The following is a 57671-nucleotide window of genomic DNA, read 5'->3' as shown; positions in this document are numbered from 1 at the left end:
TTTGACGGCATGTATCCCCGCGATCACAAAATTAAGCAAGCGTCGTGATCGTGACCAAAGGTCAGCGCGGGTGTTATGCAACCGGTGCGGCACAGGCCAGCAGGGCGGACACGTCCAGATGGGTTTCCATATGGTCGGCCAGCGCGTCGAGCGTATCTTCCACGGTCTGACTGTAGGAGGTCGGCCCTGCCCTCAGCCCCAGTTGCGCCAACCAGGCACTGCGGAAACTATCGTTGGTAAAGAGCCCGTGCAGATAGGTGCCGGTGATCTTGCCATCGCGCGACCCTGCCCCGTCGGGGGTGCCATTGATATGCGCAAAGGGCGTGGCGCAATCGGCCCCCACCGTCTGACCGATGTGGATTTCATAGCCGTCGATCTGCGTGCCCGTTGCGGCATGGTCGGCGGTGACGCGGGTCAGGGTCTTGTCCGGGGCCATGCGGGTTTCGACATCCAGCAGGCCCAGCCCCTCTTCGCGGCCCGCGGGCCCCTCGAAGCCCTGCGGATCCTCGATAAACCGGCCCAGCATCTGGTAGCCGCCGCAAATTCCCAGCACCGCGCCGCCGCGCCGCACATGGGCATAAAGGTCGATGTCCCAGCCTTGGGCGCGCAGGAAAGCCAGATCGCCGCGGGTGGATTTCGTGCCCGGCAGGATCACCAGATCGGCGTCCGCGGGCAGCGGCGTGCCGGGGGGGACCATGGTCAGCCGCACCGAAGCCTCCGCCGCCAGCGGGTCGAGGTCGTCGAAGTTCGAGATGCGCGAGAGCATGGGGCAGACGATGTGGAACCCGCCGTCGGAGGGGGCGCGCGACAGGTCCACCGCGTCTTCGGCGGGCAGCAGATGCGCGTTGGCAAACCACGGCAATGTGCCGAACCCCGTCCAGCCGGTGCGGCGTTCAATCTCGCGGTAGCCGTCGTCAAAAAGGCTGACATCGCCGCGGAACTTGTTGACCAGAAAGCCGGTGATCATCGCCGCGTCCTTTGGGTCCATCACCACTTGGGTGCCCACGATCTGGGCGATGACGCCGCCACGGTTGATGTCTCCGGCCAAGACAACGGGTACACCTGCGGCGCGGGCAAAGCCCATATTGGCAAGGTCGTTCTGGCGTAGGTTTACCTCTGCCGGGCTGCCGGCGCCTTCGACGATGATCAGATCGACGCTTTGCCCGAGGATTCCGAAGCTTTCGAGCACGGGGGCCATCAGCCCTGCGCGGGCCTTGCTGAAGTCACGCGCTTGCAGGGTGCTATGGCGCTGCCCCTGCACGATCACCTGCGATCCGCTGTCGGTTTCGGGCTTCAGCAGGATGGGGTTCATATGCACCGAGAGGGGCCGCCCGCAGGCGATCGCTTGCAGAGCTTGGGCGCGGCCGATCTCTCCGCCGTCCTCGGTGACGGCGGCGTTGTTCGACATGTTCTGCGGCTTGAACGGCGCGACGGAAAGCCCCCGACGCGTGGCCGCGCGGCACAGGCCCGCCACCAGCATGGATTTCCCCACATTCGATCCGGTGCCCTGGATCATGATGGCGCGGGTGGGCATGGCGGGACCTCGTGTTTTTTGTGCAGCCCTTGGTGTCAGCCTGCGGTGATCCCGTCAAGCATCCGCGGGTGCCCCCTGCCCATTGGCCACCATCGGGAAAATCGGCGCAAAGCGGGTTTGGCCCCTGCGTTATGACAGGCGCAGCTTGACAGGGGCGGGCAAATGACCAATGCAGGGCGTATGTTGGTTCCTGTCCCAGACAGGCGAAGAGGGAACGCGATACGCATTGATCCAGCCTTGGGTCAGCGCCAAGCGCAGCCGCCCCCGCGACCGTGACCGGAGAGAGCTTTCAACCACTGGCCCGCAGGCTGGGAAGGTGAAGGTTCGCAAGGCAAGCTGCCTTAGATCCGCAAGCCGGGAGACCTGCCAGCATAGTTTGTAACGGGCGAACGGGGTGTTTCGCGACTGGCCTAGAACGCTGTTCGCATGTCGTTCGCTGCTGGCGATCCCCCTTGGCCCATCGACGTATGAGGCAAGATATGACCACCACGGATCAACCGGTCACCGTCACCATCTGCACCACCTGTCGCGCAGGTCAGATCACCGCCGAGGACGCGCCGCGCCCCGGGCAACAGCTGTTTGACGCGCTGTCGGGGCATCTGCCCGACGGTGTGCAGCTGCGCGGAGCCGAATGTCTGTCGGCCTGTTCGCGGGGCTGTTCGATGGTCCTGTCGGGTGGGCCGTCGCGCTGGACCTATGTGTACGGCGATCTCGACACGGACGCGCATTTGTCCGATATCGTGAAGGGCGTCTCTGCCTATGCCCAGACCTCTGATGGCGTGGTGCCCTGGCGCGAACGCCCCGTGGTCTTCCGCAAACAATCCATCGCCCGCATTCCCCCACAGGAGCCTACCGAATGACCAACCTTACCAAAATCCCCGTTACCGTGATCACCGGCTTTCTGGGCGCTGGCAAAACCACCTTTATCCGTCACCTGATGGAGAACGCGGGCTCCAAGCGTCTGGCCGTGCTGGTCAATGAATTCGGCACCGCCGGTGTGGATGGCGACATCCTGAAATCCTGCGCGATTGACAATTGCCCCGCCGAGAACATCGTCGAGCTGGCAAACGGCTGTATCTGCTGCACCGTGGCCGATGACTTTATCCCCACCATCGAAGCGCTGATGGCCCTGCCTGAAACGCCTGATCACATCCTGATCGAGACGTCGGGGCTGGCGCTGCCAAAGCCTTTGCTCAAGGCGTTTGACTGGCCAGCGATCCGGTCGCGCATCACCGTGGACGGCGTGATTACGCTTGCCGATGCCGAAGCCGTGGTCAGCGGGCAGTTCGCCCCCGATCTGGAGGCCGTGGCCGCGCAGCGCGATGCCGATGACAGTCTGGACCACGAAACGCCTTTGTCCGAGGTGTTTGAAGACCAGATCGCCTGCGCCGACATCGTGCTGCTGTCCAAGGCCGATCTGGCAGGCCCCGACGGCGTCGAGGCTGCGCGCAAGGTGATCGAGGCGCATGCGCCGCGCAAGCTGCCGATCATTCCGATGACCGAAGGCGTGATTGACCCCCGCGTTGTGCTGGGTCTGGAAGCCGCCGCCGAAGATGACATCGACGCGCGCCCCAGCCACCACGACGGGCATGACGATCACGAACATGACGACTTTGAAAGCGTGGTGATCGACATGGGCGAAGTCGCCGATGTCGCCACGCTTGAGGCCGCCGTGTTGCGCTTGGCGCGCGAGCAGAAAATCCTGCGCGTCAAGGGCTATATCGCCGTTCAGGACAAACCGATGCGTCTGCTTGTGCAGGCCGTGGGCGAACGCGTGCGCAGCCAGTTCGACCGCCCTTGGGGGGACATGCCGCGCCGCAGCCAGCTGGTTGTGATCGCAGAGCATGATCACGTGAACGAAGCCGCGATCCGCGCGGTGCTGGAGGGCTAAGCCGCCATGCATGTCGTCTTTCGCGAAAGCCACGGACTGGACCAAAGCGATCTGCCCCAAGACCTGGGGCAGACGCCGGCGGATCTGGTGGTGCTGTCCTTTTCGGACAGTGATCTGGGGGCTTTCGCGGCGGGCTGGCATCGTGCGGAAGGGGGCTTGCCGTCGTTGCGGCTGGCCAATCTGGTCGCGCTGAAACATCCGTTGTCGGTCGATACCTATGCCGAACAGACCCTTGCAGGGGCCAAGGCGGTATTGGTGCGGCTGATCGGGGGCGAAAGCTATTGGCCTTACGGGCTGGCGACCTTGCAGGATATGGCGCGCAAGCAGCAGATCGCGCTGGCGGTGCTGCCTGCGGACGGCCAACCCGACCCACGGCTCGACGCGCTGTCGACGCTGCCGCATTCGACGTTAAGACGCTTGCAACATCTGTGCGATACGGGCGGCGCGGTGGCTGCGCAGGCGGCACTGGCGCAGCTGTCGCTGGCCGCAGGGCTTTACGCGGGGCCGGCCAAAGGGGCCAAGACCGTGCCCGAGGCGGGGTTCTACCGCCCCCATACCGGTGTGATCCCTGCGCCGGAACCCTCCGACAAGCCGCGCGCGATTGTGACCTTCTACCGGTCCTATTTGACGGCTGCCGATACCGATCCTGTGGATGCGCTGATCGCAGCGCTTGACGCGCGCGGCTTTGACGCCGTGGGGCTCTTCGCGCCCAGCCTCAAGGGGGACACCGCGCCGTGGATCGCGCAGCAGATCGCCCGGCTTGATCCGGCGGTGATCGTGAACGCCACCGCTTTCTCCGCCCAGCGCGGGCCGGATGAACCCTCGGTCCTGGGCGCATCAGATTGCCCCGTGGTGCAGGTCGCCCTATCGACCGCGCGTCGGCGCGATTGGGCCGGATCAGAGCGCGGGCTGTCGCCTACCGATCTGGCGATGCATGTCGTCTTGCCCGAGGTGGATGGCCGTCTGTTCGGCGGTGTCGTCAGCTTTAAACAGCCCGGCAAACGGGACGAGGCGCTGCAATACAGCCGTTTCGCCCATCGCGCCGACGCGAACCGCGTGGATTTCATCGCCGATCGCGTGCAGCGCTTGCACCAGCTACGGGTGCAAGACAACGCGGCAAAGTCTGTGGGTGTGGTGCTGTCCACCTACCCCGGCAAAGACTGGAACATGGCCCATGCGCTGGGGCTGGATGCGCTGGCCTCCCTGCAGAAGATGACGGCCCAGCTGGCGGCGCAGGGCTATGACATGGATGCGGGGGAGTTTGCCGATACGCAAACGGTTGCCAGCCGTCTTGGCACCGAAACGCTCCGCTGGCCGATGGCAGAGTATGAGGCCGCGCTTGCAAAGCTGCCACAGGCGTTGCGCGAGGATCTGACCGAAAGCTGGGGCGCGCCGCAGGATGATCCGCTGTTTCACGACGGGGCGTTCTGTTTTCCGGCGCTGCGCAGTGGCAAGCTGCTGGTCGCGTTGCAACCCGAACGCGGGGCGCTGGCCGAACGGGACGATGACTATCACGACCTGAGCCGCACGCCGCGCCCGGGCTATGTCGCCTTCTATCTGTGGCTGCAACAGCAGGCGGATGCGATGGTGCATGTCGGGGCCCATGGCACGCTGGAATGGCTGCCCGGCAAATCCGTCGCCCTGTCTGACGCCTGCTGGCCCGAGGCGCTGATCGGCCCGATGCCGGTGATTTATCCCTTTATCGTCAATGACCCCGGCGAGGCCGCGCAGGCCAAACGCCGTATCGGGGCCGTGACCGTGGGCCATATGCCGCCCCCTTTGGTGACATCGAAACTGCCCGATGCATTCGGACGGTTGGAACGGCTGCTGGATGAATACTCGACCGCGGACGGGCTGGACCCTGCGCGGCGCGACCGGCTGATCGCGGACATCCGAGCCGAGGCGCAGGGCCGCGGGGTAGAGCAGGACCTCGGCCTTGATGCCAGCGCCAGCGCGGCAGAGGCGCTGACCCGCATCGACCGCTTCGTCTGCGACATCAAGGAAACGCAATATGGCGACGGGCTGCATGTCTTTGGCGCAGGCGATCATGGGACGGGCGAGATCGACGGGCTGATCGCGGCGCTTTCGGCGCGGTTTGTGCCCCCCGGCCCGTCGGGGTCCCCCTATCGCGGGCGCAGCGATGTGCGGCCCACGGGGCGCAACCTGTTTACCACCGATCCACGGGCCGTGCCCTCGCGGGCGGCCTATACCCAAGGGGTGAAGCTGGCCGAGGAGCTGTTGCGCAAGCATTTGCAGGATCACGGCGACTGGCCCAAGGGGTTGGTCATGGACATGTGGGGCTCTGCCACCATCCGCACGGCGGGCGAGGAGTTTGCCATGGCGCTGCATCTGGCGGGTCTGTCCCCCCGCTGGGATGACGGCAGCGACCGTGTGAGCGGGTTCGACATTCTGCCGCTTGCGCTGTTGAACCGTCCGCGCATTGATGTGACCCTGCGGGTGTCCGGCCTGTTCCGCGATATGTTCCCCGGTCTGGCGCAGTTGTTCGAGACGGCAATTGCCAAGCTGGCCGAGCGTCCCGAAACGGCTGCTGATAACCCCTATCTGGTGCAGACCCCGCGTGTCTTTGGCCCGCGCCCGGGATCCTATGGCTTGGGGATCGGCACCGCGATGGACGATTATTCCGACGAGGCGCGCACAGCGGCGGGCGAGGCGTGGCTGGCTGCGTCGTCCTACGCGATCGACGCGCGCGGAGAGATCACCTATGCCCGCGACGCGCTTGAGACGCAGCTGACGCGGGCCGATAGTTTCGTGCACCTGCAAGACCTGCCCGAGACCGATCTGCTGATGGCAGAGGATTACGCCGCACATGAAGCCGGCTTTGCCGCCGCGATGCAGCGTTTGGGCAAGGGCGGGGCTGCCGCGCTGTACCATCTGGATGCCACCCGCCCCGACCAGCCCCGTGCCCGCACCCTGACCGAGGAGCTCGCCCGTGTGGTGCGCGCCCGTGCCGCCAACCCCGATTGGGCCACAGGCATGATGGCGCATGGTTTCCGCGGTGCCGCCGAGATTGCCGCGACGCTGGATCACCTTGCCGCCTTTGCGCATCTGGCGGGCGTTGTGCCGGACCATCTGTTCGACGCCATGTTCGATGCGACACTGGGGCGCGATGATCTGGTCGACTTTATGCAGGACGCCAACCCACAAGCGCTTGCTGCGTTGCGCGCGCGGTTTGATGCGTTGCACCGGGCGGGGCTTTGGACATCGCGCCGCAACTCTGTCCTTGCCGAATTAGGCACCATCGCATGAGCGCGCCGCAGGTCTTTGGCTGGTGCCCCGGTGCGCTGCGACCGATGATGTCGGGCGACGGGTTGGTGGTGCGGCTGCGTGTGCCGATGGGGCGGCTGAGCCCTGACCAGATCCGCCGCGTTGCCACGCTGGCGCGCACCCATGGCAACGGGATGATCGACCTGTCGGCCCGCGCGAACCTGCAACTGCGCGGGGTGACAACGGATAGCCATGCCGCATTGGTCGACGGGCTGCGCGAGATTGGCCTTGTCGATGCCGATCTGGCGGCAGAGGCGCGGCGCAATATCACCGTGACGCCGTTCTGGCAGGATGGGGACGACAGCCACCGCGTGGCACAAGCGCTGGCCCATGCGCTTTCCAACGATGGCGCACCCGACCTGCCCAGCAAGTTCGGCTTTGCGATCGATTGCGGGGCGCGGCCTGTGCTGACGTGCACCTCTGCCGATATCCGGATCGAACGTAGCGCTGCTGGCCTGATCTGCCGGGCGGACGGGGCGGAGATAGGCCAGCCAGTCACAGTGGATACAGCCGCAGATGCCGCACTGACGCTGGCCCGCTGGTTTCTGGACACCGGTGGCGTGACCGACGGTCGGGGGCGCATGGCGGCGCATATCGCGACGCGGGGGGCTCCGGTGGGCGCTGATACCGCCCCCCTCCCCGCTGCGCCCGTCCCTGAGCCCGGTATGACCCCGCAAGGCACACTTCTCGGGTTTGCCTTTGGCCAGACCACGGCGGAAAACTTTGCGCAGCTGGCGGAGCTTGGTGCGCTGCGGCTGACCCCTTGGCGCATGGTGTTGATGGAAGGGGGCACCCCTTCGGCTCCGCTGCCCGATTTCATCACCGACGCCCGCGATCCGCGCCGCCGTGTGCAGGTCTGCACCGGTGCCCCCGGCTGCCGTCAGGCCCTGTCGGATACCCGCGATGCTGCTCGCGCCATTGCCGCGCATCTGTCGCCAGACAGCGACGACACGATCCATATCTCGGGCTGTGCCAAAGGCTGCGCCCATCCCGCCCCTGCCCCCGTCACGCTGACCGCCAGCTATGACGGGCATTTCACCCTTATCCGCCACGGGCGCGCAGGCGATCCGCCGCAAAGCGCGCCGCTGACAGTGACCCAAATTCAAGACAGGAGGCTTTGAGTGCCCCACACCTACGAGACCAACGGTGCCGCGATCTATCTGGAAAGCTTTGCCACCATCCGCGCCGAGGCTGATCTGGCGCGGTTCACCACCGATGAAGAACGTGTCGCCGTTCGGATGATCCACGCCGCCGGTCTGGTCGGACTGGAAAAGCACGTACAGTTTTCTGAAAACATGGCGCAGATTGCACGGGCGGCGCTGGCGGACGGCGCGCCGATCTTATGTGATGCGCATATGGTGTCCGAAGGGATCACCCGCACGCGCCTGCCCGCTGACAACCAGATCATCTGCACCCTGCGCGACCCCAAGGTGCCAGAGCTGGCGCAGCAGATGGGCAACACACGCTCTGCCGCGGCGCTTGAACTGTGGCGGCCGCATCTGGCGGGGGCCTTGGTGGCCATCGGCAACGCGCCAACGGCGCTGTTCCACCTGCTGAATATGCTCGAAGATCCCGACTGTCCGCGCCCTGCGGCCATCATCGGCTGCCCCGTCGGCTTTGTCGGCGCGGCGGAATCGAAAGAGGCGCTGATGCAGGATTTGCCCGTGCCGTCGATGATCGTGCAGGGGCGTTTGGGCGGTTCGGCGATTACCGTGGCGGCGGTGAACGCGCTGGCCACGTGGAAGGAATAACGATGGGCAAGGTCATTTGCATCGGGCTTGGCCCCGGCGATCCCGAATTGATGAGCGTCAAGGCGCACCGCCTGCTGACCGGCGCGCAACACGTCGCGTTTTTCCGCAAACCCGGGCGGCGCGGGCAGGCCCGCACCATCGTGGACGGCATCATCGCCGAGACGGCGGTGGAACATGCGATGGAATACCCCGTCACGACAGAGATCCACTTCAGCGATCCCGAGTATAACCGTCTGCTGTCGGCCTTCTACGACGATTGGGCCGAGCGTCTGACTGACCTCGCGCAGAGTGAAGATGTGATCGTGCTTTGTGAAGGGGATCCGTTCTTTTACGGGTCTTTCATGCATCTGCACAGCCGCCTTCAGGGCCGCGCCGAGATCGAGATCGTGCCCGGCATCACCGGCATGTCGGGCTGCTGGACCGCGACGGGGCATCCGATCACCTGGGGTGATGATGTGCTGACCGTGCTCATGGCCACGCTGGACGAGGAAGAGCTGGCCACGCGGGCCGCTAATACCGATGCGCTGGTGGTGATGAAGATTGGCCGCAACCTTGATAAGTTGAAGCGCGCACTGACCAAGGCGGGCCGCTTGCAGGACGCATGGCTGGTCGAGAAAGGCACGATGGCGGGGCAGACGGTGCAAAAGCTGACGGAAGTTCCGGCCGACGTGCCCTATTTCTCGATCGCGATCGTGCATGGTCAGGGGCGGCGACCATGACCGGCTGGGTGCGCGTTGTCGGCCTTGGCCCCGGAGACGAGGCGCTGGTCACGCCAGAGGTGCGCGCCACCGTGGACGCGGCGACCGATATTGTCGGCTACATCCCCTATGTGCGCCGGATTGCCCCGCGCGACGGGCTGACCCTGCATGAAAGCGACAACCGGGTAGAGCTGGACCGCGCCGCACATGCGCTTGAAATGGCGGCGGCGGAGCGGCGTGTGGTGGTGGTGTCTTCGGGCGATCCGGGGGTCTTTGCCATGGCCTCTGCCCTGTTCGAGGCGTTGGAGAAAGGCCCGGAAGACTGGCTGGCAATCGATATAGGCGTCCTGCCCGGCATCACCGCGATGCTCGCGGCGGCGGCGCGGTTGGGGGCACCGCTGGGGCATGATTTCTGCGCGATCAACCTGTCGGACAATCTGAAACCCTGGTCGCTGATCGAAAAACGGCTGCGGCTGGCGGGGGAAGCAGGGTTCGCCATGGCGTTCTACAACCCGCGCTCGGCCTCGCGGCCGCATCAGTTCGCCACCGCGCTTGATATTCTGCGCGAGGCTTGCGGGCCGGAGACCTTGATCTCTTTCGCGCGCAACGTCAGCCACCCGGACGAGACATTGCGCACCGTCACGCTGGCCGAAGCGACGCCGGAGATGGCCGATATGCGCACGGTTGTGATCGTGGGCAACGCCGATACCCGCCGCGTCGGGACACATATCTACACGCCACGGTCCGTCGTATGATCAAGCCACGCCAGGATATCGTCGAGCCGCGCAAATGTGGTGCGAGGGGGCACCGCGGGGCGCTGGATCATCAGCACGCGCAGCCCCAGCTCGCGCGCGGCGATAAGCTTGGCCTCGGCCCCCGTGCCGCCGGCGTTCTTGGCGATGATCAGCTTGGTCCCGTGGTCGCGCAGCAGGGCGATGTCTCCGGCCAGGTCGAACGGTCCGCGGGCGAGGGTCACGGTCGTATGCGGCAAGGGCAGCGGCGCGGCGGGCTGGTCCACCAGCCGCAGCAGATAATGGTGCTGCGGATGGTTGGCAAAGACAGACAGCGCCTGCTTGCCGATGGCCAGAAAGACCCGCGTCGACACCTGCGGCAGCGCGGCGGCGGCGGCTTCAATACTTGGCAGATGGGTCCAATTGTCGGCGGCAGTCTCGGCCCACGGGGCACGCTCAAAAGCGGCCAGCGGGATGCCTGCCTGCGTGCTGGCGGCATGGGCGTTACGGCTCATCTGTGCGGCGAAGGGATGGGTCGCGTCGATCACGCGGGTGATGTGGTTCTGCGCGATAAACGCCAGCAATCCGGCCACGCCGCCAAAGCCACCCACGCGGGTGGGCAGCGGCTGCGCCACGGGGGCGGCCGTGCGTCCGGCATAGCTGAACAGCGCATCATCGCCACGGTCGGCCAGCGCGCGCGCGAGGCTGGAGGCCTCTGTCGTGCCGCCAAGAATGAGGGTGCGCGTCATGGCTGATCCTGTTGCTGCCTGGGTGACCCTGATTGGTCTGGGCGAAGATGGCCTTGGCGGGCTGACCGATGCAAGTCGAAAGGCGCTGGCAGAGGCCGAAGTGATCTTTGGCGGGGCCCGGCATCTGGCGCTTTGTGACGCGGGGGCGCGGGGGCGGGAATGGCCGCTGCCGTTCAGTGTAGCGCCGGTGTTGGAACATCGCGGGCGTGCGGTGGTGGTGCTCGCCTCGGGTGATCCTTTCTGGCACGGCGTGGGCGGTTCGCTGGCGCAGGTGCTGGACCCGTCGGAATGGCGCTGCTTTCCCGCGCCGTCCTGCATGACGCTGGCGGCTGCGCGGCTTGGCTGGCGGTTGGAGGAGGTCACGACCCTTGGCCTGCATGCTGCCCCGTTCGAGGTATTGCTGCCCCATCTGGCGGCAGGTGCGCGGCTGATCTGCACGTTGCGCGATGGATCTGCCCCTGCGGCGCTGGCAGACTATCTGACCGCGCAGGGTTTAGGCACGTCCCGCCTGACGGTGATGGAGGCGCTTGGCGGTCCGCGTGAAATCGCGCGCGCGGCCGATGCTGCGACGTTTGACCTGAGCGACATTGCCGCCCCTGTAGTGGTGGCGATTGCGGTATCGGGGGGGGCTGGGTTCAGCCACGCGCCCGGACGGGACGCGGCGCTTTTTGCCCATGACAGCCAGATCACCAAATCACCCATGCGCGCGTTGACGCTGGCCGCGCTGGCCCCCCGCGCGGGGGAGCTGCTGTGGGATGTGGGGGGCGGATCGGGCTCTGTCTCTGTTGAATGGTGTCTGGCCGCGCCGCAAGCGCAGTCCATTGCAATCGAGCCGCGCGAAAGCCGCTGCGATAATATCACCGAGAACGCCCGCCGTTTTGGGCTGGCGGGTCGGATGCGCTGCGTCCGGGGCACGGCCCCCGATGCGCTGGCCGATCTGCCCCTGCCCGCTGCGGTCTTTCTGGGGGGTGGCGCGTCAGAGGATGTCTTGCAGGCGATCTGGCACAGGATCACGCCGGGCACGCGGCTGGTGGCGAATGCGGTGGCGCTTGAAACCCAAGCCTTGCTGATCCGCTGGCACGGGATGCACGGCGGGCAATTGCTGCGGATCGACTTGGCGCAGGCGGCCCCCTTGGGGACCATGCAGGGCTGGCACCCCAGCCGCCCGCAACTGCAATGGAGCGTCACCCGATGATCGTCGCGGGCATAGGATTGCGCGCGGATGCGACCGAGGCGGATTTACACGCGGCTCTTGCGCTGACGCGGCGCACGCCGGACACGCTCGCGACCCTCGCGATCAAGGTGACGCCAGCGCTACGGCGCTTTGCCGACAGTCTGGGATTGCCGCTGATCGAACTGTCGGAAGCCGATATCGCAGACATCCCGACGCGCACCGTGTCACCGCGCGTGCAGGCGCGGTTCGGGACCGGATCACTTGCCGAGGCCGCCGCATTGCGCGTTGCCGGTCGCGGTGCCAAATTGACGACCTTGCGTGTGGCCAGCCCCAATGGCATGGCCACCGTAGCTATCGCGGAAGGAATTGCCCCATGACTGTTCACTTTATCGGCGCGGGCCCCGGTGCCCCTGATCTGCTGACCCTGCGGGGGCGCGACCTGATCGCGGCCTGCCCTGTGTGTCTGTATGCCGGATCGTTGGTCCCGTCTGAGCTGCTGTCCTACTGCCCTGCGGATGCGAAGATCGTGAACACCGCGTCGCTGTCGCTGGACGAGATCATGGCAGAGATCAAGGCCGCCGATGATGCGGGGCAGGATGTGGCGCGGCTTCATTCGGGTGATCTGTCGGTCTGGTCCGCCATGGGCGAGCAGCTGCGCCGCTTGCGCGAGTTGGACATCGACTATGACATCACCCCCGGCGTGCCCGCCTTTGCCGCTGCCGCCGCCGCTTTGGGGAACGAGCTGACGCTGCCCGGTGTGGCGCAGTCGCTGGTGTTGACGCGGACCTCGGGGCGGGCCTCGGCCATGCCCGAGGGTGAAACGCTCGAGAATTTCGCCGCCACGGGTGCCACGCTGGCGATCCACCTGTCGGTACATGTGCTGGATGATGTGGTCGCGCGGCTCACCCCTCATTACGGAGAAGACTGCCCCGTCGCCATCGTCTGGCGCGCAAGCTGGCCGGATCAACGGGTGGTGCGGGCGACCTTGGGCAGCGTGATTGACGCCACCGACGGCGAACGCGGGCGCACGGCGCTGATCCTTGTCGGCCGCGCGCTGACGGCAGAGGAGTTCCGCGAAAGCTGTCTGTACGCTGGCGATTACGACCGCCGTTTCCGCCCCGTGGGCACAGAGCCGCGCTTTCCAGAGGGCACAGAATGATCGAGACAACGCAACTGCCCAAGGGCCTGATGATCTCGGCCCCGGCGTCGGGCACGGGCAAGACCACCTTGATGCTGGGCCTTTTGAACGCGCTCAGCCGTCGCGGCGTCGACGTGCGCCCGTTCAAGAGCGGGCCGGATTACATCGACCCCGGCTTCCACCGCGCGGCCTGCGGGCGGTCGTCCTATAATATCGACAGTTGGGCCATGGGGTCGGGCGTGTTGTGCAACCTGATCGGCACCGCCCATGGCGGCGATCTCGCCCTGATCGAAGGGTCAATGGGGCTGTTTGATGGTGTGGCGCAACCGGGGGAAACCTCGAACGGGGCGAGCGCCGATATCTCTGCCATGACGGGCTGGCCGGTGGTGTTGCTGCTGGATGTATCGGGTCAGGCGCAATCGGCTGCGGCCACCGCCCTTGGGTTCAAGACGATGCGCCCAGATGTGCATGTCGCGGGTGTGGTGCTGAACAAGGTCGCCAGCCCCCGTCACGAGGCCCTGCTGCGTCTGGGGATGGAGCAGGTCGGCATCCCCGTTCTGGGCGCGCTGCCCCGACAGGGATCGGTCACGCTGCCGGAACGCCACTTGGGTCTGGTGCAGGCCGAGGAGCAGCCCGAGCTGATGAAGCTGCTGGATGCGGCAGGTGATTTCATCGCGCAGCATATCGACCTTGATCTGATCGTCTCTGCCGCCCAAGGGCGCAGCATTCCCGACGGGCCAGATGTGCTGCCCCCGCCCCCCGGTCAACGGATCGCTTTGGCCAAAGACGCCGCGTTTTCGTTCATCTATCCGCATTTGCTGGACCACTGGATCGCCGCGGGTGCGCAGGTGTTGCCCTTCTCGCCGCTGGCGGATGAGGCACCGGACGACAGCGCCGACATCTGCTGGCTGCCCGGCGGCTATCCCGAGCTGCATGCCGGACGCCTTGCCGCTGCCGCGCAGTTCCGCGACAGCCTGCAACAATTCGCCACGACGCGCCCGGTGCATGGGGAATGCGGGGGGTATATGGCGATGGGGGCCGGGTTGGTCGACAAGGAAGGCGTGCGGCACCAGATGGCGGGGCTGCTGGGGCTGGAAACCAGCTATGAGAAGCGCAAGATGCATCTGGGCTACCGGCTTGCCACGCTGAACGAACCCGGCCCCGGCTATGACGCGGGCGCGCGGTTGCGCGGGCATGAATTCCACTATTCTACCATCCTGTCGCAACCAGACACGCCGCTGGCGCGGGTGGTCGATGCCAATGGGGCCGAAGTGCCCGAGACAGGCTCGCGCCGCGGCCATGCGACGGGCACCTTCTTTCACCTGATCGCGGGGGCGTCATGAGCGGTTTTGTCTCTTTCGTCTCCTCCGGTCCGGGTGATCCCGAGCTGCTGACCGTGAAGGCGGTAAAGCGGTTGCAAGAGGCCGAAGTCGTGCTGTTCGACGATCTGTCGGCGGGTCCGATCCTTGAACATGTCTCACCCGAGGCGGATCTGATCGGGGTCGGCAAACGCGCCGGACGGCTGTCTCCGAAGCAGGATCACGTGAGCCGTTTGCTGGTCGAACACGCATTGACCGGCGCGCGGGTGGTGCGGCTCAAAAGCGGGGACGCGGGCGTGTTTGGCCGGCTTGAAGAAGAGCTGACCGCGCTGAAAGCCGCAGGCGTTGCCTTCGAGATCATCCCCGGTGTGACGGCGGCGTCTTCGGCGGCGGCGGCGGCGATGATCCCGCTGACCCGGCGGCTGACCGCACGGCGGGTGCAATTCATCACCGGCCACGGCGAATCGGGTGCCTTGCCCGAAGATCTCAACATGGCGGCGCTGGCCGACCCTACGGCGACCACGGTCGTCTACATGGGGCGGCGCACCTTTGCGGGTTTCGCCGCGCGGCTGATCGAGGCGGGCTTGCCCCCCTCGACCCCAGCCCTGCTGGCAGAGGCGGTATCGACCCCCGATCAAAAGCTGAGCCGCCACACCGTGGAAAGCCTTGCCCATCTGCCGCTGGATCCCGCAACGTCAGCGCCTGCGCTGATCCTTTACGGGCCGTTGACCGAATAGATGACTTGACAAAACCTGCCCGAAAATGACCACCTATTCCGGACGGTTCCCCGTGCGCCTTCGGGCAATCGGGGTGAAAAGGGAATACGGTGCGGTGCCAAAGCAAAGGTGCCAAATCCGGAACTGCCCCCGCACCTGTAAGTGAAGAGCAACCCGCATTGCCACTGGGCCACACCGCCTGGGAAGGCGCGGCACGCATGGACGCACAAAGTCAGGAGACCTGCCGTCATGGGGATGATCCCCGATCCAACTGGCTGCCCCCCGGGGCGGCTTTCACATTATGCCGTCGGGGAAGACGGTAAGGAGACCTGAATATGCATATCGAACCCGAAGTCGTGACCGGCGCCAAGCTGGTCCTGTCCTATGGCACCGCCGCCGGTGCTGCGGCCTATACCGCGAAAACCGCAATGGACTCTGTCCGTGAGAAAGGCGTCGTGCCTTTTGCGGGCGGGGCCATGGTGGCCACCGCGCTGACCTTTGTCTTTTTTCAGGTCTTCCCGCATTTCCCCGTGGGCGTGAGCGAAGTGCACCTGATCCTCGGGTCGACCCTGTTCCTGCTGTTCGGCGTGGCCCCTGCGGCTGCGGGTCTTGCGCTTGGTCTGCTGGCGCAGGGCGTGTTCTTTGCCCCCATCGACCTGCCGCAATACACGATGAACGTCACCACGCTGCTGGTGCCTTTGTTCATGGTCTCGGCGCTGGCCAAACGCATCATCGCGCCCAACACCGCCTATGTTGATCTGACCTATGTTCAAGCGCTCAAGCTGTCGACCGCGTTTCAGGCGGGCGTTGTGGGCTGGGTCGCCTTCTGGGCCATCTACGGTCAGGGCTTTGCCGCCAGCAACATCGCCGCTGTGGCCAGCTTTGGCGGGGCCTATATGATGGTCATCCTGATCGAGCCGCTGGTGGATCTGGCCGTGCTCGCCGCCGCGAAAACCCTGCGTGATTTCGCGGGCAGCGCGCTGTTCACCAAACGTCTGACACAGACTGCCGCTGAATAATCCAAGACCCGACGCGGCCCCCTACTCTGCGGGCCGCGTCACCCCCTGCCGGAGCCTCAAGATGTTTACGCTTTCACTGATCGGCATCGGGTCCGGCAATCCCAAACACCTGACATTACAAGCCATCGACGCGTTGAATGCCTGCGATGTGATCCTGATTCCGTCCAAGGGCGCGGGCAAGGATGATCTGGCTGGCCTGCGGCACGAGATTTGCGCCCAGGTGCTGCGGTCGGACGGGCCTGAAATTCACGAATTCACCCTGCCCAAACGCGACGCCGCCAACCCTGATTATCACGCGGGCGTCCACGATTGGCATGATGCCATTGCACAGGTCTGGCTGGCCGAGATGCAGCGCACCCTGCCCCAAGGCGGCCGTGTCGGTTTCCTCGTATGGGGGGATCCGTCGCTGTATGACAGCACCCTGCGCATTGCGGAGCGGTTGCAAAAGGTCGTCACACTCACCGTCGATATCGTGCCGGGGATCACCTCTCTTCAGGTACTGACGGCGGGCCATGCGATCCCGCTGAACACCATCGGCAATCCCGTCACGATCACCACCGGCCGGCAGCTGCGCGATCATGGCTGGCCGCAGGGTGTGGATACGATTGCCGTCATGCTGGACGGCACCTGCGCCTTCGAGGTGTTGCGGCAGCACAGCGACGTGCACATCTGGTGGACCGCCTATGCCGGCATGCCGAACGAGCGTCGCATCGCAGGCCCGCTGGATCAGGTCTGCGACCGCATCATCGCAACACGGGCAGAGGCCCGCGCCGCCCATGGCTGGATCATGGATATTTACCTGCTGCGCCGGTAGACACGCGCGCTACAGCTTTTCAAGCCGTTGCAAAATCGGGCAATCGGGGCGGTCATCGCCAGCGCATTCATGCACCAGATGGGTCAAGGTCTGACGAATATCTTGCAGGTCCGCGATCTTGCTTTCGATCTGCGCCAAATGTTGCTGGGCGATGGCACGGACATCGGCGCTGGCGCGATCCTGATCATCCCAAAGCGCCAGCAGGTCGCGGCAATTCTCGATCGTGAAGCCCAAAGCCCGCGCACGGCCCAGAAACGTCAGCTTGTGCACGTCGCTGTCGCAAAAGCTGCGATACCCGTTGGTGTCACGCGCAGGCGTGATCAGACCGATGTCTTCGTAGTAGCGGATGGTCTTGGCAGGCAGACCTGCGCTTTTCGACACGTCACCGATGTTCATAGACGTCTCCTTTCGTTGAATTAGGCGGTTGCTGCGGCGGCGATCCACCGCAGGCGCAGGGCGTTGAACAGGACAAAGACGCTCGACAATGCCATGGCGGCGGCGGCAAGCACGGGCGACAGCAGCACGCCGAACAGCGGATAGAGCACACCGGCGGCAACGGGGATCAGCAGCGCGTTATAGCCAAAGGCCCAGAAGAGGTTCTGGCGAATATTGCGCATGGTGTGCTGGCTGATGTGCAGGGCGTTCACCACCCCTTGCAGATCGCCCGACATCAGCACCACGTCGGCCGCTTCGATAGCGACATCCGTTCCGGTACCGATGGCGATGCCCACGTCGACCCCCGCCAGCGCGGGCGCATCATTGATCCCGTCCCCGACAAAGGCGACCTTGTGGCCCGCCTGTTGCAGGTCCTCCAGCGCGGCGACCTTGCCGTCGGGCAGCACTTCGGCGACCACGGTATCGATCCCCAAACGGTCGGCAATGGCCTGCGCCGTCGCCTTGTTATCACCGGTGATCATGGCGATTTTCAGCCCCGCTTCGTGCAGCGCCTCCAGCGCTTGGGGCGTCGTTTCCTTGATCGGGTCGGCGACGCCGATCATCGCGACAAGCGCCCCATCCACGGCGGCGAAAAGCGGTGTCTTGCCCTCTGCCCCCCATGCTGCCGACCGCCCCTCTGCCGCGGCGAGAGAGACCCCTTCGGCCTGCATGAAACGGTCCGCCCCGACAAGCACGCGACGCCCCTCGACCTCGGCGCGTACACCGTGGCCGGTGTGCGAGGCAAAAGAGGTTACCGCTGCCAGCGACAGCCCCTGTGTTTCGGCATGGCGCAGGATGGCGCTGGCAATCGGGTGCTCTGACTGCGCCTCGACCGACGCAACGAGCCGCAACGCATCGGCCTGCGACCAGCCGTTGAAGACATCCAGATCCGTCACCTCAGGCCGACCGGCGGTCAGCGTGCCGGTTTTATCAAGCGCGATGGTATCGACCTCGGCCAAGACCTGAAGCGCATCCCCCTTGCGGAACAGCACGCCCATCTCGGCCCCTCGCCCCGTGCCCACCATGATAGAGGTCGGCGTGGCCAGCCCCATCGCACAGGGGCAGGCGATGATCAGCACCGCGACGCTTGCTACCAGAGCGTGCCCCAAGGACGGCTGCGGCCCGAACGCAAGCCAGACAAGGAAAGTGGCCGCGGCAATCGCCATGACGACGGGCACGAACCACATGGTGATGCGGTTGACCATATCCTGCACCGGCAGCTTGGCACCTTGGGCGTCCTCGACCATGCGCACGATCTGCGACAAGGTCGTGTCCGCGCCCACATGGGTCGCGCGGTAAACCAACGCGCCGGTGCCATTCACCGTCCCCCCGACCACACGCATGTCGGGCAGTTTTTCGACGGGCACGGGTTCGCCGGTGATCATGCTTTCATCGACATAGGAACTGCCACGTGTCACGGTCCCGTCTACGGCGATCTTTTCACCGGGGCGCGCATGGATCAGATCGCCGACGGTGATCGCGTCGATCGCAACCTCTGACACGTTGCCGTCCCGCTCTACCCGCGCGGTTTTGGGGCGCAGCCCGACCAGTTTGCGGATCGCTTGCCCGGTTTGGCCCTTTGCCCGCGCCTCTAGCGTGCGCCCCAGCAGGATCAGCGTGACGATCATCGCGGCGGCTTCGAAATAGACCGCTTGCGCACCGGCGGGCAGCAACTGTGGCAAGAACAGCGCCACGGTGGAAAAACCCCATGCCGCCGTGGCCCCCAGAAACACCAGAGAGTTCATGTCAGGCGTGCGTTTCAACAGCGCTGGCACGCCGGTGACAAAAAAGCGCCGCCCGGGCCATGCCAGAACGATGGTGGTCAGCACGAACTGGATCGACCAGCTCAGCTGCTGCCCCAGCGTCGACATCACCCAATGGTGGAACGCGGGGATCATATGGCCGCCCATCTCGAGCACAAACACCGGCAGGGTCAGCGCCGCGGCCAGCAGCGTCATACGTTTAAGATGCGCGGCTTCTTCAACCTTGCGGTCCGGCGCGGGGGAAGATGCGGTGTCCGTCACAGGGGTGGCGGGGTAGCCCGCGGCTTGCGCAGCCTGCACAATGGCGGCATCCGGCTCTGCGGTAAGCGACTGCACCACGGCCTCTTCCCGGGCGAGGTTGACGCTGACATCGACCACACCCGGCACGGCCGCCAAGGCGCGTTCGACCCGCCCGACGCAGGACGCACAGGACATGTTTTCAATGGCATAGCGCCGCGTTTGCACGGTGGCGGGGTAGCCTGCGGTCGCAAGTGCGGCGACGGCGTCCTTGGGGTCGAACCCCGATGCCACCTGCAGCGACGCCGTTTCCGAGGCGAGGTTCACGCGGGCGTCCTGCACACCCTCCACGCGTCCAAGCGCGGTCTCGACCCGCCCCACGCAAGAGGCGCAATTCATACCGCCAATTCCAAAATTTATCGCAACTACATCGCCCATCAGCCGTCTCCTTGGGGTGTCTTGCCCCTCAGATAGGGCTTCCAGTTAATGGAAGGTCAAGCGGTGATATGGATTTTATTCGATTTCGCTGCAGATTCCGGTGTCTGCCCTAGGCCGGTTAAGACTTTGGAAAGACATCTGCGCGATGGTGAGCGTCAAACGACAAGCGAAGGGTGTGTATCGACGGATGCAGTCAAAAACACTGGTGATCAAGGGAAAGGGCGGATTGGGCAACCGCATCCTGTCTGCGATCTCGGGTCTGGTTTACGCTGATCTCTCCGGCCGCAAGCCCGTGATCGACTGGCGCGACGGCAGCTATGCGCCGCTTGGCGAAAATGCTTATCCGCTGCTATTCCAGTCTCCGATCGGGGACGAAGCTATTGGGGGTGCCACAATGGATGACGGGGCCGATGTTTGCCCCGCGATCTGGGCTGGCAATCTGAACCGCCAGCCCCAAGACATGATCGACACCTATATGCCGCGGTCACATTCAAACCCTTGGGGCTATCGGCGGCTTTGCGTGGATCTCAAGCGGGTGGACCAGTCTCAGGCGGTGGCGATCTATTGGTCTTACCTGCCAAAGCTGGGCCGTATGCGGCACCATCTGCGCCGGGATCCACGCTTTGCCAAACGGGGGGAGCGCGAGGTTTTCGCCGATTATCTTGGCCGCTATTTTACCCCCAACGCACGGGTCCGCCATGCGCTATCGCACATGCGCCCCACGGCAAAACTGCCAAGCATCGGGGTTCATATCAGGTTCACCGATCGAAAAATCCCGCTTGGCCCGGTGTTGAAGACCCTGGAACAGCTAAAAGCCCGCCATCCGACCGCGACTATCTTCCTTGCGACGGACAGTGCCGAGATCGAGGATCGTTTGAAGCGTGCGTTCGACAAGGTCATGACCCATCCCAAACGGCTAGGCCCTGCCGGCGCACGTTTGCATGGGCCGGATACAACATGCAACCCGCTGCAAGAGGCGGAAAATGCCCTGATCGACATGTGGCAATTGTCGCGTTGTGATCACCTGATCTATTCCCGCCGCTCGACCTTCTCTGTCACCTCTGGCTACCTGGGGCGTTTTGCCCCTGCGCGTATCCACGATGTCGAACGGTATTCTCCGACGCTTTGGGCGAAGGAACTGTTGCAACGCTATGCTTGATCATACCCCCGCAACCATGTCTTGCGGGCGGCCCAGACCGCCGCCCAATGCGCCGCCCGCGCCCGTCTTTGCGCATTGCGCGAAGCCACGAACGGCCGCGTGGCCAAATACCGCAGCGCCGACCAAAGCCACATCAGAAAGACCCCAGCCCCCTGTTGCCACGCAGGCCAGTGATCGCGGACCATTGACGCACGCGATGTCATCACCGCGATCGCCTTTGCCTCTGTCACCGTGGTAGAGGCCCCGACATGATGCACGATCTGCGCCTTCGGCGTGATCAGCGGCTGATACCCTAAGTGAATCGCGCGCAGGCAAAGATCGGCATCCTCGCCATACATGAAATATTTCTCCGAAAAGCCGCCCAGTTGATGCCACAAGGAACGGTCGATCAACAGAAAACACCCCACAACGATATCGACAGGGCGCACAGAATCCCGCGGCCAGCGCCCGTAGGCTTCGGGGTTAAACACCGCGCTGCGCGGAAAAGCAGTGCTGAGCCCGATCGCTTTGAACAACAGGCTGGCCACAGTGGGCCGCGCCCAACAAGACGCGATGTTAAGCGACCCGTCAGCAAAAATGGTGCGCCCACCCCATATCCCCGCCTGCGGATTTTCGCGCGCAAAGGCGACGAGTTGATCGACCGCATCTGTATGAAGTTCGGTATCAGGGTTCAGTAACAGTAAATAGTCGGAACAACACTGCTGCGCGACAAGATTATTCGCGCGCGCGAAGCCCAGATTCTGCGCCGAGCGGACCAGCCGGACCTGCGGAAACGCAGCAGCTATCGCGTCAGCCGAACCGTCAGAGGAGGCGTTATCCCAAACAATACACTCAAATTGAGTCAACTGCGTATGTTCATACAGCGTTTCTATCGCCCTAAGCGTCAATTCCCGCGTGTTGTAGCTGACGATCACGACACTAAGGGCAGTCCCGCGATCAACCGTCGCCGGCTTCAGCACCCCGTCGCCCGCAACACGACACCCACGGTTGCCTTTAGTATGCGCAGATCCTCGGACAGTGACAGGGTGCTGAAGTAGTGCGTGTCGAAAACTGCGCGCTCTGAAAACCTTGCTCTGTTCCGGGATGAGACCTGCCAGTTCCCACTGATCCCCGGCCGCAGGCTTTCGTAGTGATCTCCCTGATAAAGCCCCCTTTGAGACACCAACATGGGTCGGGGCCCGACGAGGCTCATCTCTCCTCTCAGCACGTTTACGAACTGGGGCAGTTCATCCAGTGACGTGCACCGCAAGAACCGGCCCACCGTTGTGACACGGGGATCGTGGCGCAGCTTCTGGTTTTGTCGCCATTCATCCCTGGCCTTTGGATTTTGTGCTAAATAGTCTCTTAGCGAGTGTGGATCGTGGGGGTGCATTGTTCGCAGCTTCCACATCTTGAAGACCCGCCCATCTTTACCGACGCGTTCCTGGGTGAAGAACGGAGACTGCCCAGTTGCTGCCACAAGACAGGCAAGAAGGCAGATCACGAGAACCACGATCGGTGCAGATAAAATGCAAAAGACGATGTCAAAGCAGCGCTTGCCATATAGACGATAAAACTCCCGATGCAGATCGCTCCGCTGCAGGGTGTTCCCGCGTGGATAGGCTTGGCGTTTAAAGACATTTGTATGATGCACCGGAAACTCCTTCTTCGGCTCAGGCCCGGGGAAAGGTCGATGCTTCAATGGTTATGGGGACAGGCTTACTACGGGGTTAAGGAAAAACATCCAATTTGAATGACTGTGTAGAAAAGCCGTTCATCATGAGGTGTTCCAAACGCGAAGACGGCGATAAACCCGTTACACTGCATGATGTAATTTACGGTAAATTATGGTTTGCGCCGGCCACTCAGCGCAGGCGCTTGTCACAAAGCCGCGTATATGCCGCCAAGAGATGCGGTTCGGACGAAGACCATGCCAGCGCATTCACGACCCTCTCGCGCCCGGTCTTCCCCATCGCCGCTCTTAATGACGGGTCGTCGATGAGCTGTTTAATGCAATCGGCAAATCGGATCGGATCATTTGAAGCCGCGTAGAGGGAGGCCGTTTCGGCGGTGCGCCGACCTTCGGTCAGGTCGAACTGAACGACCGGTTTGCCCAGCGCCATGTATTCAACCACCTTGTTCATTGATGATATGTCGTTCATCGCATTGCAGGGATCTGGCGCAAGACCAACATCTATCGTGTTCAAAGCGTCCACCAAAGCACGGCCATAAAGTGCGCCGGTGAACGTGAAGTAACCCGTCAGCCCAAGGTCATCGACCTGACGTTTCATGTCAGGCAATGAGGGACCAAAGCCGATAATCAAAAAGTGGATATCGCGCGTGCCCGAGGCCACAAGGTGATGCGCCGCGGAAAGCAACAGATCCATTCCCTCCTGTTGTCCGATCACGCCGACATACCCAAGCAGCGTCTCTCCCTCGCGCCGATACCTCTGCGACCCTGGCCCGGGCGTAAAATCTGTTAGATTCGGAGCGGAGCGCACAACGAATATGTCGTCGTGGCATTTGCCGCCCCGTGTCATCGCGATTTCCCGAAAGCTTTCATTCGGGGATATAACCACCGATGCAGCACGGTAGCTGAGCAATTCACACTTTCGCATGACGTGGTAACCTACGCCTTGTTTATTAAACTTGGCCAAAAAAAGTTCTGGGCAGACATCGTGCTGGTCAAAAACATATAAAACGCCCTTGCGTCGGTACCACATGGCAAGAAGGCAGATCAGATCAGGTGGATTGCACCCGTGGATCGCCTGAAAAGGGCTTTGCCGCCAAATACGCCGCGCAAGCCGAAACCAATGCCAGATTGCGCTAGCATATTCCCTTGCATAGGAAACCGCGCCGCCCCCGGTTTCAGGAGCAGCGGGGTACCGGTAAATATCTACGCCTTCGCGCCGTTCAAATGGCGCAACCCATCCCTGACCCGTGGGCGAAATGATAGAGACCTGGTAGCCCGCGCGGACCAAAGTCGTCGCTTCCAGCCAGACCCGGCGATCGAGCGGCACTGGTAGGTTTTCAACCACGATCAAGATATGACGCACGGGCGGTTCGGGCATAGGTCCTTCAACATCAGAATCAGATTGGCCTCCGTTTTGGCAGCCACGGGTGAACATGAAGTTAATTCCGAAGCGCCGTCGCCCTAAGTTGTCTCCAATAGGAAACATCACCTCTCGGTTCAGCCAATTACCCAGTATTTGCATCAATCTTGCTTGATTTGGGGGCTTGCCGCGCCCTTTCGCCCCGCGTATTCCAGCACGTGGGACACCCTTCCCCAACGAAGGGCGCTTATCTGAAAGGGTAGCTACATGGCTATTACGACACCGACCTCGCGGCCCACGAATCCGCGTTTTTCCTCTGGCCCGTGCGCCAAACCCCCCGTTTATGACCTGACCAAGCTTGCGAGCGCGCCTTTAGGGCGTAGCCACCGCGCGGCACCGGGCAAAGCGAAATTGCTTGAAGCAATTGAAACCACCCGCGAAATTCTGGGCGTGCCTGCTGACTATAAGATCGGCATCGTTCCGGCGTCTGACACTGGCGCTTATGAAATGGCGATGTGGTCGTTGCTGGGCGAACGCCCTGCGGAAATGGTCGCATGGGAATCCTTCGGCGCAGGCTGGGTGACCGACGCCGTGAAACAGCTCAAGATCGAGCACACGGTACATACCGCGGATTATGGTCAAATTGTCGACATGTCGGCGTTGAACTACGACAACGACGTGTGCTTCACTTGGAACGGGACAACCTCTGGCGTGCGCGTCCCAACGGGCGATGTTATCCCTGCCGACCGCAAGGGGCTGACACTATGCGATGCGACATCGGCCGCCTTCGCGATGGATCTGCCATGGGACAAACTGGACGTGACGACATTCAGCTGGCAGAAAGTTCTGGGCGGCGAAGCAGCACACGGCATGCTGATCCTCAGCCCTCGTGCCGTCGAGCGGCTTGAAAACTATACGCCTGCTTGGCCCCTGCCCAAGATCTTCCGCCTGACCAAAGGTGGCAAGCTGATCGACGGGATTTTCAAGGGCGAGACGATCAACACCCCTTCGATGCTTTGCGTTGAAGATTACCTGCTGGCGCTTGATTGGGCGAAATCCGTCGGCGGCCTGCAAGGTCTGATCGCGCGCGCCGATGCGAATACGGCAGCGATCACGGATTTTGTGGACACGCATGACTGGATCGAATTCCTCGCGGTTGATCCGGCGACACGGTCGAACACATCGGTCTGCCTGAAATTCAATGACGACCGGATCACAGACGGCGCAGCCTTCGCAAAAGCTGTCGCGAAACGTCTCGCGGACGAGGATGTCGCATTGGACATCGGCGCCTACCGCGATGCCCCTGCCGGTCTGCGGATCTGGTGCGGCGGCACCGTCGAAACCTCTGACATCCAGGCCATGCTGCCTTGGTTGGAATGGGCTTTCGAAGCCGAGATCAACGCTTAATTTCGGGTTCCCCGCTTGGCGATCACGCCAGGCGGGTGGCTAACCCACGCCCCCCTTCTATTCAAAAAAGGAGCGCCAATCATGGCCCCCAAAGTGCTTATTTCCGACAAACTCTCGGACGCCGCCGTTCAAATCTTCAAAGACCGCGGCATTGACGTCGACTTCCAACCCGATCTTGGCAAAGACAAGGACAAGCTTGCCGCTGTGATCGGCGATTACGACGGGCTTGCCATCCGGTCCGCGACGAAAGTGACCGAAAAGATCCTCGCCAATGCGACCAACCTCAAGGTGATCGCCCGCGCCGGTATCGGCACCGATAACATCGACAAGGATGCGGCCTCGAAAAAGGGTGTCATCGTCATGAACACCCCCTTCGGCAACATGATCACCACTGCAGAACACGCGATTGCGATGATGTTCGCCGTTGCCCGCCAAATCCCCGAGGCATCGGCCTCCACCCATGCCGGCAAATGGGAAAAATCCAAATTCATGGGGGTCGAGCTTACGGGCAAGACCCTTGGTGTCATCGGTGCCGGTAACATCGGCGGCATCGTCTGCGATCGCGCCCGCGGCCTGAAGATGAAAGTCGCTGCCTATGACCCCTTCCTGAGCGAGGAAAAAGCCAAGAAGATGGGCGTCGAGAAAGTCGAGCTGGACGATCTGTTGGCGCGCGCGGATTTCATCACGTTGCACGTGCCTTACACGGATCAAACCGCAAATATCCTGTCCAAGGAAGCCTTGGCGAAAACCAAAAAAGGTGTGCGGATCATCAACTGTGCCCGCGGCGGTCTGGTCGACGAAGAAGCATTGGCCGAAGCGCTGAAATCCGGCCATGTCGCTGGCGCAGCCTTCGACGTGTTCAAGGAAGAGCCCGCGACCGAAAACCCGCTGTTCGGCCTCCCCAACGTCGTCTGCACCCCCCACCTTGGGGCCGCCACGACGGAAGCACAGGAAAACGTGGCACTTCAGGTCGCTGAACAGATGTCCGACTACCTGCTGACCGGTGCCGTCACAAACGCCCTGAACATGCCGTCCGTCACCGCCGAAGAGGCAAAGGTCATGGGCCCGTGGATCACTTTGGCGGGTCACCTTGGGGCCTTCATTGGCCAGATGACGGATGAAGCCGTGAAGGCGATCAACATCCTTTACGACGGTCAGGTGTCCGAGATGAACCTGAACGCGCTGAACTGCGCGGTCGTGGCGGGCATCATGAAACGTGCCAACCCCGACGTGAACATGGTCAGCGCCCCCGTTGTTGCGCGCGAAAAAGGCATCCAGATCAGCACCACCAATCAGGACAAATCCGGTGTCTTCGACGGCTATGTGAAAGTTACCGTTGTCACCGAGAAACGGGAACGGTCGATCGCGGGCACCGTGTTCTCGGATGGCAAACCACGCTTTATCCAGATCAAAGGCATCAACATCGAAGCCGAAGTTGGTGCGCATATGCTTTACACCACCAACAACGACGTGCCCGGCATCATCGGGACGCTGGGTCAGACCCTGGGTGCAAACGACGTGAACATCGCGAACTTCACCCTCGGCCGGTCCACCGCCAAAGGGGAGGCGATTGCCTTGCTCTATATTGACGGCCCACTGCCCGAGAAAGCGCTAAAAGACCTGCGTGATACAGGTCTGTTCAAACAGGTCAAAGAGCTCGAATTCGAAGTCGCCTAAGACCCACAGCGCATCGAAGAAACGCAAAGCGCCCCCATCACCGGGGGCGCTTTTGTTTTGCCTGCTTCCAATTGGCCTAAATCCCGGGGGAGCAGCCAAAGGCTGCGGGGGCAGCGCCCCTACAGGCTCACCCCTACCGCTGCCCCCGACGCATCACGCGCCCGTCCAGTCCAGCACCACTTTGCCAGAGGCCCCCGATTTCATCGTCGCAAACCCCGTCTGAAAGTCGTCGACGTCAAAACGATGGGTGATGATCTCACTCACGTCCAAGCCGTTTTCCAGCATGGCGATCATCTTGTACCACGTCTCGAAAATCTCGCGGCCATAGACCCCTTTGACGGTGATCGCCTTGAACACGATGCGCGACCAATCGACGGGCGATTTGCCCGGCGGGATGCCTAGCATCGCGATCCGCCCGCCCATGGTCATTGCCTCTACCATCTGATCCAGCGCGACCTGATTGCCCGACATCTCCATCCCGACGTCGAAGCCCTGTTTCATCTTCAGCCGCGCGATGACATCGGCAAGGTCTTCGTGACGCACGTCGACGGGGACGACATCGACGACCTTGGCGGCGAGCTCTAGCCGGGCGGGATTCACATCCGTGATCACCACGTGACGTGCGCCGACGTGGCGGGCGACCGCTGCGGCCATGATACCGATGGGGCCTGCGCCGGTGATCAGCACATCTTCCCCCACCAGATCAAAGCTCAGCGCGGTGTGTACCGCATTGCCAAGCGGGTCGAGGATCGCTCCGATATCGTCCGAGATCGTGTCGGGCAGCGGGACGACGTTGAACGCGGGCAGCCGCAGATATTGCGCGAAGGCACCTTGTTCATTCACGCCGATCCCACGCGTGGCGGGATCAAGGTGGAACTTGCCGGACCGCGACTGGCGCGAGGTTTTTCCGATCAGATGCCCCTCACCCGAGCAGCGCTGCCCGATGGCCAGATCCGTGACATTCCGGCCCAGCTCCACAATCTCTCCGGCAAATTCATGGCCGGTGATCAGCGGGACAGGCACGGTATTCTGCGCCCATTCATCCCAGTTCCAGATGTGGATATCCGTGCCACAAATGCCGGTTTTGTTGATCTTGATCAGCACGTCATCCGGCCCGATTTCCGGCACCGGCGCGCGGGTCATCCACAGCCCTTCGCGGGGCTCGGACTTACACAGCGCCTTCATTTCGTTGCTCATGACAGAACCCCACAGGCTTTGCCCGCCACCTTGAAGGCTTCGAGCGCACGGTCGAGCTCATCGCGGGTCAGTGCGGCATTCATCTGGGTGCGGATGCGGGCCTGACCGCGGGGCACAACGGGAAAGAAAAAGCCGCTGACATAGACGCCTTCCTCGAACAGGCGCGCTGCCATATCCTGCGCCAACTGCGCCTCGCCCAGCATCACGGGGATGATCGGATGTTCACCAGGCAGAAGGTCAAAGCCGAGGTTGGTCAGCCCCTCGCGCCAGTATTTCGCGTTCTCGAACAGTTGCTTGCGACGATCATCCCCTTGTTCGACCAGTTCAAGCGCCTTGATCCCGGCCATGACAATCGACGGCGGCAGTGAATTCGAAAAAAGATAGGGCCGCGCGCGTTGGCGCAGCAGGTCGATCACGGGCTGCGGCCCTGCGATATAGCCGCCGATGGCCCCGCCAAGCGCCTTGCCCAAGGTACCTGTCAGGATATCCACATCGACCCCGAAGTGCGCAGGCGTGCCCTCCCCCTTCGGGCCCATAAAGCCTGTCGCGTGGCAGTCGTCGACCATCACCAGCGCTTCGTACTTCTCGGCCAGTTTGGTGATTTCGGGCAGTTTCGCCAGATAGCCGTCCATGCTGAACACGCCGTCGGTCGCGATCATGATAAACCGCGCGCCTTCCTCGCGGGCGAGCTTGAGCTGACCTTCAAGGTCGTCCATGTCCGAGTTGGCATAGCGGTAGCGTTTGGCTTTGCACAGGCGGATGCCGTCGATGATCGAGGCGTGGTTCAGACTGTCCGAGACGATGGCGTCCTCTGGCCCGAACAGAGGCTCGAACAGCCCGCCGTTGGCGTCAAAGCAAGCCGCGAAGAGGATGGAATCATCTTTCCCGAGGAAGGCCGCCAGCTTTTGTTCCAGCTCGCGGTGGATGTCCTGTGTGCCACAGATAAAACGGACAGAGGCCATGCCGAACCCCTTGGGGTCCATCGCATCACGGGCAGCGACGATGAGATCGGGGTGGTCTGCCAGCCCCAGGTAGTTGTTTGCGCAAAGATTAATCATCTGACGCCCGCCCACCGTGATCTCACCGGATTGGGGCGAGGTGATCATGCGCTCTTGCTTCATCATACCGTCCGCGGCGATGCCGGACAGGGTGGCGTTGACGTGATCTAGGTAGGCTTGGGTCATGATAGAACTCCTTTTCTCAGGCAGGTTCTATCATATCGGACGCGGCTCCGAAATAGAGGAAATCCCTTATAGCGGATTTTTTCCTATATCGTGGATATCACCTCGTAAACCAAAACGGTCAGGCGTCCTGTACGACCAGAAAAGCCCGCACAGGACCATCTGTCGCAGCGATCCGGTGCGGGACATCTGCGGGATAACGCGCCGTGTCGCCAGCGTGGACAGTGCCGACGGCATCGCCGCTGCGCAGTTCTACCGTGCCTTGCGATACGGTCAGATGCTCGCGCGCGCCGCGGGTATGGGGCTGGCTGTCCAGCATGCCGCCTGCATCGATCAACAGTTCGTAAACCTCGTGTTTGCCTGCTTCTTCGGGGGGCGACAGGATGCGGATGCGGCAGCCGGAGCCGAGATTGTTGATCGTCGGCACCTCAGCCGCGCGCAAAACCTCGATCTGCGCGGGCGTTGGCGCGCTGTCCAGAAGGCCCGCGAAATCCACCTGTAGCGCACGGGTCAGGTTCCACAGGGTGGCGATGGTGGGGCTGCTTTCACCGCGTTCGATCTGGCTGACCATGGACCGCGACACGCCCGAAAGCTTGGCCACCGCATCAAGGCTCAGGCCCTGAGCGGTGCGCGCGGCCTTCAGGCGGGCGGGAAGTTGCGTCAGTATAGCGTCTGGATTATCCGTCATGCCGGATAGATGGGCCGCAGGGTGCCCCGCTGTCAATGGCAGGCGCTAGCTGAGCGCCTGCAAAATCGCGATAATCCCCGTCGCCGTCCCTGCCCCGACAATCGCGGAAAGGATGATCCACCGTCGGAATGCCGGACGTTGTGGCGGTGTTTCGTCTTGCTGCCGGATCAACGCGTTTTCGACAAGCGCAGGCAGACGCGGGCCAAAACGGGCGAGAACCATAGCGGTCTTGCTCAGATCCTTGATCACGGCACGGGGGCCGATGGACTTAGAGATGTAGTCCGTCACGATCGGGTTCGACACTTCCCAGATGTTGATATGCGGGTTGAGCGAACGGGCGACGCCTTCGACGACGACCATTGTGCGCTGTAGCAAGATCAGCTCTGTCCGTGTTTCCATGCCGAAACGTTCCGTGACCTCGAACAGGTAGGTCAGCAGCCGCGCCATCGAAATGCGGGTCGCGTCCATGCCAAAGATAGGCTCCCCCACGGCGCGCAGGGCGCGGGCGAATTCGTCGACATCCTTGTCGGCAGGCACGTAGCCCGCTTCGAAATGCACCTCTGCCACCCGTTTGTAATCCTTGCGGATAAAGCCGAACAGTATCTCGGCATATACGCGGCGGGTGTATTCATCGATGTGGCCCATAATGCCGAAATCATAGGCGATGATATCCCCGTTCGGCGCGACCTTGAGGTTGCCCTGATGCATATCCGCGTGGAAATACCCGTCGCGCAGCGCGTGATTCAGGAACAGCTGCAACACGCGGTCGCCAAGCGCCACACGGTCATGGCCCGCGGCATCAATCGCGGCGTTGTCGCCCATCGGGACGCCATCTGCCCAGCCCAGGGTCATGACACGGCGGGCAGAATATTCCCATTTGATCGCAGGCAGTTGGAAGCCGGCATCGCCCTTGGTGTTCGCCGCAAACTCCGACGCGGCGGAGGATTCGAGCCGCAGGTCCAGCTCGCCCCGCACCACACCATCGAAATGTTCGATCACCTCCATCGGGCGCAAGCGGCGCGATCCGGGCGAGAAAAGTTCGACCATTCGCGCGGCAAGATAGAAGGCATCGACATCCTTGCGAAAGGCTTTCTCGATCCCCGGACGCAGCACTTTGACAGCGACGTCTTCCTGCGTTTCGGCGATGGTGGCGCGGTGCACCTGCGCGATAGAGGCGGCGGCGACGGGCTCGCTAAAATCAGAGAATATCGCATCGACCGGCAGGCCGAGCTCTTTTTCGACTTCTGCCTTGGCCTGTTCGATGGAAAACGGCGGCAGCTTGTCTTGCAGCACGCGCAGTTGCACGGCCAGCTCGTCGCCTACAACATCGGGGCGGGTAGAGAGCACCTGACCGAACTTGATGTAGGCAGGGCCAAGCGCGGTCAGCGCACGGGTCGCGGGAGGCATGGACGGATCACCGGCATAGCCCAGAAACTTGAACGGCTTGCCAAGCGCCTTGGCGACAAAGCGTAATGCGGGCGTTGCATCAAAGGCGTCCAGCACGACATTCATCGCGCCGGTCCGCTCCAAAGTTGCACCGGTGCGGATCAACCGCCAGATATTATGAGGTCCGCGCATGGGTTAAATCTTCCAACCAGAATGAAGCGCCGCGATCCCCAGCGACAGGTTCCGGTACTTCGCCTGCCCAAAGCCCGCGGTGCGCAGCATGCCAAGGAAGGTTTCCTGATCAGGGAAGTTGCGGATCGATTCCACGAGGTACTGATAGCTATCGCGGTCGTTCGCGATCATCTGCCCCATGCGGGGGATGACGTTAAAGCTATAAAGATCATAGGCTTTCTGCATCATCGGATTGGGCAGCTGGCTGAATTCAAGCACCATGAGACGCCCGCCGGGACGCAGCACGCGGTAGGCTTCATTCAGCGCTTCTTGGGGGCGGGTGACGTTCCGGATGCCAAAGCTGATGGTATAGACGTCAAAGGTATTATCTTCGAATGGCAGCGCCATGGCGTCGCCGACGACCCAATCAAGGCTATCGGCCATCGCTGCGGCCTCTGCCCGTTTGCGCCCTTCGACCAGCATCGGTTCGGTCAGATCCAGCACGGTGGCGTGGCCCGATCCGGCACGGCCCAGAAACTTGAACGACACATCGCCGGTCCCCCCGGCGACATCCAGCAGCTTTTGACCGGCGCGCGGTGCCAGCCAATCCATCATCGCCTCTTTCCAGACGCGGTGGATGCCGACGCTCATCACATCGTTCATGATGTCGTATTTGCTGGCCACAGAGTTAAAGACACCCTGCACGCGCCCGGCCTTGTCGCTTTCGGCTACGGTTTCAAATCCGAAATGAGTGGTTTTGTCGCTGTCGTTTGTCATGGGGTCTTGTAGTCCTTTGATCTGCACCTTTGTTATAGGGCGCGAGGGGGCAGGTACAATGCGCCCCTTTTGTCACAGGGGAAACAACCATGCCTGAGTTGCCAGAGGTCGAAACAGTGCGTCGCGGTCTATCCCCCGTGATGGAGGGTGAGGTGATCGCCCGCGCCGAGGTAAATCGCCCCGATCTGCGCTGGCCTTTCCCCCCAGATATGGCGGCACGGCTGACAGGACAACGGGTGACCCAGCTGCGGCGGCGGTCAAAGTATATCCTCGCCGATCTGTCGTCGGGGGAATCGCTGCTGGTGCATCTGGGGATGTCGGGGCGGATGCTGATCTCGGGCGATCCATTGGGGCAGTTCGTGCATGACCACCCTGCCCCCGAAAAACACGATCATGTGGTGTTTCATATGGGCAACGGTGCGCGGGTGACCTTTAACGACCCGCGCCGCTTTGGCGCGATGGACTTGTTGGACACTGCAAGCGCTGACAGCCACAAGCTGCTGTCATCGATCGGGCCGGAGCCGTTGGGCAATGACTTCCACGAGGACCATCTGATTGCCGCGCTCAAGGGAAAGAATACCCCGATCAAGACCGCGCTGCTGGACCAGCGGATCGTGGCGGGGCTGGGAAATATCTATGTCTGCGAAACCCTTTACCGTGCGGGCATCCACCCCGCGCGCAAGGCGGGGCGGATCGCGGCGAAACGGGTGGGCGGCTTGGTCCCGATCATCCGCGATGTGCTGAACGAAGCGATCACCGCAGGCGGGTCCACCTTACGCGATTTCAAACGCGCGGACGGTGAATTGGGCTATTTCCAGCACAGCTTTGACGTGTACGGCCGCGAGGCAGAACCCTGCCGCAGTGAAGGCTGCACCCATCAGATTGCACGAATCGTCCAGTCGGGGCGGTCTTCCTTCTACTGCCCGCAATGCCAAAGATAACTTGAAACACCCCACCCCCGTGGTATGCACATCTTTCAAAGCGTAACAAACGAGAGCATTCTTGATGGCTTATGAAACGATCACGGTCGACGTCGACAACCACATCGCGCTTGTCACGCTGAACCGTCCCGATGCGATGAACGCACTGAATGACCAGCTGATGACCGAGCTGGCCGATGCGTTGAAATCGGCTCAGGAAAACGAAAAAGTCCGCTGCATCGTGATCACCGGCTCGGAAAAGGCTTTTGCCGCCGGTGCCGATATCGCCATGATGCGCGACAAAAGCTTCGTCGATGTCTTTGCCGGTGACCTCTTCACCCCCGAGACAGACCAGATCATGCGCGTGCGCAAACCCATCATTGCTGCTGTGTCGGGATATGCCCTTGGCGGCGGCTGCGAACTGGCGATGATGTGTGACTTTATCATCTGTTCCGAAAGCGCCAAATTCGGGCAGCCTGAAATTAACCTTGGCGTTGTCGCAGGTATTGGCGGCACGCAGCGCCTGACCCGCGCCATCGGCAAATCCAAAGCGATGGACATGAACCTGACCGGCCGCTTCATGGATGCCGCCGAGGCAGAGCGTGCGGGCCTTGTATCGCGCGTCGTCCCCGTCAAGAAACTGATGGAAGAAGCCATGGCCGCCGCCGCCAAGATCGCCGAGAAATCGATGATCTCGACCATGGTGGTAAAGGAAGCCGTGAACCGGTCGTTCGAAGTGCCCCTGCGCGAGGGCCTGCTGTTTGAGCGTCGTATTTTCCATTCGCTGTTCGCGACGGAAGACCAGAAAGAAGGCATGTCCGCCTTCCTTGAAAAGCGCGAAGCGCAGTTCCGGGACAAGTAAATGGCTTTGCGGGTTTGCATTGCGTGTCGGGTTGGACTATAGGCAGCCCTAATACATGCGCGTGCAGCCCGCTCTGGCTAGAATCACCTTATCGGATATCGGTTCCGGTCGTTGGGTTTGTGTCGCGTATTTGCAATTTGAACATACCCAAGATGAAGGCTGATCCTCATGGCAAACACACCTCAGGCTAAAAAACGCGCCCGCCAGAACGAAGCACGTTTCCAAATCAACAAAGCACGTCGTTCGCGCATCCGTACCTTCCTGCGCAAAGTCGAAGAAGCCATCGCATCCGGCGACAAAGAAGCAGCAACTGCCGCTCTGCGCGCCGCTCAGCCCGAGCTGATGCGCGGTGTGACAAAAGGCGTTTTCCACAAGAACACAGCGTCGCGCAAAATGTCGCGTCTGGCGTCGCGGGTTAAAGCACTGGGCTAAGCCCAGTTGACCTAACGTCATCTTTTGCAACTTAAAAGCACCGCTTCGGCGGTGCTTTTTTTGTTTCTGTAGCACTCGCATCACGGGAATGAGATTCTTTTGCACCAATCTCTGAGTCAAGTTTGAAGATGTGTTGTATCAGTCCGACCGAGATTGCTAACACTATCAAACGCGATTCACTTCGCTTGGGGGGACAGGCCCGAACGGTTCGAGATATTTGCTAGAATATCGAACATCCGCCGGGGAAATTTGGATGGTCTTGCTAGGGGCCACCTGACGTCTGCAGATGCTGCTGCCAGCACATTTGCCCTGTCTTTTTAAAAACGACGAACGGTGTGTTCGGCAGCGACGTTTGGCGATTTGCTTCGCCAACGCACGCGTCAGGCATGCCTTATGTAAAAATGTCCGAAGGACGGCGGGCCGGTTCTCTGTGTGGGACCGGGTAAACGGTCTGTTGTCTTTTGACTGGGTAAAATAGCGTTTCAGTATGTGCTGAAGCGATCAAAGAATGGGACGGCAGGGCGCATGATGCAGGCAGAATGGACGACAATTCGGGACCGGCTTTTAAAGACGGTTGGACAGAACAACTTTACTACCTGGATTGACCCGCTGACTGTTGGCCCCATCGAAGACGGCATTTGCACGTTGTTCGTACCGACCAATTTCTTTGGCAACTATGTCAGCCAGAACTTCGCCGATCTGCTGCTGCATGAAATGCAGTCCGAAGACATCAGCATCAGCCGTCTGAAATTCGCGGTCGCCCCACAGGACAAGCCCGCCGCCATTGATCCTGCCCCAGCCCGCCCCAAGCCCGCCGCCGCAGCCCAGCCTGCGAACAGCCAGATCAACGCCGCCCCGCTTGACGCCCGCTTTAGCTTTGACAACTTTGTTGTCGGCAAACCCAACGAACTGGCCCACGCCGCCGCACGTCGCGTTGCCGAAGGTGGCCCCGTCACCTTCAACCCGTTGTTTCTTTATGGTGGTGTCGGCTTGGGCAAAACCCACTTGATGCACGCCATTGCGCAAGAGCTTCAGGTTCGCAAACCCGAACTGAACGTGCTGTATCTGTCGGCTGAACAATTCATGTATCGCTTCGTGCAGGCGCTGCGTGATCGCAAGATGATGGACTTCAAGGAAATCTTCCGCTCGGTCGACGTGCTGATGGTGGACGATGTTCAGTTCATCGCGGGCAAGGACAGCACGCAGGAAGAATTCTTTCACACGTTCAACGCCCTCGTGGATCAGAACAAACAGATCATCATTTCCGCAGACCGCGCCCCGGGCGAGATCAAGGATCTTGAGGATCGCGTAAAATCGCGCCTGCAATGCGGTCTGGTTGTTGACCTGCATCCGACCGACTACGAACTGCGTCTTGGCATTCTGCAAAACAAGGTGGAAGCGCAGCGCAAGAACTACCCCGGTCTTGAGGTCGAAGCTGGCGTGCTCGAGTTTCTGGCGCATCGCATCACCACCAACGTCCGTGTGCTGGAAGGCGCGTTGACCCGTCTGTTCGCCTTTGCATCGCTTGTCGGCCGCGAGATCAACATGGACCTGACGCAGGATTGTCTGGCCGACGTACTGCGTGCCTCTGAACGCAAAGTCAGCGTCGAAGAGATCCAGCGCAAAGTGTCCGAGCATTACAACATCCGCCTCAGCGATATGGTCGGCCCCAAGCGTCTGCGCAGCTATGCCCGCCCGCGTCAGGTCGCCATGTATCTGTGCAAGAAAATGACCAGCCGTTCGTTGCCCGAAATTGGCCGCCGGTTTGGCGGGCGCGACCACACGACCGTGATGCACGGCGTGAAACGCATCGAAGAGCTTAAACAGAACGACGGTCAGATCGCCGAAGATCTGGAACTGCTGCGCCGCTCTCTCGAGGCTTAAGAGCACCAGCTTGCACAGAAGACACGCGAAGGCCTTGACGGGCCTTCGTTTCGTGCTGAAAAGTCAACAAAACTCTTGTGAATACATTGGTATCGGGTAGTTTGCCCTCCCGGACTGCCGGAATGGAGATGGCATATGAAATTCAGCATTGAACGCGCCGCGCTGCTTAAGGCCGTATCACAGGCCCAATCCGTGGTAGAGCGCCGCAATACCATCCCAATCCTCGCCAACGTGCTGATCGAGGCCGAAGGCTCTGACGCGTCGTTCCGCGCGACCGATCTGGATATCGAAGTGGTCGACAAGGCCGCGGCGCAGGTCGAACGTGCCGGTGCGACCACGGTTTCCGCGACCACATTGCATGAGATCGTGCGCAAGCTGCCTGATGGCGCGCTGATCAGCCTGACCGCCGACAGCGCCGCGGGGCGTCTGACCGTCGAAGCAGGCCGCTCCAACTTCTCGCTCGCGACACTGCCGCGCGAAGATTTCCCCGTCATGGCGACTTCTGAATACCAGTCGAACTTCAAGGCCCCTGCCCCCGTGCTGCGCCGTCTGTTCGACAAATCCAAATTCGCCATCTCGACCGAAGAAACACGGTACTATCTGAACGGCGTCTACATGCATATTTCGGACAGCGAAGGCAGCAAGGTGCTGCGCTGCGTTGCCACCGATGGCCATCGTCTGGCCCGCATCGACGCGCCTATGCCCGAGGGCGCCGCCGAAATGCCCGGCGTGATCGTGCCGCGCAAAACCGTGGGCGAGCTGCGCAAGCTGCTGGACGACGACGATATGGAAATCGCCGTTTCCGTGTCCGAAACCAAAATCCGCTTTGCTACACCGGACATCACTCTGACCTCCAAGGTCATCGACGGGACGTTCCCCGACTACACCCGCGTGATCCCGCAGGGCAACACCCGCAAGATGGAAGTCGACGCCAGCGATTTCGCCCGCGCCGTGGACCGTGTTGCGACCGTAAGCTCCGAACGGTCCCGCGCCGTCAAGCTGCAACTGGACGAAGATCGTCTGGTGCTGTCCGTCAACGCGCCTGACAGCGGTGCCGCCGAGGAAGAACTGGTCGTCGCCTATGCCGACGAACGGCTGGAGATCGGGTTTAACGCGAAATACCTGCTTGAGATCGCAAGCCAGGTGGATCGTGAAAACGCCGTGTTCCTGTTCAACTCCTCCGGTGATCCGACGTTGATGCGCGAAGGCAATGACATGTCTGCGGTCTATGTCGTCATGCCGATGCGTGTGTGACGCTGACAGGCTACGTCGAACATCTTAACGCATTCATACCAATCGTATGAGCGGTCTTTACCTCTCCCGGCTGACGCTGTCGCATTTTCGCTCGCATAAACGTGCGGTGATCGATTGCGACGCGCGGCCTGTGTCTATTTTCGGGCCCAATGGCGCGGGAAAGACCAATATTCTGGAAGCCGTGTCTTTGTTGTCCCCCGGCCGCGGCCTGCGCCGGTCAAGCGCGTCGGATATGACGCGCCGGCCAGAGGCGCTTGGCTGGAAGATCACCGCACATCTGCACAGTCTGGGCCAGATCCACGAGGTCGAGATCTGGTCAGAGGCGGGTGCCGCGCGGCAGGTGCGGATTGACGGCAAGGCGACGGCGCAGACCGGATTAGGGCGCATTGCGCGGGTGCTCTGGCTGATCCCGTCGATGGACCGTCTGTGGATCGAAGGCGCCGAAGGTCGCCGCCGTTTCCTTGACCGTATGACGCTCAGCTTTCTGCCTGACCATGCAGATCAGTCGCTTGCCTATGAAAAGGCCATGCGCGAACGCAACCGCCTGCTGAAAGACATGGTGCGCGAACCGTCGTGGTATGTCGCGCTGGAACAGCAAATGGCCGAGGCCGGAAGCGCGATCCACGCCAACCGTGTGGCCGCCTTGCAAGCCATCACCGAGGCGCAGGCGCAGGCCGAGACCGCCTTTCCCACCGCGACGCTTGATCTGATCTGCGACATGCCCACCACCGCCGAGGGGCTGCGTCAGGCGCTCGCCGATAACCGGATGCGGGATCTTTCAGCGGGGCGGACCCTGATCGGGCCGCATCGCGCCGATCTTGAAGGGGTCTATGCCGCCAAGGACGTGCCCGCACGTGATTGTTCAACCGGAGAGCAGAAGGCCCTGCTGGTGTCGCTGATCCTTGCGAACGCCCGCGCATTGGCCGCGGATTTCGGCGCGCCGCCCCTGCTGTTGCTGGACGAGGTCGCCGCCCATTTAGACGCCAACCGTCGCGCCGCGCTCTATGACGAACTGTCCGCCCTTGGTGCCCAAGCCTGGATGACCGGCACCGGAGAAGAGCTGTTCGACACGCTCGGCCCCCGCGCACAACGGCTTGAGGTGACAGAGACCCTCGGCCTTTCAACTGCAAGGATGCTTCCATGACCATCGCCCTGCCCGATCTGCTGCTGTACTGCGGCGCGCTCGTGATCCTGTTTCTGACCCCGGGTCCTGTATGGCTTGCCATCATGGCACGCGCGCTGTCGGGCGGGTTTGGCGCGGCTTGGCCGCTCGCCCTTGGGGTGGCGATCGGAGATATGCTCTGGCCGCTGGTGGCGGTGCTTGGCATCAGCTGGATCCTGTCGGTGTTTGATATGTTCATGCTGGGCATGCGCTGGATCGCCTGTGCCGTGTTCCTGATCATGGGCGTGTTGCTGATCCGCCATGCCGACGCCAAGATCGACCGTGACAACCGTCTGACCCGCCCCGGCGCGTGGGCCGGTTTCGGTGCCGGGTTGCTGGCCATTCTGGGCAACCCCAAGGCCGTTCTGTTCTATATCGGTGTGCTGCCGGGCTTCTTTGATCTGCGCCATGTCACCGCCTTGGACGTGGGCGCGATCATCGCCGCATCCGTCGCGATCCCGCTGTTCGGGAACCTTGCGATCGCCGCTTTAGTGGGCAAATTGCGCGGCCTGATGACCGACCCGGCGACCCTGAAACGCATCAACATCGTGGCCGGTGCGCTGCTGATCTGCGTAGGTTTGCTCATCCCCTTCGTCTAACGCAAAATCTTGTGTCAGGCGCGTGACAATCGTGGCGGAAAACACTATAAATTGGGTAACAAAAGAAGGTTTCCCAATATGTCCGACACCGATCAGCTCCCCGAGGAATATGGCGCAGATTCCATTAAGGTTCTCAAAGGCTTAGAAGCGGTTCGCAAACGTCCGGGCATGTATATCGGTGACACCGATGACGGGTCGGGTCTGCACCACATGGTCTATGAGGTCGTGGACAACGGTATTGACGAGGCGCTGGCCGGTCATGCGGATGCGGTGAACGTCACAATTCACGACGACAGCTCTGTTTCGGTCAGTGACAACGGGCGCGGCATTCCCGTCGGCATCCACCAGGAAGAAGGCGTTTCCGCCGCCGAGGTCATCATGACCCAGTTGCACGCGGGTGGTAAGTTCGACAGCAACTCGTACAAGGTATCCGGCGGTCTCCACGGCGTGGGCGTTTCGGTTGTGAACGCGCTGTCCGATTGGCTGGAACTGCGCATCTGGCGCGAAGGCAAGGAACACGTCGCGCGCTTTGAAGGCGGTTTCACCACCAAACACCTAGAGGTCGTGGGCCCCACCGAACGCACCGGCACCGAAGTCCGGTTCATGGCCTCGACCGAGACGTTTTCGAACCTCGACTATAGCTTCGAGACGCTGGAAAAACGTCTGCGCGAACTGGCGTTCCTGAACTCCGGCGTGCGCATCATCCTGACTGATGAACGCCCTGCCGAACCTCTGCGGACCGAGCTTTTCTATGAAGGCGGCGTGAAGGAATTCGTGAAATACCTCGACCGGTCGAAAACCTCTGTCATGCCCGAACCGATTTTCATCGCGGGCGAGAAAGACGATATCGGCGTCGAAGTCGCGATGTGGTGGAACGACAGCTACCATGAAAACGTGCTGCCCTTTACCAACAACATCCCGCAGCGTGACGGCGGCACCCACACCGCGGGCTTCCGTGGGGCGCTGACGCGGACGATCAACAACTACGCGCAATCCTCGGGTATCGCGAAGAAGGAAAAAGTATCCTTCACCGGGGATGACGCCCGCGAAGGCCTGACCTGCGTGCTGTCGGTCAAGGTGCCCGACCCCAAGTTCAGCTCGCAGACCAAGGACAAACTTGTCAGCTCTGAAGTGCGCCCCGCCGTCGAAGGCTTGGTGAACGAAAAGCTGGCCGAATGGTTTGAAGAAAACCCGCAGATTGCCAAGATCGTCGTCGGCAAGATCATCGAAGCCGCCCACGCCCGCGAAGCAGCGCGCAAGGCCCGCGACCTGACCCGCCGCAAGACCGCGATGGATGTGAACTTCCTTGCGGGCAAGCTCAAGGATTGCTCTGAAAAAGACCCGTCCAAAACCGAAGTCTTTCTGGTGGAGGGTGACTCCGCCGGTGGCTCTGCGCAAACGGGCCGTGACCGCCAGACACAGGCGATCTTGCCACTGAAAGGTAAGATCCTGAACGTCGAACGCGCCCGGTTTGACCGGATGCTGGGCAGTCAGGAAATCGGTAACCTTGTTATGGCGCTCGGCACCGGGATTGGCCGCGATGAATTCAACATCGATAAACTGCGCTACCACAAGATCGTCATCATGACCGATGCGGACGTTGACGGCGCGCACATCCGTACGCTGCTGCTCACGTTCTTCTACCGTCAAATGCCGCAGCTGATCGAGAACGGCCACCTCTATATTGCGCAGCCGCCCTTGTACAAAGTGTCGCGTGGCAAGTCCGAGGTCTACCTCAAGGATCAGGCCGCGATGGAGGACTACCTGATCCAGCAAGGCATTGAAGGCGCTATGCTAAAGCAGGGCAATGGCGAGGAAATCACCGGTCAGGATCTGGCCCGCGTCGTCGATCTGGCCCGCCAGATGCGTCGTGTTCTCGAAGCTTTCCCGACCCATTATCCCCGCCATATTCTGGAACAGGCCGCCATCGCCGGTGCCTTTGTGCCGGGCGCGGTCGATGCTGATCTGCAAGGCGTGGCCGACAAGGTCGCAGAGCGTCTGAACCTGATCGCATTGGAATGGGAACGTGGCTGGCAAGGCCGCATCACCCAAGACCACGGCGTCCGCCTCGCCCGCATCCTGCGCGGCGTGGAAGAGGTGCGCACCCTCGACGGCCGTATGCTGCGGTCGGGCGAGGCCAAACGCTCGGGCGGGTTCACAGAGCATCTGCAAGACGTCTACGGCACGCCCGCCAAACTGGTGCGCAAAGACCGTAGCCAGCTGATCCACGGCCCCATGGACCTGCTTGAAGCGATCCTTGCCGAAGGTGAAAAAGGCCTGTCCCTGCAACGCTACAAAGGTCTGGGCGAAATGAACCCCGACCAGCTGTGGGAAACTACGCTCGACCCCGACGCCCGCACCCTGTTGCAGGTTAAGGTCGCGGATATGGCCGAAGCAGACGACCTGTTCACCAAGCTGATGGGCGACGTCGTAGAACCCCGCCGCGAATTCATCCAGCAAAACGCGCTGAGCGTCGAGAACCTGGATTTTTAAGCGTTTTGTAGGGAAGCAGGTAAAATTGCGTGGCGCGCATAAGTTTGCGCGTCGCGGATGCAGCCAAGCATTCTGATATCCTGTTAATTCAACAACTTATTTGATTCACTCAAATACGGAGGGCCTATAGGATCGCGCCAAGCTTGCCGCCTCCCCTTTCAGATCCGAGTGAATATTCTAATTAGCCTTCAATCACTCCATGGCCATTGCCCATGACATTGGACTGGACCCTTACCCCCACCCCAATCAGCTCCGCGTTTTATGTTTACAACTGCATTCACTTAGGACAGGCGGCCGCTTACGGCCCTAAACTGCCACTCGTTGGGCTGATCAGTGCTAGGCTGTTGCTTCCTCAAACCAGCCATCGGTGGCATCGTGCAGCATAATTTTGCAGGATGAGGTCAGCAGTGCGGGCAAACGTTGCATTGCAAGACGGTTACTATGGCCCTTGGCAGAGCTTAGCTGCAAGCCACCTGCACGAACTGAACCAATAGCCATGTGACATGCGAAGGTCGAGCCTTACGCTCGGCCAGCAGCATCCGCACGTTGAGTGCTTCGGTCGCTTACCTAAAACCTTAAACACACAAAAGCAGGAAAAGTTGCTCCACCGATATTGATAATGAATACTCATTACTTTAATTGACCGTGGCCTGCGGTGAGGATGATAAATGCCAAGACTAAGCAAATCAGAGACCAGAGAAAAACTCCGCGACGCTTTGGTCGCCGAAGTTGTGGAAAACGGGATTTCCTCGTTAAATGTAGCAGGCATCGTTGCGCGGGCAAAGGTCTCGGCAGGCACGATCTACGTCCATTTTGAAAACAAGGATGACATGCTCCGGAAGGTGTACATGGAGCTTAAGGCAGACTTCCACCACACCGTCACCAAACACCAGGTCGAGACCGACAGCGCGCAACTTGTTCGAAATATGTGGTTTGCGATGTTCGACTTTGTGCGTACCCGCCCGCAGGACTTCCTGTTTCTCGATTATGTGAGTGCTGCAAAGATACTCTCACCAGAGCAACAAGCCATCACAGACAAATATGCCGCTGATATTGCGGCACTCCTAAAACGCGGGGTGGATGACGGCACTTTGGCCGATCTTGATACCAGTCTGCTTTCACTTTTGTTGGTCGCTCCCGCCATGCAGCTCGCACGCAGTGCCGTCCTTTCAGGTCAGAAAATCCCCGAAACACTGATCGAACAGACCCTTGAGCGGGTCTGGCTTTCGATCGCAAAATAGCAATCAAAAGGATCAAACCATGCCGAAAGTTATACTCATCACAGGCACATCCACTGGCCTTGGCGTGGCCACTGCCGTTCAGGCTGCACAGGCCGGACACACCGTGTATGCCACCATGCGCAACACACAAAAACGCGGCACTCTTGATGCGGCTGCACAGGTTGCGGGGGTATCGCTGAACGTGCTGCAACTCGACGTGCAGGATACGGGCTCTGTTAACGCAGCAGTCGATACTGTTATTACCGAACAGGGCCGCATTGACGTGCTGATCAACAACGCTGGCATGGGGTATGTGCGCAGCCTTGAGCAGGCCGAAGAATCTGATATCCAAAAAATCCTCGACATCAACTACACAGGCGTCACGCGCTGCATCAAGGCGGTCATGCCACACATGCGCAAAGCCCGCGCCGGCCATGTGATTAACATCAGTTCTGTCGGTGGCTTGGTTGGTCAGCCGTTCAACGAAATCTACTGCGGTGCGAAATTTGCTGTCGAAGGCCTGACGGAAGCAATGGCCAGCTACATCACCCCAGCGTTCGGCATCCACTTCACCGCCGTTGAGCCAGGCGGCATAGCTTCTGAGTTCGCCAATACGGTGTTGGAGCAAGTCGAACAGACGGGTGGCATGTTGGAGGACGAATACCTGCCGATCCTTCAAAAATATATTGCAGGTTCTCAAAACCGCCAAGAGACGGGCATTTACCAGACCGCGGATGAGGTCGCTGCGATTGTCATGAAGGTAATGGGTTCAGAACATCCTCCTGTCCGTACGCGGACTTCTGAATGGTCCGAAGACTTCAGTAAACTCAAGACTGGCCTTGATCCGGATGGATTAAAGCAACAATCTTTGGTCGCCGAACAGTTCCTGAAATAGTCTAGGCGTTCGGGGCCTCTGCCTTTTTCTGTTTCATAATCAAATCAAACGTCGCTATGAAATTTGGCGACGTTTGCGACGCATATTTGCCTTTTCTACGCTTCGCAGAACCGGCCCAAGTCGGCCTTCTCCGGACATCGGTGCCACCTTACCTTGCCCCAACGCGGCTTCACCGAACCGGTCATTCGTCAAATGGTGCAGAGCATTTGACCAGCTGTGGTGGCCTCAGCAGGTTTTCTGTCAAAAACGCCTGACAATATGTCAACTCAAACATGATGTCAGGATACCAGACAACACACCACCCACTCTGAGGAGTTCGACCTCGTGTCGCGTTTCCACGGCGGCGCGACACACAATACTCTGCACAGATCCATTTGGTCGGTAAAGTCGAACTGGTACCTCTTTCTGGACACCTATTCTTGCCAATGACGCATCAATTTCCAAAGTGTCTAACGCTGACAAGCCAGCAGATTGCGGGTCAAAATCGTCAGTAATTTGTACAGGCAAAATTCCCATACCGATCAGATTAGTACGGTGGATACGCTCAAAGCTGCGTGCGATAACAGCTCTGACACCCAGAAGCGCAACCCCTTTGGCCGCCCAATCCTGAATAGCCCCTGGTTTCCTAGACACCTTCTTGGTTCACATTGGACTGTCTGTTTTCGAAGTCGACAGCATACCGTTTCTGACATGTTTGCGTTTCGGGTTATAGAACATTTCGATGTAGTCGAAGATGTCCTGTCTGGCCTGCTCGCGGGTTTTATATGTTCGATGCCGGACGCGTTCCCGTTTGAGCGGGTTGAAGAAGCTCTCAGGCAAGTCTTTGTCCGCCATTGGTCCGAGGACAATGGACGCGCGCATTGTCATGGCAATTTCCGCGCCTGCTCATCGAGTGTTCGATATTGTGGGCCCGCAGAAACGCCGCCCAGTCCCTGCTGGTGTATTGGCTGCCTTGATCCGTGTGGATCAGGACGCGTAGCTTAGGTTTGCGTCGCCAGACAGCCATCAGAAGGGCTTGCAGCACGAGGTCTGTTGGTTGCCGCGTTTGTGTCGCCCAGCCGATCACACGTCGTGAGTAGAGGTCGATGATAACCGCCAGATAGAGGAACCCCTCATAGGTTTTGATATAAGTAATATCAGACACCCAGGCGGTGTCTGGCGCTGTCACATCAAACTGCCGGTCTAACGTGTTGTCGACGACGACTGACGGCCTTCCACCATACTTGCCCGGCTTACGTTTGTACCCGATCTCAGCGCGGATCCCGGCCAAACGGGCCAACCTAGTAACACGGTTTGGGCAACTGGTCTCACCCAACTCCACCAGATCGTCATGCAGCTTACGGTATCCGTAGACCTTGCCACTGTCGTTCCAAGCTTCTTCGAGCAGCTTGGTCTGACGCGTATCCTCACGCGCACGGTGGCTTAATGGATTTTTAATCCATGCATAGAACCCGCTGGGATGGATATTGAGGCAACGACACATCCTGCGTACCGGATACTGAGCGCGGTGCTTGGCAATGAACGCGTACTTCACCTTGCATCCTTTGCGAAGTACGCGGCCGCTTTCTAAGAAACAGCCATGTCAGCCTCCAGTGGCAATTCTTGCAAATCATACCCGAATGACTTGGCTCGACGTTTGAGATTGCCAAGCACGCGATTGCGGTATCGTTCTTCATAATGGGACGCACCGGGGTCTTTGTATGTCAAGCCGTATCGGAGGGTATTGTAGAACTGGACGGCAATCTTGCGCGCTGTCGCAGTGATTGCTTTGGCCTTGCCCGCGCGTGCTGCCAGTCGGCGGTAGAAAGCCCCTAGAGCGGTATCGCTGCGCCCGATCGTGACCGCTGCCAATCGCAACAAAGCCGCAGCACGACTTGATGACCGGCGCGTCCGAGATGATAGGACCTTCCCGCCGGAGATCTTGTTCCCCGGTGCCAGGCAGAGCCACGACGTGAAGTGTTTGGCACTTGGCCAGGCGCGCGGGTCAGTGCCGCATTCTCCAACCAGCTTGAGCGACAGGGACGGCCCCATTCCATGGATCTGCGTCAGATCAACGCCGAGGACGTTCAACAACGCTGCTCTGATATCAAACGAAGGGGTGCTGACCTGCCTGGTTTTGGTTCGCGGGTGGGGCAACTCGCCGGGGTCATGTCCGGTGTCCGCGCCCAATGCCGCCAGTGTCGCCTCAAGATGGCGATCACATTCCAGCATCTTGGCCTGATAGAAGTCATAAAGTTCTAACGACTGGGTCAGCTCGAAGATGTGTTCGGGGCGATCATTCCCATTGAGCGCGGCTTTGATTGTCTCTGTTGAAGCCTTGCAACGCACGTCGCGATACGCGGCTAACACGTCCAAATCCCGTTCGCCCGCAACAATCGCACGGATGATCTTCATCCCCGTCACGCCGGTGATATCAGAGACGACATGATGCAGCTGGACGTTCATCTCCATCAGTGCCTTCTGCATGTGCTCCCCTCTCGGGACATCGCTATGCGATACCCTGCCGGGCAATGGATGTGAGCAGCTGCATATTCCACCAACCGTTCGCGCTGGCGCAGATAAGCCCGCAACGTCGCGATCTGTGCAGATGGTCGAAAGCTGCCCCGCAGGAGCCCATATGAATGCAACTGGCGCAGCCAACTTGCGTCGCTGACGTCCGTCTTCCGACCTGGGACGTTCTTGGCGTAGCGGGCGTTGACCAGTATAACCTCGAAGCCATGCTGTTCGAGTATCTCGTAGGCTGGGATCCAATACACGCCCGTGAACTCCATCGCGACGCTGGTCACACCGTGCGATTTGAACCAATAGGCCAAATCATGCAGATCATGCGTGAAAGTTCCAAACGCACGCACGGGTGCATCTGTCACGTCAGGGTTCACTGCAGCCATGTGTTCACGCGAACCGATATCAACAGCGGCAGCGCCAATGTTGACGGTCTCAATGGTAGGGGGCCGTTCGGTCTTTTGCTTTGCCATCATCTGTCCTCCTGTTGGCAACCGAAGGGCGTGGGCTATGCAAATCCGTCATCTTGCCTCAACCGGGATCACTGCAAAACAGCGTCACCACTCGCAAGTTCGCATCAACCCATGGACCACGTTTTTTAACGGGGTTCTGACCCAAGACAGACCACCAATAAGCGAACGGCCGCTGCCCTTCATAGCGCAACATAGCACAGGCTGTTTCTACCCCGCACAAGCGGGCCACAACCCGGATCGGTTTTTTAGGATGTCACGCTCCTCCGTCATCCGCGCCAACTCACGCTTGAGCCTGCGGTTCTCAGCTTCATGGTCAACAGATGATGCCTGTGACGCAGCTTTTGCGTAGAGCTTCATCCATTTGTAGAGCGAATATGTACTGACGCCCAACCGTTCCGAAACCTCGCGAACGGCATACCCCCGCACTGGTATCTGATGGACTGCATCGCGCTTGAAATCTTCACTGAAATTTGGCTTCCCCATAACGGCCTCCTTGCCTCAAAGTTAGGGAAGAAAGCGTCTACAAATCTAGGGGCTATTCTCTGTGCGTCGCTAAATCGTCCGTTCTTCATCGTAAATCTCCTCAGATATCTTGCCGAAAAAATTCTACTTTTGAACACCACTAATTTTAGGGGGGATTACCCTTGGAGAACTTATTGACAGCATTACGATCCATCACGATGCAGAGCGCGGTCATACGGCGCTGCTGGCGGGTAAGTTGTTGAAACTATTGCGCTTTGGGTACATCAAAAAGGCCGCGAGTCTTTCGACTGCGGCCTATTCGCTAAATCTGGTTGCGGGAGTAGGATTTGAACCTACGACCTTCAGGTTATGAGCCTGACGAGCTACCGGGCTGCTCCATCCCGCGCCGGGTGCCAATGTTATTGTATTGGCTTATTAATTGTCATCGTTGAGAGATACGTAGAGGTTTTGCTAGGTTTGGCGGTGACCTACTCTCCCACGTCTTAAGACGCAGTACCATTGGCGCAGTAGCACTTAACTGCCGAGTTCGGGATGGGATCGGGTGTTTTGCTTACGCTATGACCACCAAACCGAGTAAAACCTCTATGTTGCTGCTTTTGCCATTGGCAAAAGAGCAACAAGCGGGAGAGAGCGTATCCGAAGGATGCGCGTTCCCGCCCCCTCACCATTCTGGGTAAGGATTTGTCCAAGTCAGTACAGCTGATTGTATGTGTATGCTTTTGTCCTAGTAAGAAGTCTTTCTTCTACTGGATCAAATCAAGCCTATCGAGCAATTAGTACCAGTCAACTGAACGTATTACTACGCTTACATCTCTGGCCTATCGACGAGATGGTCTATCTCGGCTCTCAGGGATACCTTGTTTTGAGGGGGGCTTCCCGCTTAGATGCCTTCAGCGGTTATCCTGTCCGATCATAGCTACCCAGCACTGCTATTGGCATAACAACTGGTCCACCAGTGGATCGTTCACCCCGGTCCTCTCGTACTAGGGGCAACTCCTCTCAAGTATCCTACACCCACGGAAGATAGGGACCGAACTGTCTCACGACGTTCTAAACCCAGCTCACGTACCTCTTTAAACGGCGAACAGCCGTACCCTTGGGACCTGCTCCAGCCCCAGGATGAGATGAGCCGACATCGAGGTGCCAAACACTGCCGTCGATATGGACTCTTGGGCAGTATCAGCCTGTTATCCCCGGCGTACCTTTTATCCGTTGAGCGATGGCCCTCCCACTTGGGACCACCGGATCACTATGGCCGTCTTTCGACTCTGCTCGACTTGTCAGTCTCGCAGTCAGGCTGGCTTCTGCCATTGCACTCAACGAGCGATTTCCGACCGCTCTGAGCCAACCTTCGCGCGCCTCCGTTACGATTTAGGAGGCGACCGCCCCAGTCAAACTACCCACCACACAGGGTCCCGGATCCGGATAACGGACCGCGGTTAGACATCAAGCAGAACAAGGGTGGTATCTCAAGGGAGGCTCCACGCAGACTGGCGTCCACGTTTCAAAGCCCACCACCTATCCTGCACATGTTCGGCCTAATGCCAGTGTGAAGTTGTAGTAAAGGTGCACGGGGTCTTTCCGTCTAACCGCGGGTAACCGGCATCTTGACCGGTAATTCAATTTCGCTGAGTCTATGTTGGAGACAGCGGGGAAGTCGTTACGCCATTCGTGCAGGTCGGAACTTACCCGACAAGGAATTTCGCTACCTTAGGACCGTTATAGTTACGGCCGCCGTTTACCTGGGCTTCAATTCAGAGCTCTCACTCCTCCTTTTAACCTTCAGGCACCGGGCAGGCGTCAGACCCTATACGTCGTCTTACGACTTCGCAGAGCCCTGTGTTTTTAATAAACAGTCGCCACCCCCTGGTTTGTGCCCCCAGCCCCTAGTTGCCTAGGAACCGGGCCTCCTTCTCGCGAACTTACGGAGGTATTTTGCCGAGTTCCTTCAACATAGTTCTCTCAAGCGCCTTGGTATTCTCTACCTATCCACCTGTGTCGGTTTAGGGTACGATCTAGCGATGGAGCTATTTCCAGGGACCTCTAAGCAGCCCATTCAATCCGATAAGGATGAACTACCCTCGAGATCCGTCACTTCCATCTGGCCCAGGAATATTAACCTGGTTCCCATCGACTACGCCTTTCGGCCTCGCCTTAGGGGTCGGCTTACCCTGCTCAGATTAGCTTTAAGCAGGAACCCTTGGATTTTCGGCGAGAGTGTCTCTCACACTCTTTGTCGCTACTCATGTCATCATTCTCACTAGTGATCTCTCCACCGGATCGCTCACGCGCCGGCTTCACAGAAAGTTCCGCGTCTCCAATACCCCGAAGGGCTAAGGAGACATGGAACTATGTCACACTACGCTCTGCTACCATGCAATTAATGCATCCTAAGCTTCGGCTCATGGCTTGAGCCCCGTTACATCTTCGCCGCAAGACAACTTATTTAGACCAGTGAGCTGTTACGCTATCTTTAAAGGATGGCTGCTTCTAAGCCAACCTCCTGGTTGTTTTGGTCGTCTCACCTGCTTTCCCACTTAGCCATGAATTAGGGGCCTTAGCTGTAGGTCAGGGTTGTTTCCCTCTTCACAACGGACGTTAGCATCCGCTGTGTGTCTGCCATCTAGTACTCCTCGGTATTCGGAGTTTGGTTAGGATCAGTAAGCCTGTGGGGCCCCATTACCCATCCAGTGCTCTACCCCCGAGGGTATTCGGATGACGCTCTACCTAAATAGATTTCGCAGAGAACCAGCTATCTCCGAGTTTGATTGGCCTTTCACCCCTAGGCACAGCTCATCCCGATCCTTTTCAACGGATGTGGGTTCGGTCCTCCAATAAGTGTTACCTTATCTTCAACCTGGCCATGCCTAGATCACTCGGTTTCGGGTCTGATCCCACAAACTCAACGCCCTATTAAGACTCGCTTTCGCTACGCCTACACCTAACGGCTTAAGCTTGCTTGTGAGACCAAGTCGATGACCCATTATACAAAAGGTACGCTGTCAGGCCGTAAAGACCCTCCAACTGATTGTAGGCGTTCGGTTTCAGGTACTGTTTCACTCCCCTCGTCGGGGTGCTTTTCACCTTTCCCTCACGGTACTGGTTCACTATCGGTCAGTAAGGAGTACTTAGCCTTCGAAGGTGGTCCTCCGATCTTCAGACAGAATTTCACGTGTTCCGCCCTACTTAATACGTCCAATCATGCTTCTTATACGGGACTATCACCCACTTTGGTTGCGCATTCCAACGCATTCTAACCACACTCATGGCTCGGCTGGTCCCCGTTCGCTCGCCGCTACTAGGGGAGTATCAATTGATTTCCTTTCCTCCGGGTACTTAGATGTTTCAGTTCCCCGGGTTTGCTTTTATAAACCTATGTATTCAGTCTATAAATACCTGGTTCTGCTTACTGATGAACCCACCGTCTGCACCTTGCGAACTTACGTCCTCAAGTAGCAAAGCGGTAGGACAACAATAAACAATCAGGTGGGTTGCCCCATTCAGAAATCCATGGATCAAAGCTTATTCTCAGCTCCCCATGGCTTATCGCAGAGTATCACGTCTTTCATCGCCTCTTACTGCCAAGGCATTCACCAAACGCCCTTTTCGCGCTTGATTTGATCCAGAAAAAGAAAGACTACCTAATATGCCCTACCGCTTCGCTACTTGAGGGCTATTTACACCAACAAACTAACGACGCTGCATAAGGCAGGCAGTCCAACGCGGGAGACAGAAGCTGGTAAGAAACTGTCTTCCCTTATTCCAGATCAAAAGCATACTTTTACCCGCCCACTCTCTCAGAGTGGACAGCGAGTAGTGCATCTAGCCTACCTTCCGTGCAGGAAGCAGGCGTCACTACTCTGGTTAGTGTACTTGACTTGGACAACACGTCGCTTTCAGTCGCGATACGTTCAAAAGACCGAGGAAACAGTCAAGTAAACGCCGGCTCCAAAAGGAGCAGCAACCGAGATCATCACCTAACGCGGTGCGATCAGATCGTGTTGTTTGTTACTTCAAGATTACTCTTAAAGTAACTGTATCTCTCTTTACGATGTCAATCAGATGCACTCCAAAGGAATGTCACCCATGCGCTTGCGCGCCGTCCGATTGGACGATTAAGAACTGCGTACAGTGCTTAATGGTCAAATCGTATGCTTGCCCAACGCGTGCTTTGCTGCGCAAAACCCTGTTTGGGCGACGATCTTTAGCTGGCAAAGATCTTGGTGGGTCGAGGAGGACTTGAACCTCCGACCTCACGCTTATCAGGCGTGCGCTCTAACCACCTGAGCTACCGACCCAGCGTGTTTTGCAAAGCAAAACCGCGACGTCCCGGCAGGGCATTCCGAAGGAATGTCCCGAGAGGGACCAGCCCAAGCGGTTATTCAAGGGCCGTATGCTTGGTGGAGCCTAGGAGGATCGAACTCCTGACCTCCTGAATGCAAATCAGGCGCTCTCCCAGCTGAGCTAAGGCCCCAGCGTAGCCCGAGGGCTGCGTGTTACGTTGGCTGCATGAAGCAACCCGGCCCCTCTCGGGACACCGCTGCGCGGCACCCTGTCGGGGCTTCGCGCCTCACTGCGTGAGACGCTTGCTGAAGAGATATGAGGACGGCTCGGTCCGAAAGGTCATCTTGCGATGCCTTGAATATGGCCAGTTTTGTTTACTGACCTGCTAAGTGATCTACGAGTGAGAACAAGTTCTCGCTGCTAAGATCATCCTTAGAAAGGAGGTGATCCAGCCGCAGGTTCCCCTACGGCTACCTTGTTACGACTTCACCCCAGTCGCTGATCCTACCGTGGCCGCCTGCCCCCCGAAGGTTAGCGCAGCGTCGTCGGGTAGAACCAACTCCCATGGTGTGACGGGCGGTGTGTACAAGGCCCGGGAACGTATTCACCGCGTCATGCTGTTACGCGATTACTAGCGATTCCGACTTCATGGGGTCGAGTTGCAGACCCCAATCCGAACTGAGACAGCTTTTTGGGATTAACCCATTGTCACTGCCATTGTAGCACGTGTGTAGCCCAACCCGTAAGGGCCATGAGGACTTGACGTCATCCACACCTTCCTCCCGCTTATCACGGGCAGTTTCCTTAGAGTGCCCAGCCGAACTGCTGGCAACTAAGGATGTGGGTTGCGCTCGTTGCCGGACTTAACCGAACATCTCACGACACGAGCTGACGACAGCCATGCAGCACCTGTCACTGCGTCACCGAAGTGAACGCCCGATCTCTCGGGTTAGCACAGGATGTCAAGGGTTGGTAAGGTTCTGCGCGTTGCTTCGAATTAAACCACATGCTCCACCGCTTGTGCGGGCCCCCGTCAATTCCTTTGAGTTTTAATCTTGCGACCGTACTCCCCAGGCGGAATGCTTAATCCGTTAGGTGTGTCACCGAACAGTATACTGCCCGACGACTGGCATTCATCGTTTACGGTGTGGACTACCAGGGTATCTAATCCTGTTTGCTCCCCACACTTTCGTACCTCAGCGTCAGTATCGAGCCAGTGAGCCGCCTTCGCCACTGGTGTTCCTCCAAATATCTACGAATTTCACCTCTACACTTGGAATTCCACTCACCTCTCTCGAACTCTAGACTGATAGTTTTGGAGGCAGTTCCAGGGTTGAGCCCTGGGATTTCACCCCCAACTTTCCAATCCGCCTACGTACGCTTTACGCCCAGTAATTCCGAACAACGCTAACCCCCTCCGTATTACCGCGGCTGCTGGCACGGAGTTAGCCGGGGTTTCTTTACCAGGTACTGTCATTATCATCCCTGGCGAAAGTGCTTTACGATCCTAAGACCTTCATCACACACGCGGCATGGCTAGATCAGGCTTGCGCCCATTGTCTAAGATTCCCCACTGCTGCCTCCCGTAGGAGTCTGGGCCGTGTCTCAGTCCCAGTGTTGCTGATCATCCTCTAAAACCAGCTATAGATCGTAGACTTGGTAGGCCATTACCCCACCAACTATCTAATCTAACGCGGGCCAATCCTTTCCCGATAAATCTTTCCCCCGAAGGGCTTATACGGTATTACTCTCAGTTTCCCGAGGCTATTCCGTAGAAAAGGGTATGTTCCCACGCGTTACTAACCCGTCCGCCGCTCACCCGAAGGTGCGCTCGACTTGCATGTGTTAGGCCTGCCGCCAGCGTTCGTTCTGAGCCAGGATCAAACTCTCAAGTTGAAACGCATTACTGCGTATCCTTGACGTCGAACCTCTGCACATCAAACCTGCATCACTTACTGAATGATACAGGCGTTTTCTCCGTTTGAAGTGCTTAAAGTTACCAAAGTAACAACAAGCCGTCCAAACAGTGAAGCTGACACTCCATCATCGGCCAAAGCCTAAGAGCGCGATATACAGACGTTGATCCATCGAATGAACCAAACCGCCCACATATCTCTTCAGATATCTATCAATTTCAAAGAGCGTCGAGACAAAAGAAACCAAGATGCGCCGTAAACTTTCAGCGCGCCCCGCCTCAATTACCTCAGAATTTTCCCGCTACGTAAGACCCGAACCGTAACCCGTCGTCCCCGTCTAGCGCCCCGTGTCTGCATGTCTGCGTCTCCGGTAAGGGGCGTTCTAAGGTTTGTTCCAAATACCCGCAACCCCTTTTTTCGGATTATGACAGTTTTTCGCTACTTTCCGAATTTTCCTATAAAAACAACGGTTTGATTTTTGAAAATTCCGCGGGCCCCGTGTTTTGCGCAGCTTTATTTCGCACGCTAACACGTCATTGCCCCGCATCACTTACGCCCGCGCGGGTTATCCACAGACTCGCAGCGCGAATGTGGATTGTTTCCCCTCCCCCAGTCCGAATCCGGCACAATCCCCGGCCCGCGCCGCCGCCCAGATTCGGAATCAGCGCCGTTTAGGAAGTCGTAGGACAAGCAAAGCCAGAATCGCCGCCATATAGAGTAGAGGTTCGATCTGGAAACCTTTGACCAGCCAGATGAAGTGCACCCCAGCCAAAATTGCAGCCAGATAGGTTAACCGGTGCAGCTTGCGCCACGTGGCCCCAAGCTTGCGGATCGAGAAGTTGTTCGATGTCGCTGCCAAGGGGACAAGACAGGCAAAACCCGCCATGCCGATCGTGATATACGGGCGCTTCAGAATGTCGGCCCAGATCTGCGACAGAATCCCGACATCCAGCACCAGCCATACCAACAGGTGCAACGAGACATATATAAAGGCGAGCAATCCCAGGGCGCGGCGAAACTTGATGAGGTTCAGCCGAAGGTAGCGCCGCGCGGGCGTGATCGCCAACCCGGCGATCAACAGTTGCAAGGCCAGCAACCCCAGTTCTTTTTCCAACGCCTTGATCGGCTCCGCCCCCAGCCCGCCGGTCTGCGCCTGAAACAGCAACCACGGGATTGGCAAAAGCCCCACTATATATACGACCCATGTGGGAACACGTCGCGCGATGGTATTCAGGCGGTCGATCATACCGCCCTGCTCACTTCTATAGAGGACACGGGTTTAGATATCCTTGCTCAGGTCCATACCGGCATAGAGCTCCGCGACCTCGGCCTCGTACCCGTTGAACATCAGCGTCGGGATCCGCTTGGAGAAAAGCCCGCCACCGATGACCCTTTCGCTGGCCTGCGACCAACGGGGGTGATCGACCTCGGGGTTCACATTACTATAGAAGCCGTACTCCCCTGCATTCGCCTTGTTCCAACTGGTTGGGGGCTGAGTGTCCGTGAGGGTGATCCGCACCACGGATTTGATCGACTTGTAGCCATATTTCCACGGCACGACCAACCGCAGCGGTGCGCCGTTCTGTTTCGGGATGTCCTTGCCATAGATGCCGGTGGCCATAATCGTCAGCGGGTGCATCGCTTCGTCCAGACGCAACCCTTCGACGTAGGGCCAGTCGAGCACGTTATAGGCGACGCCGGGCATTTCATCAGGACGCAGCGCAGTCTCGAAGGAGACGTATTTCGCGCCGGACTGCACACCGGCCATATTCAGCAGGTCCGCCAGCTCGAACCCGTTCCACGGGACCACCATTGACCACGCCTCGACACAGCGGAAACGATAGATACGCTCTTCGATCGTCATCTGTTGCATGATGTCGTCGAACCCATAGGCACCGGGCTTGTCGACCAGCCCGTCAATCTGCACCGTCCAGGGTTCAATCGTCAGACGGTCCGCGTATCTGGCGGGGTCGTCCTTACCGGTGCCGAATTCATAGTAGTTATTGTAACTGGTGATATCTTCATAACTGTTCGGCTCTAACCCCTCCGGCGCGGCAGAGGTGCGCCCCGCGATACCGGCCAACCCGATCCCCGCCAAAGCGCCCCCCATGATCTGACGTCGGTTCATAAATGCAGCATGCGGGGTGACGTCTTTATCCGTGAGTGTGTTGATCCAGCGATAGGCCATAACAGGCGCTCCTTACCAATATACATGGGTAGCCTACTGCGGGTTGTCGCGCCCACCAAACGCAATCCGCTACATTTCAGGAGACACACCGGAATGTCAGGGCAACACATGCGAACAGGGCCGAGGTTTCCCCCGGCCCTGCCCGATCACATCACCACACTATATACTATGTACCTAGTGGACGGTCGCTTCGTCCGGTTTGGCGCGGGTGCTGGCAGCCACGCGGTCGCCGATGATCAGCCCTTCGGCACCAGCCTGCACGGGGATAAGATCCCCATCCAGCACGTCACCGGCCAAGATCATCTCGGCCAGCGGGTCTTGCAATGCACGCTGGATCACCCGCTTCAGCGGACGCGCCCCGAACACCGGATCATAGCCTTCGTCGGCGAGCCACTTGCGCGCGCCTTCGTCCAACTCCAACCCGATCTTGCGACCAGCGAGACGCTTCAGCAGACGATTCACCTGAATGTCGACGATCCCTGCCATGTCGGCACGTGCCAAGCGGTCAAAGATCACCGTTTCATCCAGTCGGTTCAGGAACTCGGGGCGGAAGTGAGCCCGCACCGCATCCATCACATCCCGTTTCGCCTGCGCCATGTCGCCCCCTTCGGGCAACTGGCTCAGCGCTTGCGCCCCAAGGTTGCTGGTCAGCACAATCAGCGTCTGCTTGAAGTCGACCTTACGGCCCTGACCATCCGTCAGCACACCATCATCCAAGACCTGCAGCAACACGTTGAACACGTCGGGGTGCGCCTTCTCGACCTCGTCGAACAGCACGACCTGATAGGGTCTGCGCCGCACGGCTTCGGTCAATACGCCACCTTCGTCATAGCCAACATATCCGGGAGGCGCGCCGATCAGACGGGCCACGGCATGTTTCTCCATGAACTCAGACATGTCGATCCGCACCATCGCGTTCTCGTCGTCGAACAGAAATTCGGCGACGGCCTTGGTGAGCTCGGTTTTACCGACACCAGTCGGCCCGAGGAACAGGAAGCTGCCCAAGGGGCGGGCCTCGTCGTTCAGGCCAGCTCGCGCACGGCGCACCGCGTTCGACACAGCTTTGACGGCGAGGTTCTGACCAATGACACGGTTGTGCAACTGGTCCTCCATGCGCAGCAACTTGTCCCGCTCGCCTTCCAGCATACGACCCGCGGGGATACCCGTCCAACGTTCGACGACGCTGGCGATCTGGTCCGGGCGCACGGCCTCTTCGACCATCACGTCGGCTTCGTTCTCTTCGGCCTCGCCCAGTTTGCGTTCAAGCTGCGGGATCACGCCATAGGAAAGCTCCCCCGCTTTGGCGAGGTTGCCTTCGCGCTTGGCGATCTCAAGCTCGGCGCGGGCACGGTCCAGCTGCTCTTTCAGCTCGCGCGCGCCCTCAAGGCGATCACGTTCGCCCTGCCACTGCGCGGTCATGGCATCGGCCTTTTCCTGCAGATCCCCCAGCTCTTTCTCCAACTTGTCCAGGCGGTCCTTGCTGGCAGCGTCATCCTCTTTCTTCAACGCCTCGGCTTCGATCTGAAGCTGCATGATCTGACGATCCAGCGCATCCAGCTCTTCCGGTTTGCTGTCGACTTCCATCCGCAGACGGCTCGCGGCCTCGTCCACAAGGTCGATTGCCTTGTCGGGCAGGAAACGGTCCGTGATATAGCGGTGCGACAGGGTCGCCGCCGCCACGAGAGCAGAGTCGCTGATCCGCACACCGTGGTGCAGCTCGTACTTCTCCTTAATGCC

Annotated in this window: 42 protein-coding genes, 3 tRNA genes, 3 rRNA genes, 3 pseudogenes and 2 riboswitches (1 of these 53 running past the window's edge); of the genes and pseudogenes, 27 read left to right on the top strand and 24 right to left on the bottom strand. The window is 59.9% G+C overall.

Annotated elements, in window-relative coordinates:
• Positions 1-73: 73 nt before the first annotated feature.
• Positions 74-1534 carry a cobyric acid synthase gene (locus IV89_RS03760; RefSeq protein ID WP_037941178.1) on the bottom strand — a complete coding sequence of 487 codons (1461 nt, stop codon included), beginning with the start codon at positions 1532-1534 and terminating at the stop codon, positions 74-76.
• A gap of 167 nt (positions 1535-1701) precedes the next feature.
• Positions 1702-1920: riboswitch (cobalamin riboswitch) on the top strand.
• A 93-nt stretch (positions 1921-2013) separates the two neighbouring features.
• Between IV89_RS03760 and IV89_RS03755 the strand changes: the two genes are divergently transcribed.
• From IV89_RS03755 to cobJ, 7 genes are read left to right on the top strand one after another with little or no spacing between them, the layout of a single operon-like run.
• The gene (locus IV89_RS03755; protein ID WP_005850076.1) at positions 2014-2394 is read left to right on the top strand and encodes a DUF1636 domain-containing protein; all 381 of its coding nucleotides are present in this window, start codon (positions 2014-2016) and stop codon (positions 2392-2394) included.
• Positions 2391-3425 (top strand): cobalamin biosynthesis protein CobW, encoded by a 1035-nt coding sequence (gene cobW / locus IV89_RS03750; RefSeq protein ID WP_009825395.1) that lies wholly within the window; start codon positions 2391-2393, stop codon positions 3423-3425. Before IV89_RS03755 ends, cobW begins: the two co-directional genes overlap by 4 nt.
• A gap of 6 nt (positions 3426-3431) precedes the next feature.
• Entirely contained in the window at positions 3432-6692 is a 3261-nt protein-coding gene (gene cobN / locus IV89_RS03745) for a cobaltochelatase subunit CobN (RefSeq protein WP_037941175.1), read from the top strand.
• Positions 6689-7831: a precorrin-3B synthase gene (gene cobG / locus IV89_RS03740; RefSeq protein WP_037941174.1), complete on the top strand. Its 1143-nt coding sequence runs from the start codon at positions 6689-6691 to the stop codon at positions 7829-7831. The genes cobN and cobG overlap by 4 nt, the downstream gene beginning before the upstream one ends.
• Positions 7832-8461, top strand: a complete 630-nt coding sequence (locus IV89_RS03735; protein ID WP_037941172.1) for a precorrin-8X methylmutase — start codon at positions 7832-7834, stop codon at positions 8459-8461. It abuts the gene before it with no gap.
• A 2-nt stretch (positions 8462-8463) separates the two neighbouring features.
• On the top strand, positions 8464-9180 hold the full coding sequence (locus IV89_RS03730) for a precorrin-2 C(20)-methyltransferase (RefSeq protein WP_037941170.1): 717 nt from the start codon (positions 8464-8466) through the stop codon (positions 9178-9180).
• Entirely contained in the window at positions 9177-9914 is a 738-nt protein-coding gene (gene cobJ / locus IV89_RS03725; RefSeq protein ID WP_037941168.1) for a precorrin-3B C(17)-methyltransferase, read from the top strand. The genes IV89_RS03730 and cobJ overlap by 4 nt, the downstream gene beginning before the upstream one ends.
• Here cobJ and IV89_RS03720 read toward each other — a convergent pair.
• Positions 9890-10639, bottom strand: coding sequence for a cobalt-precorrin-6A reductase (locus IV89_RS03720; protein ID WP_037941165.1), 750 nt, complete (start codon positions 10637-10639; stop codon positions 9890-9892). The genes cobJ and IV89_RS03720 overlap by 25 nt on opposite strands.
• Here IV89_RS03720 and IV89_RS03715 point away from each other — a divergent pair.
• The 7 genes from IV89_RS03715 to cobF all read left to right on the top strand — a co-directional run bounded on the left by IV89_RS03715 (position 10638) and on the right by cobF (position 16819).
• Entirely contained in the window at positions 10638-11834 is a 1197-nt protein-coding gene (locus IV89_RS03715) for a bifunctional cobalt-precorrin-7 (C(5))-methyltransferase/cobalt-precorrin-6B (C(15))-methyltransferase (protein WP_037941162.1), read from the top strand. The two genes, IV89_RS03720 and IV89_RS03715, sit on opposite strands and share 2 nt — an antisense overlap.
• Positions 11831-12190: a cobalamin biosynthesis protein gene (locus tag IV89_RS03710; RefSeq protein ID WP_037941326.1), complete on the top strand. Its 360-nt coding sequence runs from the start codon at positions 11831-11833 to the stop codon at positions 12188-12190. Before IV89_RS03715 ends, IV89_RS03710 begins: the two co-directional genes overlap by 4 nt.
• Positions 12187-12972, top strand: coding sequence for a precorrin-4 C(11)-methyltransferase (cobM, locus tag IV89_RS03705; RefSeq protein WP_037941160.1), 786 nt, complete (start codon positions 12187-12189; stop codon positions 12970-12972). The genes IV89_RS03710 and cobM overlap by 4 nt, the downstream gene beginning before the upstream one ends.
• A complete protein-coding gene (locus IV89_RS03700; RefSeq protein ID WP_009825405.1) occupies positions 12969-14294 on the top strand; it encodes a cobyrinate a,c-diamide synthase in 1326 nt (441 codons plus the stop codon). Before cobM ends, IV89_RS03700 begins: the two co-directional genes overlap by 4 nt.
• Entirely contained in the window at positions 14291-15007 is a 717-nt protein-coding gene (cobA, locus tag IV89_RS03695) for a uroporphyrinogen-III C-methyltransferase (RefSeq protein ID WP_009825406.1), read from the top strand. The genes IV89_RS03700 and cobA overlap by 4 nt, the downstream gene beginning before the upstream one ends.
• Positions 15008-15033: 26 nt before the next feature.
• Positions 15034-15250: riboswitch (cobalamin riboswitch) on the top strand.
• Between the two features lie 71 nt (positions 15251-15321).
• A complete protein-coding gene (locus IV89_RS03690) occupies positions 15322-16005 on the top strand; it encodes an energy-coupling factor ABC transporter permease (RefSeq protein ID WP_009825407.1) in 684 nt (227 codons plus the stop codon).
• 61 nt (positions 16006-16066) lie between these two features.
• Positions 16067-16819 carry a precorrin-6A synthase (deacetylating) gene (cobF, locus tag IV89_RS03685; RefSeq protein ID WP_037941156.1) on the top strand — a complete coding sequence of 251 codons (753 nt, stop codon included), beginning with the start codon at positions 16067-16069 and terminating at the stop codon, positions 16817-16819.
• A 9-nt stretch (positions 16820-16828) separates the two neighbouring features.
• Here cobF and cueR read toward each other — a convergent pair whose 3' ends face one another.
• Together cueR and IV89_RS03675 are read right to left on the bottom strand one after the other, a co-directional pair.
• Positions 16829-17215 carry a Cu(I)-responsive transcriptional regulator gene (gene cueR / locus IV89_RS03680; protein WP_005850098.1) on the bottom strand — a complete coding sequence of 129 codons (387 nt, stop codon included), beginning with the start codon at positions 17213-17215 and terminating at the stop codon, positions 16829-16831.
• Positions 17216-17235: 20 nt separating this feature from the next.
• Positions 17236-19692, bottom strand: coding sequence for a heavy metal translocating P-type ATPase (locus tag IV89_RS03675; RefSeq protein WP_037941154.1), 2457 nt, complete (start codon positions 19690-19692; stop codon positions 17236-17238).
• A gap of 187 nt (positions 19693-19879) precedes the next feature.
• Between IV89_RS03675 and IV89_RS03670 the strand changes: the two genes are divergently transcribed.
• The gene (locus IV89_RS03670) at positions 19880-20851 is read left to right on the top strand and encodes a NodZ family protein (protein ID WP_037941152.1); all 972 of its coding nucleotides are present in this window, start codon (positions 19880-19882) and stop codon (positions 20849-20851) included.
• Here the strand turns inward: IV89_RS03670 and IV89_RS03665 are convergent.
• The 3 genes from IV89_RS03665 to IV89_RS03655 form a co-directional block, all read right to left on the bottom strand.
• Positions 20842-21810 carry a glycosyltransferase family 2 protein gene (locus tag IV89_RS03665; RefSeq protein WP_037941149.1) on the bottom strand — a complete coding sequence of 323 codons (969 nt, stop codon included), beginning with the start codon at positions 21808-21810 and terminating at the stop codon, positions 20842-20844. The genes IV89_RS03670 and IV89_RS03665 overlap by 10 nt on opposite strands.
• On the bottom strand, positions 21804-22484 hold the full coding sequence (locus tag IV89_RS03660; RefSeq protein ID WP_037941146.1) for a sugar transferase: 681 nt from the start codon (positions 22482-22484) through the stop codon (positions 21804-21806). Before IV89_RS03660 ends, IV89_RS03665 begins: the two co-directional genes overlap by 7 nt.
• Before the next feature lie 211 nt (positions 22485-22695).
• The gene (locus tag IV89_RS03655) at positions 22696-24045 is read right to left on the bottom strand and encodes a glycosyltransferase family 4 protein (RefSeq protein ID WP_235183664.1); all 1350 of its coding nucleotides are present in this window, start codon (positions 24043-24045) and stop codon (positions 22696-22698) included.
• A 105-nt stretch (positions 24046-24150) separates the two neighbouring features.
• On the opposite strand from IV89_RS03655, the gene IV89_RS03650 reads away from it, so the two are divergent.
• Together IV89_RS03650 and serA are read left to right on the top strand one after the other, a co-directional pair.
• Positions 24151-25290, top strand: a complete 1140-nt coding sequence (locus IV89_RS03650; protein ID WP_009825416.1) for a phosphoserine transaminase — start codon at positions 24151-24153, stop codon at positions 25288-25290.
• 81 nt (positions 25291-25371) lie between these two features.
• Positions 25372-26967 carry a phosphoglycerate dehydrogenase gene (gene serA, locus IV89_RS03645; protein WP_009825417.1) on the top strand — a complete coding sequence of 532 codons (1596 nt, stop codon included), beginning with the start codon at positions 25372-25374 and terminating at the stop codon, positions 26965-26967.
• Positions 26968-27120: 153 nt separating this feature from the next.
• Here the strand turns inward: serA and tdh are convergent, their stop codons facing one another.
• The 5 genes from tdh to ubiE all read right to left on the bottom strand — a co-directional run bounded on the left by tdh (position 27121) and on the right by ubiE (position 32367).
• Entirely contained in the window at positions 27121-28164 is a 1044-nt protein-coding gene (gene tdh / locus IV89_RS03640; RefSeq protein WP_037941140.1) for an L-threonine 3-dehydrogenase, read from the bottom strand.
• Positions 28161-29348, bottom strand: a complete 1188-nt coding sequence (locus tag IV89_RS03635; protein ID WP_037941137.1) for a glycine C-acetyltransferase — start codon at positions 29346-29348, stop codon at positions 28161-28163. The genes tdh and IV89_RS03635 overlap by 4 nt, the downstream gene beginning before the upstream one ends.
• A 118-nt stretch (positions 29349-29466) precedes the next feature.
• The gene (locus IV89_RS03630; protein ID WP_009825419.1) at positions 29467-30033 is read right to left on the bottom strand and encodes an XRE family transcriptional regulator; all 567 of its coding nucleotides are present in this window, start codon (positions 30031-30033) and stop codon (positions 29467-29469) included.
• Positions 30034-30078: 45 nt separating this feature from the next.
• Positions 30079-31611, bottom strand: a complete 1533-nt coding sequence (ubiB, locus tag IV89_RS03625; protein WP_037941134.1) for a 2-polyprenylphenol 6-hydroxylase — start codon at positions 31609-31611, stop codon at positions 30079-30081.
• A gap of 3 nt (positions 31612-31614) precedes the next feature.
• Entirely contained in the window at positions 31615-32367 is a 753-nt protein-coding gene (ubiE, locus tag IV89_RS03620) for a bifunctional demethylmenaquinone methyltransferase/2-methoxy-6-polyprenyl-1,4-benzoquinol methylase UbiE (protein ID WP_005850121.1), read from the bottom strand.
• Between the two features lie 89 nt (positions 32368-32456).
• On the opposite strand from ubiE, the gene mutM reads away from it, so the two are divergent.
• The 10 genes from mutM to IV89_RS03570 all read left to right on the top strand — a co-directional run bounded on the left by mutM (position 32457) and on the right by IV89_RS03570 (position 44088).
• On the top strand, positions 32457-33308 hold the full coding sequence (gene mutM / locus IV89_RS03615) for a bifunctional DNA-formamidopyrimidine glycosylase/DNA-(apurinic or apyrimidinic site) lyase (RefSeq protein WP_037941132.1): 852 nt from the start codon (positions 32457-32459) through the stop codon (positions 33306-33308).
• Between the two features lie 64 nt (positions 33309-33372).
• On the top strand, positions 33373-34149 hold the full coding sequence (locus IV89_RS03610) for an enoyl-CoA hydratase (RefSeq protein WP_005850125.1): 777 nt from the start codon (positions 33373-33375) through the stop codon (positions 34147-34149).
• A gap of 168 nt (positions 34150-34317) precedes the next feature.
• Positions 34318-34581, top strand: coding sequence for a 30S ribosomal protein S20 (gene rpsT, locus IV89_RS03605; RefSeq protein ID WP_005850127.1), 264 nt, complete (start codon positions 34318-34320; stop codon positions 34579-34581).
• Positions 34582-35106: 525 nt separating this feature from the next.
• Positions 35107-36465: a chromosomal replication initiator protein DnaA gene (gene dnaA, locus IV89_RS03600; RefSeq protein WP_005850129.1), complete on the top strand. Its 1359-nt coding sequence runs from the start codon at positions 35107-35109 to the stop codon at positions 36463-36465.
• Between the two features lie 135 nt (positions 36466-36600).
• On the top strand, positions 36601-37719 hold the full coding sequence (dnaN, locus tag IV89_RS03595; RefSeq protein ID WP_005850131.1) for a DNA polymerase III subunit beta: 1119 nt from the start codon (positions 36601-36603) through the stop codon (positions 37717-37719).
• A 46-nt stretch (positions 37720-37765) separates the two neighbouring features.
• Positions 37766-38863: a DNA replication/repair protein RecF gene (gene recF / locus IV89_RS03590; protein WP_037941130.1), complete on the top strand. Its 1098-nt coding sequence runs from the start codon at positions 37766-37768 to the stop codon at positions 38861-38863.
• Positions 38860-39480 carry a LysE family translocator gene (locus IV89_RS03585; RefSeq protein WP_005850134.1) on the top strand — a complete coding sequence of 207 codons (621 nt, stop codon included), beginning with the start codon at positions 38860-38862 and terminating at the stop codon, positions 39478-39480. Before recF ends, IV89_RS03585 begins: the two co-directional genes overlap by 4 nt.
• A gap of 78 nt (positions 39481-39558) precedes the next feature.
• Positions 39559-41973: a DNA topoisomerase (ATP-hydrolyzing) subunit B gene (gene gyrB / locus IV89_RS03580; protein ID WP_037941128.1), complete on the top strand. Its 2415-nt coding sequence runs from the start codon at positions 39559-39561 to the stop codon at positions 41971-41973.
• Between the two features lie 668 nt (positions 41974-42641).
• A complete protein-coding gene (locus IV89_RS03575; RefSeq protein ID WP_235183663.1) occupies positions 42642-43214 on the top strand; it encodes a TetR/AcrR family transcriptional regulator in 573 nt (190 codons plus the stop codon).
• Between the two features lie 19 nt (positions 43215-43233).
• Complete coding sequence (locus tag IV89_RS03570; protein ID WP_037941126.1) at positions 43234-44088, top strand: SDR family oxidoreductase; 855 nt, start codon at positions 43234-43236, stop codon at positions 44086-44088.
• Positions 44089-44730: 642 nt separating this feature from the next.
• Here the strand turns inward: IV89_RS03570 and IV89_RS03565 are convergent.
• The 12 genes and pseudogenes from IV89_RS03565 to clpB all read right to left on the bottom strand — a co-directional run.
• Positions 44731-45655: pseudogene (locus IV89_RS03565) on the bottom strand (IS3 family transposase); the annotation flags it as partial.
• Positions 45655-47063 (bottom strand): annotated as a pseudogene (locus IV89_RS03560) (IS110 family transposase). The pseudogenes IV89_RS03565 and IV89_RS03560, both read right to left, overlap by 1 nt.
• A gap of 231 nt (positions 47064-47294) precedes the next feature.
• Positions 47295-47546 (bottom strand): annotated as a pseudogene (locus IV89_RS03555) (transposase); the annotation flags it as partial.
• 308 nt (positions 47547-47854) lie between these two features.
• A tRNA-Met gene (locus tag IV89_RS03550) sits at positions 47855-47931 on the bottom strand.
• 69 nt (positions 47932-48000) lie between these two features.
• A 5S ribosomal RNA gene (gene rrf, locus IV89_RS03545) occupies positions 48001-48115 on the bottom strand.
• Between the two features lie 183 nt (positions 48116-48298).
• Positions 48299-51164: ribosomal RNA gene (locus tag IV89_RS03540) — 23S ribosomal RNA — on the bottom strand.
• 603 nt (positions 51165-51767) lie between these two features.
• Positions 51768-51844 (bottom strand) — tRNA-Ile (locus tag IV89_RS03535).
• Positions 51845-51944: 100 nt separating this feature from the next.
• Positions 51945-52020 (bottom strand) — tRNA-Ala (locus tag IV89_RS03530).
• A gap of 246 nt (positions 52021-52266) precedes the next feature.
• Positions 52267-53726: ribosomal RNA gene (locus tag IV89_RS03525) — 16S ribosomal RNA — on the bottom strand.
• Together the 16S, 23S and 5S rRNA genes with 3 tRNA genes alongside form the textbook arrangement of a ribosomal RNA operon.
• 681 nt (positions 53727-54407) lie before the next feature.
• Positions 54408-54992 carry a protein-methionine-sulfoxide reductase heme-binding subunit MsrQ gene (gene msrQ, locus IV89_RS03520; protein ID WP_037942857.1) on the bottom strand — a complete coding sequence of 195 codons (585 nt, stop codon included), beginning with the start codon at positions 54990-54992 and terminating at the stop codon, positions 54408-54410.
• Positions 54993-55025: 33 nt separating this feature from the next.
• Positions 55026-55934, bottom strand: coding sequence for a protein-methionine-sulfoxide reductase catalytic subunit MsrP (msrP, locus tag IV89_RS03515; RefSeq protein ID WP_005850149.1), 909 nt, complete (start codon positions 55932-55934; stop codon positions 55026-55028).
• Between the two features lie 174 nt (positions 55935-56108).
• Positions 56109-57671, bottom strand: the 3' portion of a protein-coding gene (clpB, locus tag IV89_RS03510) for an ATP-dependent chaperone ClpB (protein ID WP_037942856.1). Its footprint extends 1053 nt past the window's final position; only the last 1563 of its 2616 coding nucleotides appear in the window; the start codon falls outside the window, past its right edge — the gene reads right to left on this strand; the stop codon is at positions 56109-56111.

It is taken from the genome of Sulfitobacter sp. CB2047, assembly GCF_000735125.2.
Classification (GTDB): domain Bacteria; phylum Pseudomonadota; class Alphaproteobacteria; order Rhodobacterales; family Rhodobacteraceae; genus Sulfitobacter; species Sulfitobacter pontiacus.
This window is presented reverse-complemented; position numbering and strand designations above follow the sequence as displayed.

Bases quoted from the DNA above. Each gene is read 5' to 3' on its own strand.
- IV89_RS03760 (WP_037941178.1), bottom strand. From the start codon at position 1,534: ATGCCCACCCGCGCCATCATGATCCAGGGCACCGGATCGAATGTGGGG.
- IV89_RS03755 (WP_005850076.1), top strand. From the start codon at position 2,014: ATGACCACCACGGATCAACCGGTCACCGTCACCATCTGCACCACCTGT.
- cobW (WP_009825395.1), top strand. From the start codon at position 2,391: ATGACCAACCTTACCAAAATCCCCGTTACCGTGATCACCGGCTTTCTG.
- cobN (WP_037941175.1), top strand. From the start codon at position 3,432: ATGCATGTCGTCTTTCGCGAAAGCCACGGACTGGACCAAAGCGATCTG.
- cobG (WP_037941174.1), top strand. From the start codon at position 6,689: ATGAGCGCGCCGCAGGTCTTTGGCTGGTGCCCCGGTGCGCTGCGACCG.
- IV89_RS03730 (WP_037941170.1), top strand. From the start codon at position 8,464: ATGGGCAAGGTCATTTGCATCGGGCTTGGCCCCGGCGATCCCGAATTG.
- cobJ (WP_037941168.1), top strand. From the start codon at position 9,177: ATGACCGGCTGGGTGCGCGTTGTCGGCCTTGGCCCCGGAGACGAGGCG.
- IV89_RS03715 (WP_037941162.1), top strand. From the start codon at position 10,638: ATGGCTGATCCTGTTGCTGCCTGGGTGACCCTGATTGGTCTGGGCGAA.
- IV89_RS03720 (WP_037941165.1), bottom strand. From the start codon at position 10,639: ATGACGCGCACCCTCATTCTTGGCGGCACGACAGAGGCCTCCAGCCTC.
- IV89_RS03710 (WP_037941326.1), top strand. From the start codon at position 11,831: ATGATCGTCGCGGGCATAGGATTGCGCGCGGATGCGACCGAGGCGGAT.
- cobM (WP_037941160.1), top strand. From the start codon at position 12,187: ATGACTGTTCACTTTATCGGCGCGGGCCCCGGTGCCCCTGATCTGCTG.
- IV89_RS03700 (WP_009825405.1), top strand. From the start codon at position 12,969: ATGATCGAGACAACGCAACTGCCCAAGGGCCTGATGATCTCGGCCCCG.
- cobA (WP_009825406.1), top strand. From the start codon at position 14,291: ATGAGCGGTTTTGTCTCTTTCGTCTCCTCCGGTCCGGGTGATCCCGAG.
- IV89_RS03690 (WP_009825407.1), top strand. From the start codon at position 15,322: ATGCATATCGAACCCGAAGTCGTGACCGGCGCCAAGCTGGTCCTGTCC.
- cobF (WP_037941156.1), top strand. From the start codon at position 16,067: ATGTTTACGCTTTCACTGATCGGCATCGGGTCCGGCAATCCCAAACAC.
- cueR (WP_005850098.1), bottom strand. From the start codon at position 17,215: ATGAACATCGGTGACGTGTCGAAAAGCGCAGGTCTGCCTGCCAAGACC.
- IV89_RS03675 (WP_037941154.1), bottom strand. From the start codon at position 19,692: ATGGGCGATGTAGTTGCGATAAATTTTGGAATTGGCGGTATGAATTGC.
- IV89_RS03670 (WP_037941152.1), top strand. From the start codon at position 19,880: ATGCAGTCAAAAACACTGGTGATCAAGGGAAAGGGCGGATTGGGCAAC.
- IV89_RS03655 (WP_235183664.1), bottom strand. From the start codon at position 24,045: ATGCAAATACTGGGTAATTGGCTGAACCGAGAGGTGATGTTTCCTATT.
- IV89_RS03650 (WP_009825416.1), top strand. From the start codon at position 24,151: ATGGCTATTACGACACCGACCTCGCGGCCCACGAATCCGCGTTTTTCC.
- serA (WP_009825417.1), top strand. From the start codon at position 25,372: ATGGCCCCCAAAGTGCTTATTTCCGACAAACTCTCGGACGCCGCCGTT.
- tdh (WP_037941140.1), bottom strand. From the start codon at position 28,164: ATGAGCAACGAAATGAAGGCGCTGTGTAAGTCCGAGCCCCGCGAAGGG.
- IV89_RS03635 (WP_037941137.1), bottom strand. From the start codon at position 29,348: ATGACCCAAGCCTACCTAGATCACGTCAACGCCACCCTGTCCGGCATC.
- IV89_RS03630 (WP_009825419.1), bottom strand. From the start codon at position 30,033: ATGACGGATAATCCAGACGCTATACTGACGCAACTTCCCGCCCGCCTG.
- ubiB (WP_037941134.1), bottom strand. From the start codon at position 31,611: ATGCGCGGACCTCATAATATCTGGCGGTTGATCCGCACCGGTGCAACT.
- ubiE (WP_005850121.1), bottom strand. From the start codon at position 32,367: ATGACAAACGACAGCGACAAAACCACTCATTTCGGATTTGAAACCGTA.
- mutM (WP_037941132.1), top strand. From the start codon at position 32,457: ATGCCTGAGTTGCCAGAGGTCGAAACAGTGCGTCGCGGTCTATCCCCC.
- IV89_RS03610 (WP_005850125.1), top strand. From the start codon at position 33,373: ATGGCTTATGAAACGATCACGGTCGACGTCGACAACCACATCGCGCTT.
- rpsT (WP_005850127.1), top strand. From the start codon at position 34,318: ATGGCAAACACACCTCAGGCTAAAAAACGCGCCCGCCAGAACGAAGCA.
- dnaA (WP_005850129.1), top strand. From the start codon at position 35,107: ATGATGCAGGCAGAATGGACGACAATTCGGGACCGGCTTTTAAAGACG.
- dnaN (WP_005850131.1), top strand. From the start codon at position 36,601: ATGAAATTCAGCATTGAACGCGCCGCGCTGCTTAAGGCCGTATCACAG.
- recF (WP_037941130.1), top strand. From the start codon at position 37,766: ATGAGCGGTCTTTACCTCTCCCGGCTGACGCTGTCGCATTTTCGCTCG.
- IV89_RS03585 (WP_005850134.1), top strand. From the start codon at position 38,860: ATGACCATCGCCCTGCCCGATCTGCTGCTGTACTGCGGCGCGCTCGTG.
- gyrB (WP_037941128.1), top strand. From the start codon at position 39,559: ATGTCCGACACCGATCAGCTCCCCGAGGAATATGGCGCAGATTCCATT.
- IV89_RS03575 (WP_235183663.1), top strand. From the start codon at position 42,642: ATGCCAAGACTAAGCAAATCAGAGACCAGAGAAAAACTCCGCGACGCT.
- IV89_RS03570 (WP_037941126.1), top strand. From the start codon at position 43,234: ATGCCGAAAGTTATACTCATCACAGGCACATCCACTGGCCTTGGCGTG.
- msrQ (WP_037942857.1), bottom strand. From the start codon at position 54,992: ATGATCGACCGCCTGAATACCATCGCGCGACGTGTTCCCACATGGGTC.
- msrP (WP_005850149.1), bottom strand. From the start codon at position 55,934: ATGGCCTATCGCTGGATCAACACACTCACGGATAAAGACGTCACCCCG.